Genomic DNA, 54,238 nt, shown 5'->3' with positions numbered 1-54,238 from the left:
CGAGGGCCCAAGGCCGCAAGACCCGGAGACCCACGCCGCTGGCCAGGAGGCCAATCCCGACGCCGAGCTCTTCGGCCTGCTCTGGCCCCTGGGGCAGAGCGTCAAGCTCGATCCCACCGTGGACCGGGCGCTGTTCCGCCGTCAGGTGAGTCGACTGAAGGAATTGGGCTACCGATTCCAGGCGCCGACGCAGACCTGGCAAGCCGCTGCCTGAGGCAGCCACTCCCCACCGGGGCATCTCGATGCCCTGGGCTCGGGATGTCCCCATCGCTCTTTACTAACCGATGGAGACCCTCATGCCCGAGCTCTACACCCTCGATGAGTGCCTGGACCTGTACGCCGATGCGTTCTGCATTGGCCGGCAGCGTGAGTGCCTGTTTCTCTCCCTGTGGGGGCGGGATACGGCGCTGCAGGAGCTGCTGGCCAGGCTGACGCTGCCAGCAGCAGACAACGGCCTGGATACCCTGCATCTCTGCCGGGGCGACACTCGCCACCCCATGGTCTTTGGCGACATGGACCGCTACTCCCGGCGCTCTGCCCGGTTGCGCCAGACGCGCTTCGGCACCCTGGTGCACGTGTGGCTCTTCGACCAGTGCTGCATCACGCCGGATCGCGCCAATCTGCACAGCATTGCTCTGCTCGACGACGAGGAGCGCGCCTGCCCGGTGGATGACCGGCTATGGCCTCGCGTGCGGGAGCTCTGCCCGCTGCCCCTGCTGGATCACTGGCAGGTGCCGGTGATGACGCTGCTGCATGCCCAGCAGGCGGTACTGCCGGCCTCGTTTTCGCAGGGGCCGATTCAGGCCTGGGAGATCTCCCTCGATGAGAACGACTTGGCCCTGCGCCTCAGCGGGATGATTCGCGCCGGCGTGCTTACCCCTGAGACCTGAGCGCTCGCTCCACCTTGGTGCGGCCGTTCTGGCCGCGTCTACCATACCGAACCGACAGGAGGTGTCGCATGGCACTGATGTTTCAGCGCATCGCGCGCAACTTCGCCAGGAATGGCTACTTCCCCACGGATGAGGCGTCGCTCGAGCGGGTGCTTCAGGCGCTGAGCCCGGCAAGCGCCGGCCGGATGCGAGTGCTCGACCCCTGTGCGGGGGAGGGTGCTGCCATCGCCGAGCTTGCCCACCACCTGGGTCGCGAACGCGTTCAGGCCTGCGGCGTGGAGTATCACGCCGAGCGGGCCGCCTCGATGGATGGCCTGGTGGATAGAGGCCTGCAGGGCGACCTGATGGACACGGTGATCTCACCGCGCAGCATGGGCTGCCTGTGGCTCAACCCGCCCTATGGCGACCTGCTGGCCGACCACGCCGGCTACGAGCGCTATCAGGGCAAGGGGCGCAGGCGCCTGGAGAAGCTGTTCTACCAGCGCACCGTTGGCACCCTGCAGGTCGGGGGCGTGATGGTGTTGATCGTCCCCGACTACGCCCTGGACAAGGAGCTGACCGGCTGGCTGGTCAACCACTTCACCGAGCTGCGGGTCTTCCGCGCCGCCGTGGATGACTTTCAGCAGGTGGTGATCCTGGGTCGCCGGGTGCGACGCCGTGAGGCGGAGCGCAGCCAGGAGGCCAAGGCGATGCGCGCCCAGCTGCTGCGCGTGGGAAGTAAGGAGATCATACCCGAGGTGATCCCGGAGGTGTGGCCCTTCGAGCCATACGTGGTACCGGCGGCTCAGGGCGAGCTGCGCCACTTCTATCGCGTGTCGCTCGATGCTGAGCAGCTGGCCGATGAGGTCGGGAAGCTGCAGGGGCTCTGGCCCGAGGTGGGCAGCGTGTTCGGGAAGACCGGCCAGGCGCCGCGTCCCCCGGTGCGCCGACTCTCCTCCTGGCATCTGGCCCTGTCGCTGGCGGCCGGGGCGATCTCCGGCGTGGTGACCGCGCCCAACGGCCGCTGCCTGGTGGTCAAGGGCAACACCCACAAGGATAAGGTCGCCAAGACCGAGTTCACCGAGCGGGAGGACGGCGCCATCACCGAGACCCGCGTGCTCACCGACCGCTTTGTGCCGGTGATCCGCGCCTGGGAGATGACGCCAGACTCGCCTCGCTGTGGGCAGCTGCTGACCATTACCTCGACGCCGGCGGCCGATGACGGTGAGCCGGAAGAGAGTGATCAGACGGCAGACGCCGAGGCAGGTGATGCGCCTGAGCCGCTCAACCGGGTCGCCGAACGTGCCGCGAGGCCGGATCCACGCCGCTTCGATGTAGGGCGCGTGGTGATGACCCGGGCCGTCAACGAGCTGGTTGAGCGAGGCGAGGTCTCGCCCATGGCGCTGCTCCGACGACACGTCACCGGCGACTGGGGTGACGTGCCCGAAGAGGACCGCCAGAGCAACGAGCAGGCCCTGGTTCACGGTGACAGGCTGCTCTCGTCCTACCGGATCGGTGAGTCGCTCACGGTCTGGATCATCACCGAGGCGGATCGCAGCGCCACCACGCTGCTGCTGCCAGAGGAGTACTAACCGGCGCCCCGGGCGCCATTCCCCACGGCGGGCCTTTCCAACCCGCCAGGGGAGGGGAGTGTCCGCCGTTTTCTTGTGCACAAGGAGACGGACATGAACGACATCATTCAGCTACCGGCGCCGGCCGGCATGGCGCAGTCTGGCGAGGCCTTCGGGCCTCAGGTGAACCTCAACGCCTTCGTGGAGGAGTTTGGCGATGGCCTGCTGGCCTCGCTCAATCGCTCCCATCCTCCGGTCTATGACGGCGAGGCCAACCCTCGTCGTCAGGCCATCATAGATGCCCTCAAGCGGGCGCCTTTCCCCGAGCAGGCCCAGGTGGTTCAGGCCATCTCAGCGCTGCTGCTCGACCGGCACGAGCCGGCGGGCATCATCAACGCCGAGATGGGCACCGGCAAGACCATGATGGCCATCGCCACGGCGGCGGTCTGTCATGCCGAGGGCTATCGGCGCTTCCTGGTGATCGCACCGCCCCACCTGGTCTACAAGTGGCGGCGGGAGATCCTGGAGACCGTCGATCAGGCCAGGGTCTGGGTACTGAACGGCCCGGACACCCTGGTCAAGCTGCTCAAACTCCGTGAGGCCCTGGACCAGCCGTCCGATGGGCGGCCGGAGTTCTTCATCCTGGGGCGTGTGCGCATGCGCATGGGCTTCCATTGGCGTCCCGCCGCGGCGCGCAAGCGCGTGCCGGGCGGTGAGCTGGCGGCATGCCCCCAGTGCGGTGGCACGGTGGTCGACTGGGACAACGAGGTGGTATCGCTGTCGCAGTTTCTCCGTGAGGAGCGGCGCCACAAGTGCCGGTACTGTCACAGCCCTCTCTGGACGCTGATGCGGCCACAGCGGGCGACGGGCAACCTGCAGCGCGACCTGGTGCTCAAGGCGCTGCGCAAGCTGCCCACCATCGGCAAGGTCTCCTCGGAGCGCCTGGTGCAGCAGTTTGGCGAGGAGTTCCTGGCCACGCTGCTGGGCGACAACATCCACGAGTTCATCAACCTCATGGATGAAAACGGCGAGCTGGTGTTCTCCGACCGGCAGGCGGCCCGCATGGAGCGCGCCATGGCCACGATGGAGTTCGGCTTCGGTGAAGGCGGCTATCAGCCGAGCGAGTTCATCAAGCGGCAGCTGCCGGATCACACCTTCGATCTGCTGATCGTGGACGAGGGCCATGAGTACAAGAACGCCGGGTCGGCCCAGGGCCAGGCCATGGGCGTGCTGGCCGCCAAGGCGCGCAAGTCGCTGCTGCTGACCGGCACCCTGATGGGCGGCTATGCCGACGACCTGTTCCACCTGCTGTTCCGCATCCTCACGCCGAAGATGCTCGAAGACGGCTATCGCCCCAACGGGCGCGGATCGATGGGGCCTGCGGCCATGTCGTTCCTGCGTGACCACGGGGTGTTGAAGGACATCTACACCGAGCGCGATTGCGATTCGCACAAGACAGCGCGAGGCAAGAAGCTGTCGGTGCGGACCGTCAAGGCCCCGGGCTTCGGCCCCAAGGGGATCATGCGCTACGTGCTGCCCTTCACCGTCTTCCTCAAGCTCAAAGACATCGGTGGCAACGTGTTGCCGCCCTACGATGAAGAGTTCATCGAAGTGCCGATGGACGACGAGCAGGCCTTTGCCTACCGGCGGCTCGAGGGGCAACTGACCGCCGAGCTCAGACAGGCGCTGGCACGCAAGGACACCACCCTGCTGGGCGTGGTGCTCAATGCGCTGCTGGCCTGGCCGGACTGCTGCTTCCGACCGGAGACGGTCAAGCATCCGCGCTCGGGCAGCCTGCTGGCGTTCGTGAAGAGCCTCTACGGCGAGCAGCAGCCGATGCCCAAGGAGCGCGAGCTGGTGGAGATCTGCCGGCGAGAGAAGGCGGAGGGTCGCAGGGTGCTGGTCTACACGACCTACACCGGCAAGCGCGATACCAGCAGCCGACTCAAGGCGGTGCTCACCCAGGCCGGCTTCAAGGTCGCGGTGCTGCGCTCCAGCGTGGAGACCCAGCGACGCGAGGACTGGATTGCCGATCAGGTCGACCGCGGTGTCGACGTGCTGATCACCAATCCGGACCTGGTGAAGACCGGGCTCGACCTGCTGGACTTCCCCACCATCGTCTTCATGCAGACGGGCTGGAACGTCTACACCCTGCAGCAGGCCGCTCGCCGCTCCTGGCGGATCGGCCAGCGGCAGTCGGTGAAGGTGCTCTACCTCGGCTATGCCGGATCGTCACAGATCGCCTGCCTGTCGCTGATGGCCAAGAAGATCGCAGTGGCCCAGAGCACGTCGGGAGACGTGCCCGAGTCGGGCCTGGATGCCCTCAATACGGACGGAGACTCCGTGGAGATGGCCCTGGCCAGACAGCTGGTCAGCTGACAGATACCCAACCCATGCCCCCTCTTCGGAGGGGGGTTTTTGTGGCTGCTGTAGGGAGTAACTAACTGATGCGACTTTGGTTGTAAGTTAGGTGATACAGATAAATTAAAAATCTTCTCATAAAGTATATGCGGATGTTCTCAATGAAATAAATTTCCTGATCAATACAATCATCTGCGCTTGGGTCGCATCCCATGGCTATTGCACCAGGGCAAGGAGTGCCCAGGGGTAAACCTCTCTCATCGCATTTAACGTTTCTGCTGGTGCCCGTCAGGGCCCAGCGTTGTGATGCACGGACTGCATCCAGAGGAGCGAGCATTGCGGATTCTCAACATTCTACGCGGCCGCCGCAGCGCGACCGACAGCGACAGCGTCCAGGATGACGCCGGATGGGAAAGCCCGCGTACCGGCGCGGAGCTTCTGGCCACTCCCTATCGACAGCAGCTGATCGTAGCGATTCAGGAAAGCACCTCGCTGACAGCGCCGGTGTTCGAGGCCTACGTCAAGGAGCCGCTGCAACGCTACGCCGAGCGTGTCCAGCTGCTGCCAGCCTCGGAATCTCACCACCATAGCTACCCGGGTGGAATGCTGGACCATGGCCTCGAGACCTGTGTGTTTGGCCTCAGGCTCCGACGACAGCACCTACTCCCTCCGAAGGAGTCGCCCGAAAAGCAGTCCTCTACCGGAGAGCTGTGGAGCGTGGCGGTCATCTATGCCTGCCTGCTGCACGATATCGCCAAGGTCATCGTCGACGTCGATATACACCTGAAATCCGGCCGAAGGTGGTGCCTGTGGGAGGGCATCATTCCCGACCAGTATCGCGTTCGCTATATCAGGGGGCGAGATTACTTCCTTCACGCTGCGGCCAACCCGCTCTTGTGCAAGGAGGTGATAGGCAATGCCGGGCTCGAGTGGCTGAGAAGCCAGCCGGAGCTGTTTGGACTGGTGATGTACGCCATCAGTGGGCACGCGGAACGCTCCGGGGTGATCGGAGAAATCGTCAGCCAGGCCGACAGGGCCAGCGTGGCCAAGTCGCTGGGTGGCAAGGTTTCCAATATCGACAAGGCACCCCGGGAATCCCTGCAGAGCAAGCTCAAAGGTGCCATCCGCCACATCGCCACAGAAAAGATCCGCCTGAATGAAAAAGGCGCTCAGGGGTTTGTCACTCCCGAGGCGCTGTGGCTGGTGACGCCACTGGTACCACGAGAGATCAAGAGCTACCTGCTTTCCCATGGCATAGAGGGTGTGCCAGCCAATGAGTCTCGCCTCTATGACGAAATGCAGTCCCATGGCCTGATTATAGAGAATCCAGAGGGGCGTTCGGTCTGGAAGTGCAGGGTCGAGGTGGGAGAGTGGCGGACCGATCTTTCCATGCTCAAGGTTCATAAATCGCTCGTTTGGAGCGGTGATGAGGAGCCTGAGATTTTCTCGGGGAGTGTCGAGACCATTGACGTCGGTGAGAGTGGTGAAGGTAGTCAGCCAGCTAGGCAACAGCGTAAAGATCAGGAGCCAGGTGACAAGCCTGCGACTCCAGAAACTTCAAGTGAGCTGACTGAGTCGAGTCGCACCGAGGAAGTCCAGGATGATCTGGAAGCCTCCATTCTTGATATTGCAACAGGCGGTGATGAGAAAGCAGCGCCAGGTTTGGAGCGGCAGCCATGTAAACCTGATACGGGTGCCGAGAAGCTTACGGGCCAGGCATCGCCTGGACAGTCATCATCCGGGGAAGACTTTCTCGCCTGGCTGCGAGGCGGGTTGAAAACCCACCAGATATTGATGAACGACTCCAAGGCTCTGGTGCATGCCGTGGATGGGATGTTGATGGTGATCAGCCCCAAGGTGTTCAAGCGCTATTGTCAGGAGGTGAGCGGAGAAGAGAAAGGCTGGAAAGAAGTTCAGGATTCATTCCAGAAGCTGAAGCTGCACAAGAAAAACAAGGATGGCGGAAGTTTTCACAAGGTAAGGGTGGTAGGTCCAAACAAGAAGTCGAGCACGCTTTCTGGGTATCTTGTGGGTAAGGATGACCTGATGGAGGAGGGTAAGGAGGTTTTTGATAACCCCTTTATTGACCTGATTGATGGGAAGCCTGAAGAATGAAAACATTTACCTTTGACGACTTGCTGCAATCCTATTTTTCTGAGCGCTGGCTGACCGAAAGAAGCCGGATTTCCTATAGCGTTCCGGTGAAGCTATTCCGGAGATTCGTGGGTCAGGATAAGCTGCCTGCGGAGGTGTCCCGTGATGATGTCAGGGAGTGGAGGGAGTTCTGCTTCTCGGAGGAGGGTAGAAACCTCGCACACTCAAGTTGGAATAACTACTGCCGGCACAACCGAATCCTCTTCAAGCATGCGATCGATCACGCCTTGATCGACATCTCGTTCAATCCTTTTGCCAAGATGGAGGTCAGCTCTCCCAAAAAGAGAAAGAAGACCCTTAGCAAGCGGCAGGTCGAAATGGCACGTGAAGCTATTGGCCTGTATAAAAAGATGGAGTGGTACCGAAAAAAGCCCTCAGTACTTCACCCTGTCTGGTTTTGGGAGATCGTGTTCGAGACGTTCTACCATACGGGCATCCGTCTGACTCAGCTGTTGCTGATGAAGCCTGAGGATATCAACCTTAAAAGTCGTGTGCTCACCGCTACCTGGCAGGGGGCCAAGAACAACCGCGAACACTTTGTCCCTATCTCCAATGCTCTCTACCCGCACCTGGAGAACTTGATGAACTCGGCCAAGATGGTGGGTATCCAGCGTGGCGAGCAGCTCTTCAATGTAAACCGATTCAGCGTTCGGCACCGAATGGAGACGATGGACTCCTGGCAGGTGGAGAGCTTCTATCAGAAGCTCTCCCAGATTTGCGGCTACCAGATGAGTCCACACCGATTCCGGCATACCCTGGGCACTGAGTTGATGAAGGAACCGGATCGCAACCTACACATCGTCAAGGCGCTGCTTGGCCACAGCAACATCAGCACGACGCTGGAGTACGTCGAGGTCGACATCGGTAGCTTGCGCAGCGCCCTGGAGGGACGAGTTTAGTCTGCACCCGACCCTCAACGGGCACCTGCAACTGAACCACGAGCGGTGTGGGGGCCGCATGCGCTTGGGCACCTTCACTGCTCAACCATTAGCCATTCGATGTGCCAATATCCGGCGTTGGCAGTTTCGGCCTGGCGGATAATGCGTGGTCCGAGAAGGCGCCTTGGCAGATCGCCATTGACAGCGCCGCGGTAATTCCGTATATAGCGGGAACAGCCCTTTCAGCGAGCCCTCATGATTCTCCTTGCAGCGATCGTCGTTGCGTCACTTGCCGTATCGTTCCTGTGTTCTGTACTTGAAGCGGCACTGCTCTCGCTCACGCCGAGCTATATTGCCCAGCTCAAAGAAGACCGCCCTACCGTCCATGCAGCGCTCGCGGCACTTAAAGCCAATATCGACCGACCACTGGCCGCTATTCTAACGCTCAACACCATCGCACATACGGTTGGCGCCACCGGCGTCGGAGCTCAGGTGGCGGTAATATTCGGAGAGCCTTACATAGGCTCTTCGTCGTTGGGTGTGGAATTCGCCCCCTGAGCTGGGCCAGGATATGGCCTCCACGACGACAGGAGGTATGGCATGGACGGCACCCAGATTCTGACCCTCGGCTTGGGCCTGCAAGCGCCCTGGATCCTCAAGGATCAGCACCTGGATACTTCCGTATCGCCCCATCGGCTGGATCTCTACGTCGAGGCCGAGCGAGGCAGCCTCTACCCCTGCCCTGAGTGCGGCCAGGCCTGTCCGGCTCACGATTTCGCCGACAAGACCTGGCGGCACCTGAATTTCTTCCAGCATCACTGCTACCTGCACGCCCGCGTGCCTCGCACCAAGTGCCCTGAGCATGGCGTCAAGCGCATCGAGGTGCCCTGGGCGCGGCCGGGCAGCGACTTCACCCTGCTGTTCGAGCAGGCCGCCATGTCGCTGGTCAAGGAGATGCCGGTGCTGGCCGTCTCCCGGCAGCTGGAGATCTCTGACAAGCGACTGTGGCGCATCGTCCACCACTACGTTGGCCGCATGCTCGGGGAGCTGGATTTGAGCAACGTAGCCACCGTCGGCGTCGACGAAACCGCGTCCCGGCGCGGCCAGCGCTACGTGACGGTGTTTCTCGACATGCAGCGCAAGCGGGAGCCGGTGATCTTTGCCGTCCCAGGCCACGGCAAGGAAGCCATCGAGGCCTTCAGCGCCTTCCTGGCGGCGCATGGCGGCGACCCGGACAACGTGGTCGAGGTCGTGTGCGACATGTCAAACGCCTTCCTCAGCGGCGTGGCCGAGCATCTTCCCAAGGCCGAGGTCACGGTCGACTGGTTTCATATCGTGCAGACCTTCACCAAGCGGCTGGACGAGGTGCGCAAGAAGGAGCGCCGGGAGCAGGGACACCCCAAGTCGCTGCGCTGGGCCCTGCTGAAGAGCCTGGACAACGAGAACCTGACACCCAAGCAGCTGGCATCGCTCCAGGAGCTGGTGGCCGATCAGAGCGCCACGTCCGATGCCTGGGTGATCAAGGAAAAGCTGCGCTGGATCCAGAAGGCCCCGACGCCGCGAGCGGCTCGGTGGCGCATCACGAACTACCTTAAGGTCATGAAGGCGGCGGTCTCCGAGAAGCCACTGCTGAAGCCGATGGGGAAGGCCCTGGCGACGCTGGAGCGCCACGCCGACGCGGTGGTCAGGCGCTGGATCTCGGGACTGACGAACGCACGACTGGAGGGCATGAACGGTCTGTTCCAGGCGGCTCGGTCACGCGCACGCGGCTACCGGAACGAGGTCAATTTCATCGCCATGATCTACCTGATTGGCAGCCCGGTGGGACGCCTGCTCGACCAGGCCAAATCCACGTGAAACGACGAAGAACCGTTTTTTGTTGCTTGGGCGGCGGCCTCGCCGGCCTTGAAACCCGCCTGTGCCACCCCGATATTTCCTGTCGCGATTCCGCCCGGGGTCGCCCGCGGCGCCCTCGCCGTCGGAATGCTTGCTGAAACTGATCACGGATTCACAGGAGGTGATTGCATGTCAGTCAGGACGTCTGACCATACGCTGCACGATACCGTTACTCCCCAGGCTGTTGTCGACTCGCCTGACCCCCAGAGCCGGGTCAGGAGCGCGCCGCGCCCGGGGCAGGACCCCTATCCCACGCGCCTGAGCGAGCCCCTGGACATGCCCTGGCTCAACCGCCGTGAAGCGGTGGTCAAGGGGCGCGCCGACCAGGGCCCGCTGAGCCAGGCCCAGCTCGAGGAGTTCGACCGCAAGGGCTTCCTCTTCGAGCCCGAGTTCATCCGCGGCGAGGAACTCGACGCCCTGCGTCGTGAGCTTTCCGCGCTGCTGGAGAACCCCGAGTATCGCGGCCGCGACTTCAGCATTACCGAGCCCTCCGGCAGTGCCATCCGCTCGCTGTTCGCGGTGCACTTCCTCTCCGAGCGGCTCGGGCGGCTGGCCCGGGATCCTCGCCTGGTGGGACGGGCCCGCCAGATTCTCGGTGGCGAGCCCTACGTTCACCAGTCGCGGATCAACTACAAGCCGGGCTTCGAGGGTAAGGGCTTCGACTGGCACTCCGACTTCGAGACCTGGCACGCCGAGGATGGCATGCCCGCCATGCATGCGCTGAGCGCCTCCATCGTGCTCACCGACAACCACGCCTTCAACGGTCCGCTGATGCTGATCCCCGGCTCCCACCGAGTCTTCGTGCCCTGCCTGGGCGAGACGCCCGACGACAACCATCGCCAGTCCCTGAAGCGGCAGGCGCTCGGCGTGCCGGGCCACGAGGCGCTTGCCGCCCTGGCCGAGCGTCACGGCATCGAGGCGCCCACCGGAGCCGCCGGCGGGCTGCTGCTGTTCGACTGCAACGTTTTGCACGGCTCCAACGCCAACATGTCGCCGGACCCGAGAAGCAACGTCTTCTTCGTCTACAACCGCCGCGACAACCGCTGCGTGGCGCCTTTTGCCGCGCCGCGGCGTCGCCCGAGCTTCCTGGCCCACGGCCCGGACGAGGCCTGGTCCCCGGCGGGGTAGGGGGGCCGTGGAGCCAGCGGTAGTGGTACGCGGCGCCTGGTGCGGTAGACTGTATGGCTTGTCGCCGAGATGCGGCACGCATAATGAGAAGGAGAAGACCCGCCATGCGCTTTGTTCCACGTTTCACCGATGGCCAGGAGTTTCCCCACGCGCTCGGCAAGATCGTCTGCGTCGGCCGCAACTACGCCGATCATGCCCGGGAGCTCGACAATCCGGTGCCCAGCGAGCCGCTGCTGTTCATCAAGCCGGCGACCTGTGCCGTGCCGCTGGAGGAGCCCATCGAGGCGCCCTTCTCCCGGGGCGAGGTGCATTACGAGACCGAGCTGGCGCTGCTGGTCGGCGAGGAGCTCTCCCACGCCACTGCCGATGAGGCCGAGCGCGCCATCGTCGGGATCGGCCTTGGGCTGGACCTGACCCTGCGCGACCTGCAGACCCGCCTCAAGGAGAAGGGGCATCCCTGGGAGGTCTCCAAGGCCTTCGACGGGGCCTGCCCGCTCTCCACTTTCCTGCCGCTCTCTCAGGTGCCCAACTGGAGTGCGCTGACCTTCACCCTCGAGATCGACGGTGAGCTGCGCCAGCGTGGGGAGGGGGCCGACATGCTGTTCCCGGTCGCCACCCTGGTGGCGGAGATGAGCCGCCACTTCACCCTGCTGCCGGGCGATGTGGTGCTCACCGGCACCCCGGCCGGCGTGGGCCCGCTGCCCCGCGGCGCCGAGCTGCACTTCACCCTGACCGGCGGCCTGGAGTTCACCACCCGCGTCGTGGAGTGAGCTTGCCGCACCCCCGATAGCGCACGGCAGTCGTGCAATAGGAAGACGCCCCGCGGCCTGGCCGCGGGGCGTCTTCGTCTGGCGGGGCAGGAGAGCGCGCTACTCGAGGTAGGTATAGCCCGCCAGGCCCTCGGAGAGGTCGTCGAGGAAGCGCTGCTGCTCGGCCTCCTCGAGGCCGCTGGCGGCGAGCTGGTCGGCCAGGTGGCGGCGCAGCACCTCGGCATCGAAGTTGACGTAGCTCAGCACGTCGGCGACTCGGTCGCCCTGCTGGATATGGCTCAGGGTCCAGCTGCCGTCCTCGGCCAGGGTCGCATCCACCGAGTCGGTGTCGCCGAACAGGTTGTGAAGGTCGCCGAGGATCTCCTGATAGGCGCCCACCAGGAAGAACCCCAGCAGCTGCTCCTCGCCCTCCTGCCACTCGGGCAGCGGCAGGGTGGTCTCCACGCCCTGGCCGTCCACGTAGCCGTCGATGCGTCCGTCGGAGTCGCAGGTGATGTCCTGGATCACCCCGCGGCGCACCGGCTCCTGGTCGAGGCCGGTCAGCGGCAGCACCGGGAAGATCTGCTGGATGCCCCAGACGTCAGGCACCGACTGGAACAGCGAGAAGTTGACGAACAGCTTGTCGGCCAGCTTCTCGGCCAGCTCGTCGGCGATCTCGCGGTGGGCACGATTGCGGGTGTCGAGGCGGGCGCGCAGCCTCGCGCAGGCGGCGAAGTAGACCGCCTCGCCCTCGCCCTCGGCGCGGGCGTTGATGTCGGTCATGCCGATCACGAAGCGCTCGTGCAGCTCGCCCATGGCCTGGACCAGGTCGTGCCAGGCTTCCACCAGGCCGCGTGGCTCCATCTGGGCATGCAGCAGGTCATGCACTCGCCACAGCTCGTCGACCTGGGGGTCGCCCTCGACGCGGCGTTCGGGGGCCTGCTCGCTGACCCGCTCCTCGCCGATCACGTTGGTGATCAGCACCGCATGGTGGGCGGTCAGGGCGCGGCCGGATTCGCTGATCAGGTGCGGCTCGGGCAGCCCCTGTTCCTGGCAGGCCTGGCGGAAGGCGTAGACCACGTTGCGGGCGTACTCGAGCATCGAGTAGTTGGCGGAGCAGAAGCTGCGCGAGCGGGTGCCCTCGTAGTCGACGCCGAGGCCCCCGCCCACGTCCACGGTATCCACCGGGGCGCCCAGCTCCACCAGGCTCTGGTAGAAGCGGGCGCACTCGCGCAGCCCGCCCTGGATGTCGCGGATATTGGCGATCTGGGAGCCCAGGTGGAAGTGCACCAGCTGCAGGCTGGCCAGGGCGTCGGCCTCGCGCAGCTGCTCCACCACGGCCAGGATCTGGCTGGCGGTGAGGCCGAACTTGGACTTCTCGCCGCCGGTGTTCTGCCAGCGGCCGCGGCCCACGGTGGCCAGGCGCGCGCGCAGGCCGATGCGCGGCTTGACCCCGAGCTCGGCGGCCTCCTCGAGGATCAGCGGCAGCTCGGAGAGCTTCTCCACCACCAGGTAGACGCGGTGGCCGAGTTTCTCGCCCATCAGCGCCAGGCGAATGTACTCGCGGTCCTTGTAGCCGTTGCAGACGATCAGCGAGGGGCCGTCGCCGGAGAGCGCCAGCACGGCGAGCAGCTCGGGCTTGCTGCCGGCCTCAAGGCCCACCCGGTCGCGACCGCGCTCGGGGGTGGCGAGAATCTCCTCCACCACGCGGCGCTGCTGGTTGACCTTGATCGGGTAGACGGCGGTATAGCCGCCGCCGAACTCCTCCTCGGCCATGGCGGTGTCGAAGGCGGCGCACAGCTGCTCGACCCGGTCGTGGAGGATATCGATGAAGCGCACCAGCACCGGCAGGCGCAGGCCGGCGGTCTTCAGCTCGGCCACCAGGTCGTCCAGCGGCAGGGCCGGGCCCTCGATCTCGCTGCCCAGGGGGCGCACCAGGGCGTGCCCGGAGTCGTCCACGTCATAGTAGCCGCTGCCCCACTGGTCGATGTTCCAGACGCGCCGCGCGCGCTTCGCCGGGCTGCCGGCACTGGCCATGGAGAGACTCATGCATTCACCTCCGGGAGGGGAAGGGCGCCATGTGCCAGGCGCGCCTTGAGGATGGTGCGGAACTGTTCGGGGTCGTGGGGGGTGAGGTCATGGGCCGGCGGATCCACGTAGACCACCAGCAGCCTCGAGAGCCAGTAGCGCAGCGCGGTCATGCGCAGCATCATCGGCCACGCCTCGCGCTCGGCCGCGGTGAGCGGTCGGCGCGCCTGATAGGCGCCGAGAATGGCGTCATGGCGCTCGACGTCGAGGCGGCCGTCGGCCTCGGTGGCCCAGTCGTTTATCACGATGGCCAGGTCGAACAGCAGATCCCCGGTGCAGCCGTTGTAGAAGTCGATGATGCCGCCCAGGCGGTCACCCTCGTAGAGGGTGTTGTCGCGGAAGAGATCGCCGTGCAGGGCCCCCTGGGGCAGCTCGGGGCCGTTGCCGAAGGCCTCCTGGTAGATATCCACCTCATCCTTCATCAGGGCCTGGTCCTCCGGCGAGAGATAGACCAGCACCTTGTGGTGCATGGGCAGCAGCCAGTGGAGATCCCGCGGGTTGGGGCGGTGGCCGGGGAAGTGCTGCGACACCCTGTGCATATGGCCCAGAGCATCGCCCAGGGCCGCACACTGCGCCAGGTTGGGCGCCTTGGGATGTCGGCCGGGCAGGCGCGGGAAGAGCAGCGCCGGCTTGCCGGCCAGGCGGTGCAGCGCCACGCCCTCCCGGTCGTGCAGCGGGCCCGGCACCGGCAGGCGGTGCTCGTCGAGGTAGTCGAGCAGGTCGACGAAGAAGGGCAGCTCGCCGAACTCGCCCTGCTCGAACAGGGTCAGCACCAGCTCACGCTGGTCGGTGGTGACGAAGAAGGTGCTGTTCTCGGTGCCGGCGGGCACCCCTTCCAGGGAGACCAGCGAGCCAGCGTCGAAGCGTGCCAGAAAGTCCGCGACCTGGGTCTCGGTAAGCGGTGTGAATACGGCCATGTGTCTCTCACCCGGGAATGCCAAGCGGCCTATTGTAGCGACTTGGCAGTGTGATGCACGCGTCCGGATTCGGGGAGGGACGATTGATGGTGATCGAGCGGCTCGGGCTGCTCCGGCTGGCGGGTCAGAAGGTCCGCAGGATCCACTGCGGGACGGCGATGCGGTCGCCATCCTGGCGCTCGAAGTTGCCGTCGCCGTCGTGGTCCACCAGGTAGTAGGAGGGGCCGCGGGAAGGCCGAATCTCGATGGCGTAGAGCTCGCCGTTGATGCGGTACTCGCGGATGGTGCGATCCTCATCCTGGCGGATGGTGATGTCCGGCTCAAGGTCGGCGGAGGACTGGGCCAGGGCAGGGCCGGTGGCGATCAGCGAAAGCCCCAGCAGCAGGGCGATGAGGGTGCGTGTCACGAGCATGGTGGCCTCCGGGCTGCCTGGGGCAGTATCGAGGGGAGATACCCGCAGTGTAAGGCGCCCGGCGCACGCTGCCCACTACCCGCGGAAAAACGCTCCGGCAATGCGTATCATGGGTGATCAGGATCACTTTCCGCCCAGCTTGAATGGATGCCTCCATGGCCGATACCCCCATCGTACTCGTCGACGGTTCTTCCTACCTCTACCGCGCCTTTCACGCCCTCCCGCCGCTGACCACCTCCAACGGCCAGCCCACCGGGGCCATCAAGGGCGTGCTCAACATGCTCAAGCGGCTGATCAAGGACTACCCGGACAGTCCCATGGCGGTGGTCTTCGACGCGCCGGGCAAGACCTTCCGGGACGAACTGTTCGCCGAGTACAAGTCCCATCGCCCTCCGATGCCCGACGACCTGCGCTCCCAGGTGGCGCCGCTGCATCAGTGCGTCAAGGCGCTGGGGCTGCCGCTGTTGTGCATCGAGGGAGTGGAGGCGGACGACGTCATCGGCACCCTGGCCCGCCGGGCCACCGAGGCGGGGCGCGACGCCGTGATCTCCACCGGCGACAAGGACATGGCCCAGCTGGTCAACGCCCATATCACCCTGGTCAACACCATGAAGGACGAGACCCTGGACGTGGCCGGGGTGGAGGAGAAGTTCGGGCTGCCGCCCGAGCTGATCATCGACCTGCTGGCGCTGATGGGCGACAAGGTCGACAACATTCCCGGCGTGCCCGGCGTGGGCGAGAAGACCGCGCTGGGCCTACTGCAAGGCATGGAGGGCGGCCTAGAGACCATCTATGCCGATCTCGAGAAGGTCAAGACGCTGGATTTCCGCGGCGCCAAGACGCTGCCGAAGAAGCTCGAGGAGCACCGCGACCAGGCCTTCCTCTCCTACCGGCTGGCCACCATCAAGACCGACTGCGAGCTGCCCGTCGGCCTCGACGATCTCGATATCGCCCACCCGGATCGCGAGGCGCTCCTCGAGCTCTACCGCGAGTACGAGTTCAAGGCGTGGCTCGCCGAGCTGCTGGAGGGCAGCGACAGCGGCGTCGATGATGCCGCCGGCGGCACGCCGACCCCTGCCGATGCCGACGCTCCCCCCTGTAGCGATGCCCGGGAGGACCAGATGATCCTCGAACAGGCCGACCTCGACGCCTGGCTTGCGCGCCTGCAGGCGGCCGAGGCCTTCTGCTTCGACCTGGAGACCACCAGCCTCAACTACATGGAGGCGCAGATCGTCGGGGTGGGGCTGGCGCTTCAGGCGGGGGAGGCGGCCTATATCCCGCTCGCCCACGACTACCTGGACGCCCCCGCGCAGCTCGACCGCGACGCGGTGCTCGCTGCCCTAAAGCCGCTGCTGGAGGATGCCGGCAAGACCAAGATCGGCCAGAACCTCAAGTACGACATCTCGGTGCTGGCGAGCCACGGCATCACGGTGGCAGGGCCCCTGGAGGACACCATGCTGGAGTCCTACGTGCTGGACTCCACCGCCACCCGCCACGACATGGACTCCCTGGCGCTGAAGTACCTCGGCGAGAAGACCGTCTCCTTCGAGGAGATCGCCGGCAAGGGGGCCAAGCAGCTCACCTTCAATCAGATCGCCCTGGAGCAGGCGGCCCCCTACGCCTGCGAGGACGTCGACATCACCCTGCGCCTGCACGGCGAGCTGCGCCCGCGCCTCGCGGCCACCGGGCGCCTGGCCGAGGTACTGGAAGAGATCGAGCTGCCGCTGGTGCCGGTGCTGTCGCGCATGGAGCGCACCGGCGTGGCGCTGGACCCGCAGCGCCTCGATGCCCAGAGCCGCGAGCTCGAGGTGCGCATCCGCGAGCTGGAGGCCCGCGCTCATGAGCTTGCCGGGCGCGAGTTCAACCTGGGCTCCCCCAAGCAGCTCGGCCAGATCCTCTTCGAGGAGCAGAAGATCCCGGTGATCAAGAAGACCCCCAAGGGGGCGCCCTCCACCGCGGAAGCCGTGCTGGAGGAGCTGGCGCTGGACTACCCGCTGCCCAAGGTGATCATGGAGCACCGGGGACTCGCCAAGCTCAAGTCCACCTACACCGACAAGCTGCCGCGGCTGGTCAACAAGGGAACCGGGCGGCTGCACACCAGCTACCACCAGGCGGTCACCGCCACCGGGCGGCTCTCCTCCAGCGACCCCAACCTGCAGAACATCCCGATTCGCACCGAGGAGGGGCGCAAGATCCGCCAGGCCTTTATCGCCCGGCCCGGCTACCGCATCGTCGCCGCGGACTACTCCCAGATCGAGCTGCGCATCATGGCGCACCTATCCGAGGACAGGGGGCTGCTCGACGCCTTCGCCGAGGGGCGCGATATCCATGCCGCCACCGCGGCGGAGGTGTTCGGCGTGCCCCTGGAGAAGGTCTCGGGGGACCAGCGGCGCAGCGCCAAGGCGATCAACTTTGGCCTGATCTACGGCATGAGCGCCTGGGGCCTGGGCCGCCAGCTGCATATCGAGCGCAATCAGGCCCAGACCTGGATCGAGCGCTACTTCGACCGCTACCCGGGGGTGGCACGCTACATGGAGCGCATCCGCACCCAGGCGGCGGAGGATGGCTTCGTCGAGACGGTGTTCGGCCGGCGCCTCTACCTGCCGGAGATCCACTCCCAGAACCGCGCCCGCCGCCAGGGGGCCGAACGCACCGCGATCAACGCCCCCATGCAGGGCACCGCCGCGGACATCATCAAGCGCGCCATGATCGACGTGGACGCCTGGCTGCAGGCCGGCGAGATGGACGCCTGGATGGTGATGCAGGTCCACGATGAACTGGTGTTCGAGGTGGCGGAGGCGCAGGTGGAGGCCTTCATCGAGCAGGTGAAGGGGCGCATGCAGGGCGCCGCCGAGCTCAGCGTGCCGCTGATCGTCGAGGCGGAGAGTGGGGCCAATTGGGACGAGGCCCACTGACTCTCCCTCATAACGCAAATCTCGCCTTTTCCTGTCTACTGACTGGAAGCCATAGCAAGAACGCCACCGCGGCTGCGGTGGCGTTCCTGTTTAGACGGTCGGTGCTACTTGGCTAGTCCCTGAGCACCGTGGCGGTGCGCTGGGGCTCCAGGCTGACCTGCTCGCCCACCTTCCACAGGCTGTGGCTGGGAGTGATGGCGCAGAAGTGCTGGCCGTGCTGCTCCAGCAGGTAGAAGCAGTCGTGACCGCGGAACTCGCGCTCGACGATGGTGGCACCCTGGCCGTCCGGGGCGGCGGAGAGCGCCAGGTACTCCGGGCGCAGCGAGAGGCGCACCGGGCCGCGGCAGTGGCTGTCGATGGCCACCGGGCCGAGTGCGGTGCGGGCGATCTCGCCGTCGGCCTCGCCCTCCAGCAGGTTGGTATGTCCGAGGAACTCCGCCACGAAGGAGGTGGCCGGTGCCTGGTAGATCCGCTCCGGGCGGTCCATCTGGATCAGCTGGCCATAGTGCATCACCCCCACCTGGTCGGCGAAGGAGAGCGCCTCGGCCTGGTCGTGGGTGACCAGGATCACCGAGGTGCCGGCGGCCTTGAACAGCCGGCGCACCTCCTTGCGGGTCGATTCGCGCAGGGCGGCGTCCAGGTTGGAAAAGGGCTCGTCGAGCAGCACCAGCTCGGGCTCGGCGGCGAGCGTGCGGGCGAGTGCCACGCGCTGCTGCTGGCCGCCGGAGAGCTGGTCTGGCATGCGCGCGGCAAGATCCGCCAGCCCCACCAGGTCGAGCCACTCCCGGGACTTGGCGGCCCGCTTGGCTTTGGGCACGTGGCGCATGGCGAAGGCGACGTTCTCGCCCAGGCTCATGTGCGGGAAGAGGGCGTAGTCCTGGAAGACGATGCCGATGCGGCGCTGCTGGGGCGGCAGGGGGGTGACGTCCTCGCCGCGCAGCAGGATCTCGCCGGCATCGGGGTGCTCGAAGCCGGCGATCATGCGCAGCGTGGTGGTCTTGCCGCAGCCGCTGGGGCCGAGCAGGGCGAGGATCTCGCCGTTGTCCAGGGAGAAGCTCACGTCCTCCACCGCCAGCGGGTCCTGGCGGCGATAGCGCTTGTGCAGCCCGCCCACCGAGAGCAGCGGCTCGGGCAGCCGGGTCGGCGCTCCCTGAGGAGCGGCCTTGAGGTTGAGGTTGGACATCATTTGCCCTCCTTGGTGAGCAAGAGGCCCACGGACAGGCTGGAGAACACCACGATGGCGGCGGCGAACGGTGCCGCCTCGGCCAGCATGCCTTCCGAGGTGCGGGTAAAGACGGTGACCGCCAGGGTCGTGTAGCCGGTAGGGGCCAGCAGGAAGGTGATCGGCAGCTCCTTCATGCACAGCACGAAGACCAGTACCACGCCGGCCAGGATGCCGCGGCGCAGGCGGGGGAAGATCACGTTGACGAAGGTGCTGACGGGGCCGTGGCCCAGGGAGTGGGCGGCCTCCTCCATGCTCGGCCGGGTCTGCAGCAGGGCGCTGCGGATCGGCCCCAGGGCCAGCGCCAGCGAGGCCATGGCCCAGGTGATGATCAGCATCGCCAGGGTCTGGTAGAGGAAGGGCACCGCGCGCAGCGAGAAGAACACCATGGCCAGCGCCAGCGCCAGGGGCGGCAGGGCGTAGCCGATATAGGCGGAGCGCTCCACCAGGGTCGCAAAGGGCGAGCGGTAGCGCACCGTCAGGAAGGCGATGGGCAGGGCGAAGGCCGCGGCCAGCAGGGCGGCCGGCAGGGCGGCACCGGCGGAGCGCAGCAGGGTGCCAGGCACCCGGGCGAAGAAGGAGAGATCCGGCGGTGCCAGCAGCAGCCAGTAGGCCAGGATCATCACCGGCAGGCCGATGGATGCGGTGAACAGCGCGACCAGATAGGGCCAGGCCAGGAAGCGTGCCCGGCCGAGCCGCTGGGGCGTCATCGGGCGCGCGACGCCGGTGCCGATGCGCGCCAGCTTGCGCTTCACCACCAGGCTGTCGAGCATCACGAAGCAGGTGGCCAGTGCCAGCAGCATCAGCGCCAGCCAGGCGGCATAGACGCGATCGAAGGCGCCGGAGTACTGGGTGTAGATGGCGTAGCTGAAGGCCTCGTAGCGCATCAGCGCCACGGCGCCGAAGTCGCCCAGCACGTAGAGGGTGATCACCAGCCAGCCGGCCATCAGCGCCGGCATCAGGTGGGGCAGGGTCACCCGGCGGAAGATCTCGCCCTGGGTGTAGCCCAGGCTGCGTGCGCTCTCCTCGAGGTTGCCATCGAGGCCCGCCAGGGCGGCGCGCAGGTTCAGGAACAGGTAGGGGAAGGTATAGAGCGACAGCGCCAGGGTCGCGCCCCAGTAGCCCTGCAGGCGCGGCAGCTGAAAGCCGGTGAGCTGGGCCAGCACCCCGTAGTTGCCCCCCAGGCCGATCAGCGCGTAGGCCATCACGTAGCCCGGCACCGCGAGCGGGATCACGCCGAGAATGGTCAGGGTCTTCTTGAAGCGGATATCGGTGCGGGTCACCAGCCAGGCCAGCGGGAAGGCCATCAGGGTGGTCAGCGCCACTACCCCCGCGGCCAGGGCCAGGGTGTTGAGCAGCAGCTGCAGGTTGCGAGGGCGGAAGACCAGGTCGATGAGGGTGGCACTGTCGGCCTCGAACGCACGCAGCCCCAGGTAGACCAGGGGCACCAGCATCACACCCGCCGCGATCAGCGAGGGCAGCAGGATATGCAGCGGAACGCCGCGTGGCAGCAGCCGGGGCAGGCCCGGAGCGCGGTGCGGCGTGGCGGAGTGACGTAGCTGGGTCATCGTGCCTCGTTATCGATGACCCGCCGCCTCCGGGCGGCGGGTCGCGTGGCGCGGGCCGGGGTTAGAGCAGCCCGGCGTCACGCAGCAGCCTGAGGGTCCCCTCGAGATCGTCCAGGTCGTCCAGGTCGATCTGCGGAGAGACCTCCAGCAGGCGGTCGAAGTCCTCGAGCACCGGGTTCTGGATCACCTCGCGGGTGACCGGGTACTCGAAGACATTGGTGGTGAAGTACTGCTGAGCCGCCGGCGAGAGCAGGAAGCGCACGAACTCCACGGCGGCCTCCTGGTTACTGCTGCTCTCGATCACCGCGATGCCGGCCACGTTCACCAGGTTGCCGATGTCGCCGTCGGCGAAGAAGGCCTGCTCTACCGGGAAGTCGGCGTCGGAGGCCACGAAGCGCGGCAGGTAGTAGTTGTTGACCAGGCCGAAGTCGATCTCGCCGTCGGCGATGCCCTGCACCTGGGTGCCGTTGTTGCGGTAGGTTACGGCACCGTTCTCCTTCATGCCCTCGAGCCACTCGCGGGTGCGCTCGTCCCCGTGCTCCAGGCGCATGGCGGTCACGAAGGACTGGAAGGATCCGTTGGTGGGCGCCCAGCCCACGCGGCCCTCGTAGCGCTCATCGACGAGGTCGAAGATGCTCTCGGGGTGCTCATCCTCGCCAACACGCTCCGGTGAATAGGCGAAGACGCGGGCGCGACCGCTGGCGGCCACCCAGTTGCCGCTCTCGCTGGTATAAATGGTGGGCAGCCCCTCGTAGATGTCGGCGGGCAGCTCGGCCAGCAGGCCGGCCTTGCTCAGCTCGCCCATGGCGCCGGCATCCTGGCCCCAGTAGAGGTCGGCCGGAGAGCGGCGGCCCTCTTCCTGCAGCAGCACCGCCAGCTGGGCGGTGTCGCCGTAGCGGACGTTGACGCTGATGCCGGTGTTCTTCTCGAACTGGGCGATGATCGGTTCAACCATGGACTCGCCGCGACCGGAATAGAGTGTCAGGCTGGCGGCAGAGGCCAGCGGGGCGGCAAGCAGGGTGGCCACGAGGGTGGCGGAGGCGAACAGCGACTTCTGCATATCTGGATGATCCTTGGGTTGGCAGTCGATACGATTCCGCTCTGCGGCGGTTAGCGGTCCACGGCCAGTCTCGGTCTATCGGCACGATAGCAAAATTATTGTCTGCTGCAAATGATAATGATACGCAAAAGAGTTTTCATGACGTGCGTCAATTCCTGCCTCCTCGATGTCCGAAGGCGGGACCTCGCGCCTTGAAAACCGAAGCGCCCGCCATGCAGGGCATGGCGGGCGCAGGGTGTTGCCGGTGGGCGCGGTTCAGTAGCCGAGCAGCGCCGAGGGCAGGCCGGTGATCAGCACCGGGAAGAAGGCCATCAGCACACAGGCCAGCAGGATCAGCGCCACGAAGGGCAGCACCGCCTTGTAGAGATCGACGATCTCCACCCCCTTCGGCGCCACCCCCTTCATGTAGAAGAGCGCATAGCCGAACGGCGGGGTGAGGAAGGAGGTCTGCAGCACCACCGCCACCATCACCACGAACCACAGCACGTCGACGCCCAGCTGCTGGACGATCGGCAGCATGATCGGGAAGCTCAGCAGCACGATGCCGGTCCAGTCCAGGAACATGCCCAGCAGGAACACCAGGAACAGCATGAAGATCATCGCGCCCACGGTGCCGCCGGGCATGGCCATGACCAGGTCGCTGATCACCGTCATGCCGCCGCCGCGGGAGAAGACCCCGGTGAAGGCGGTGGCGCCGACCAGCACCAGCATCACCATGGTGGTGGTCTTGCCGGACTCGACCAGGGTCTTGAAGCAGGTGCTCGGCTTGCGGTCGCCGAAGATCACGAAGAGCAGGAAGGCGATGCCCACGCCGATGGCCGAGGCCTCGGTGGCGGTAGCGATGCCGGTGAACAGCGACCCCAGCACGCCGAGGATCAGCGTCATCGGCGGCAGCACGTACTTGGCCAGCATCACCAGCAGCTGGCCGGTGGAGACCTCGGCGCGCTCCGCGGCGGGCACCGGCGGGCCGTAGCTCGGCTTGACGAAGCAGATCACCAGCACGTAGAGGGCATACATCGCGCCCAGCATCACGCCCGGCACCAGGGCGCCGGCGAACAGCGCGCCCACCGAGACCGGCGAGAGTAGCTGGCCATCAGGATCAGCATGATGCTCGGCGGGATCAGGATGCCCAGGCAGCCGCTGGCCATGATCACCCCGGTGCTGAGCTCCTTGTTGTAGCCGTACTTGAGCATCGGGGCGAGCGCGATCATGCCCATCACCGCGATGGAGGCGCCGACGATGCCGGTGGTGGCGGCCAGCAGCACCGAGACGATGACCACGGTGAGCGCCAGGCCGCCGCGCAGGTTGGCCATCAGCAGGCGCATCGCCTCGAACATCTTCTCGGTGACGCCGGAATCGTTGAGGAAGCGCGCCATCAGCACGAAGAGGGGAATGGCCACCAGGACATAGTTGTCCATGGCGTTGCCGTAGATGTTGTTGATGATGGTGCCGAGCACGCGCTCGCCGGGGCCCAGGTAGGCGCCGATGACGGCGACGCCGCCCAGCACGAAGGCCAGCGGGTGGCCCATGAACAGGCCGATCAGCAGCCCGCCGAACATCACCAGGGTGAGCAGTTCGGGACTCAGGTTCATGCGCTCTCCTCCCGCAGCTGCTGGATGGCACGGATGACGATGGCAATGGCCTGCAGGCAGATCAGGAAGGCCGCCACCACGATGACGCCCTTGATCGGGTAGACCGGAATCGACACCACCCCGTAGGTGGTCTCCAGACGGCTGTAGGAACGCATGAAGAAGCTCCAGCCGAGGGTCAGCAGCATATAGATGAAGGGCACGAAGAAGATCAGGTAGCCGAGGATCTCGACGACGGCCTGCTTCTTGCGCGAGAGCAGGCGCTTGAGCACGTCGACCTCGACGTGGGCGTGATGGCGCAGGCCGTAGGCGGCCATCAGCATGAAGTGGGCGCCGAACAGCATCTTGGTGATGTCGAAGGCCCAGTCGCTGGGGCGCCCGGTAAAGAAGCGCAGGGCGATATCGTAGAGCACCACCAGGGTGATGACGGCGATCAGCGGGGCGATGAGCCGCCCGAACGCCTCGTTGAGCGTATCGATCGCCTTGGCAATCGCATTCATGGATCAGTCTCCGACGTCGGAACGCAGGCCGCCCCGGGCAGGGCCGGGGCGGCTTCGGCACGCCTTACAGGCAGGCTTCGATCTCTTCCAGGGACGGCAGATTGTCCATGGTGCGGCTCATGTTGAAGGGCGCGGAGATGTCACGCCAGGTGGCGTAGTGCTCCAGGTAGCTGACCATGGAGTGGTAGACCTTGGCGTGGTCCGGGTGCTCGCAGGCGCCGCGCACGATCACCTCGTTGGTGATCTCCTGGATGCGGTCGAGCTCCTCTGCGGAGAGGGGGTTGATCTGCACACCGGCCTCGATGAAGTTCTCGGTGCCTTCGGTGGAGCCGCGCTCGGACCAGGCCAGGGACCAGGCCATGGTGGCGTCGGCGGCGATCTTCAGCTTCTCCTGGGTCTCCTCGGAGAGGGCGTCCCAGGCGTCCTTGTTGATCATCACGCCGAAGACGCTGGCGGACTGGTGCCAGCCGGGTACCGACCAGTGCTCGACCACCTCGGCGAAGCCGGCGTTGTAGTCCACGCCCGGGGTGGAGAACTCGCCGGCATCGACCACGCCGCGCTCGATGGCCTGGTAGATCTCGCCGCCGGCCAGGTTGACCTGGGAGCCGCCGAGCTGCTCGAGCACGCGTCCCTGGTCGCGGCCGGAGAGGCGCAGGCGCTTGCCGTCCAGGTCGGCCAGGCTCTCGATGGGCGTGCGGCCCATGAAGCCGGACTCGTTGTTGGTAATGCCGTAGGGCAGGTAGACCATGTTGTACTGGCCGTAGATCTCCTGGTAGAGATCCCAGCCGCCCCACTGCTGGATCCAGTTGAGGTAGTCCACGCCGTTGAACAGCATGGTGGTGGTGGCCAGCGGCGAGAAGGCCGGGTTGCGGCCGGCCCAGTAGCCGGGCCAGTCGCCGGCGGCCTCGATGCTGCCCACCTCGGTGGCGTCGAACACCTCGGTGCCGGGCATCAGGGTGCCGCCAGCGCGGAACTCGATCTGCAGCTCGTCGCCGGCCAGCTTGTTGACCAGTTCGGCCCAGTGGCGGTCGATCTGGATCAGGTCGAGGTTGTCCGGCCAGGTGGTGGTCATGGTCCAGCGCTCCTGGGCCTGGACGGTGGTGGTGAGGGCGGCCAGGGCCACGCCGGCAGCCAGGCCGGTGAGGGCAAATTGGGTCATCTTCTTCATGGAGTGCTCCCTGTGCGGGTTATTGGTGTTGGTCGAGAAGACGTTGCGATTGCCGACGCCCCCGCTGTTGCTGTTCTTCGGGGAGGGCTGGTGCCTGCCGGCCGGTTGATCAGCCGGGCAGGTTCGGCAGCTCTGCCAAGCTAGCACGCGCTCGGTGTCATAATCGACCATCTCCCGGCGGGGTGAACCGCGAGGGGTGTCGAGAGGCAGCGAGGGGCGGGATGGGTCGTCTTTGTTTTTATTATCAATATCTTGGCGTTGTCCTGCGGTGCTTTTCACAGCGGCGGCAGCGTTGAAAGAAGGTGGCGGTGCGACCAAGGTCGTAGGTGTCGAGGAGGTGAGCATGGTGGAAGAGGCAGGGGTCGGGCGGCTGCTGGAGCGGGCGGGAGCGCTGGCGAGCCGGCGCTGGCGCGGCCTGGTGTGGCTCAGCGGCGAGGCGGGCGACTGTCGCCGGGCCGCCCTGGCCCTCTGGCAGGCCGGCGGCTGGCAGGCGCCGCTCTGGGTGGCCCCGGCGCCGCCGCCGGGGCTGCCCGAAGGGGCGTGCCTGGCGCCCGGCAGGGCCCGCACCCGCCTGGGCGGCGAGCAGGACCTGCTGGTGGTGGATGCGGTCTCCGCGGGCGCGGGCTTCGATCCCGATGCCTTCGGCGCCCTGGCCGGTACCCTGCGCGCCGGTGGGCTGCTGGTGGTGATGACCCCGCCGGACTGGGGGGCTCACCCCGATGCCGACTACGCCCGCCTGGCCGAGCACCCGTTCCTGCCGGAGCGGCTTACCGCCCGCTACCTGGGCCGGCTGGCTCGCCTGCTGGCGGCGGCTCCCGAGCCGATCCGCTGGCGGGCGGGGGAGGCACCGCTGCTGCCGCCCCTTGCCGAGCCGGCCCTGCAAGCCCTGGCTCCCGAGCCGAGCAGCCAACGCGCGGATCCCGACTGCCTGACCGACGACCAGGCCGAGGCGGTGGCGCGCCTGGTGCGCCAGCGTCGGCGGCGCCCGCTGGTGATCACCGCCGACCGCGGGCGCGGCAAGAGCGCGGCGCTGGGCATCGCCTGCGCGCGATTGCTGGCCGCCGGCGAAGCGGAGATCCTGGTCACCGCGCCGCGGCCGGCGGCGGTGGAGAGCCTCTTCGAGCGCCTCGCGACGCTCTGCCCGGGAGGAGAGCGACAGGGCCTCGACTTCCGGCTGGGCGATCGACGGGTGCGCTTCGTGGCACCGGACGAGCTGACGCGACTGGCCCAGGCGGGGGCGACCGGCGGGGCCGGGGCTCGGCTGCTGGTGGACGAGGCCGCGGCGATACCCGCCGCCCTGCTCGGCGAGTGGCTGGGTGCCTTCCCGCGCATCGCCTTCGCCACCACGGTGCACGGCTACGAGGGCTCCGGGCGTGGCTTCGCGGTGCGTTTCCTGCCGCGGCTGGCTCGCGAGGCGCCCAACTGGCAGGGCCTGCACCTGGGCGAGCCGATTCGCTGGGCGGCGGATGATCCCCTGGAGGGGCTGGTCAACCGCCTGCTGCTGCTGGACGCCGAGCCGACGGGGGCCCCGTCTGATGGCGACGTCGTCTGGCAGCGGGTGCTGCCCGCCGAGCTGGCCGAGGACGAGTCCCGGCTGCGGGCCCTGTTCGGCCTGTTGGTGCAGGCCCACTACCGCACCACGCCGGCCGACCTGCGCCGCCTGCTGGATGGCCCCGGCGTCGGCATCGGCGCGCTGATGGTCGACCGCTACCCGCTGGGCGTGGTGCTCACCGGCGACGAGGGGGGCTTCGATGCCGAGCTGGCCGAACGGGTGGCCCGCGGCGAGCGCCGCCCCCGCGGCCACCTGATGGCCCAGTCGCTGGCCGCCCACGCTGGCAGCCGCGAGGCGCTCACCGCCCGGCTGCGTCGCGTGGTGCGCATCGCCGTGGCCCAGCCTCAGCGACGCGCCGGGCTGGGCCGGCGGCTGATCGAGGCGGAGGCTGAGCAGGCCCGCCGCGACGGCGTCGACCTGTTCGGCGCAAGCTTCGGTGCCGAGCCTGGGCTGCTCGCCTTCTGGCGCTCGCTCGGCTTCGTCACCCTGCGCCTGGGGCTGACCCGGGAGACCGCCACCGGGGAGCATGCGGTAATGATGGCGCGCCCACTGACCGAGCGGGGCGAGGTGCTGGTGGAAGGGCTCGCCGCACGCTTCCGGCGCGCCCTGCCGGGACTGCTGGCCTTCGAGCTGCGCGGGCTTGCCCCCGAGATCGCCGCCGCCCTGCTGGCGGACGGGCCGGCATTGGACGCCGCCGACCGCCGTGACGTGGAGGATGTGGCCTTCGCCCAGCGCGAGCCGGCCCTGGCCCGTCCGGCACTGCAGGCGCTGGTGCGCCACGCCCTGGCACGGGGCGTGCCGGCCGGTGACGCCTCGCTCTGCCTGCTGGTGGCCTGGGGTTTCCAGGGGGCGAGCAGCGAACGGCTGGCTGCCCTGCTCGGCGTCACCGGGCGCCGCGAGGTCACCGCCCGGCTGCGCCAGGCCGCGGCGGCGCTTATTCAGTGGTGATGCTCCCTGGTGCGTCGACGCTGTTCCGGCGACAGTTCTACGAGGGGGCGCTGTGAATACTTCCCTGTACGCTACCGATGCCATCCCTGGCATAGGACCCCCTCTACGAACTGTCCCCGGCGCGTCGGGGACGACAAGGCTTGCCGAGAGGCCACTTCCCCTGCCAGCACCGGCTGAGTAAGGTAGGCCGGTTATCGCAGAGCAGACACCTCATGAACGAACATCTCGAAAGGCTCGAGCCGCAGCCGCTGTGGCGCCACTTCCGCACCCTGTGCAACACACCGCGCCCCTCCGGGCACGAGGCGGCGCTGGTGGCGGTACTTGAGCAGTGGGCCGAGGCCCGGGGCCTGGCCCACGACCGCGACGCCTTCGGCAACCTGCGCCTGCGCAAGCCGGCCACCCCGGGCTGCGAGGGTGCACCGGGGGTGATCCTCCAGGCCCACCTGGACATGGTGCCCCAGGCCAATGCCGGCTCCTCCCACGACTTCACCCGCGACCCGATCCGGACCCGCATCGGCGACGACGGCTGGCTGCGCGCCACCGACACCACTCTGGGCGCCGACAACGGCCTGGGGGCCGCCGCGGCGCTGGCCATCCTCGAGGATGACACCCTGGCCCACGGCCCGCTGGAGGCGCTCTTCACCCTGGAGGAGGAGACATCCATGGGCGGGGCACTGAATCTGGCCGAGGGCTGGCTTGCGGGCCGGCTGCTGCTCAACCTGGACTCCGAGGATCGCGGCGAGGTCTATATCGGCTGCGCCGGCGGGGCCGACGTGGTGGTGGTGGCGCAGCTGCCGACGGCCTCCATCGGCGAGGACGAGATGGCGATGCGCCTCTCGCTCACCGGCCTCAGGGGCGGCCACTCGGGCATGGACATCCACAAGGGGCTGGGCAACGCCAACCGGCTGCTGGTGCGGGTGCTGCGCGCTCTGGAGGGCTGCGAGGTGCGCCTGGTGGACTATCACGGCGGCACGCTGCGCAACGCCTTGCCGAGGGAGGCCTTCGCCACTCTGGTCCTGCCTGCCGACCAGCGCGAGGCGGCACTGGCGCGGGTGGCCGCCCTGGAGGCGGAGCTGCGCGCCGAGCTGGCCGGGGTCGACGAGGGCCTGGCGCTGGCCCTCGAGCCGGCGGAACCTGACGCCGGCGAGGCGCTCACCGCCCAGACCAGCCATCTGCTGGTGGCGGCGCTGCACGCCGCGCCCTGTGGGGTGGAGCGCATGAGCAGCGAGGTGCCCGGCGTGGTGGAGACCTCCAACAACCTGGGCGTGGTCAGCCTGGCGGAGGGGCGCTTCCATCTCTGCGCCCTGGTTCGCTCGCTGCGCGACAGCGCCACCGCCGACCTGGCCGACCGCTTCAAGGCACTGTTCGAGCTGATCGGCGCCCGAGTGCGGGTGGAGAATGCCTACCCGGGCTGGACGCCCCAGCCGGACAGCGACCTGCTGGGGCGCTTCCGGCGCCTGCATCGCGAGCGACTGGGCAGCGACCCGGCGGTCAAGGTGATCCATGCGGGGCTCGAGTGCGGCATCCTCGGCGGCAAGTATCCGGCGCTCGAGATGATCTCCTTCGGCCCGCTGATCCGCGGCGCCCACTCCCCCGACGAGCGGGCGGAGATCGCCTCGGTGGCAGAGTTCTGGATGCTGCTGCGGGCCCTGGTCGAGGACCTGGCCCGCGAGGGTCAGTGATTGACCTGGATGCGCACCGCCGGGTAGCCGCCCACGGTCACCAGCGGGATGTCGGTGCTGCCGCGATGGTAGTACCGATGGTCCCGGCGGGGCTCGCGATAGCGGGGCGGCGAGGAGTAGTAGTGGTGCTCCACGACGCGGCTCGGGGTGCGGTGGCGATGCTTGGCACGCTTGGCGGCCTTGTAGCGCTTCTGAGCGTGGTGTCGGCCGCGGTCGGCGCGACGGTCATGGTGATGGTAGTGGTGGTGCACCTGGGGCTGGTAGCCGCCGTGACGGTGGCGGTCGGCCATGGCCGGCAGGCTCATGGCGAGTGCCAGAGCGGCCATCAGGGTGGCCAGCAATAGTCGGTTCATGATGTTTCCTCCATGTCGGGCCGGGGTGGGGCGCGTTCCAGTGCCCATGGAGGCAGTATATCGCCGTGTTCATGGGCGGCCGCCCGCCCGGCGGGGGTTGCCCAATCTCTTCATATTCGCAGCGGGGGTGACCGAAAACGGCGACACCGCCCGAAGGCGGTGTCGTGCGCTGCCGGATTCCGCCGGCTGGTGCGGCGGCTCAGCCGAGGTAGGCGTTGAGCATCCAGGCGGTCTTCTCCTGCTCGCGGATATAGTCGCCGGCCTGGGCGGCGGTGCCCTCGTCGTCGGCATCGGAGGCCAGCGAGAGCAGCTCGCGCTGCAGCTCGATCAGGGTCTGGAAACCCTGCAGGGTGCCGCGTACGCAGGCCTCGCCGTCGGTGACGTTCTTGTCCTCGGCGATGCGTGACATGGTCACGTAGTCGCTGTAGGCGTGCACCGGCTGGTGGCCCAGGGTCAGGATACGCTCGGCGACCTCGTCCACCTTGGTCAGCAGGTCGGTATAGAGCTCCTCGAACTTGGCGTGCAGCTCGAAGAACTGCGGCCCCTTCACGTTCCAGTGATAGCCGCGCACGTTCATGTAGAAGATCTGGTAGTTGGCCAGCAGCTCGTTGAGCTTCTCGGCCAGCTGGCTGGCGCTGCCCTCGTGCAGGCCGATGGTATTGATGTTGCTCATGCGGATACCTCCTTGATCGCGATGGGAAAAGTGTAACCCGTCAGCGTGATGGCGATGGAGCCATTTTTCATCATGGCCACCATAGCCGATCTCGATGAGGTGCAGGTGAGCCAAGCGGATTTCAAGTGAGCTGGATCAGCTCCTGGCCGCGGTGAAGAGTCGCACCGCGCTCTCGGCCCGGTCGGCGAGCAGCTCGGCGCAGCGCTCGAGTGCCTCGTCCAGCGCCATGGGGCCATCGGCCAGGGCGAAGGCGGCGGTGACGCCCTCCTCCAGGGCGGCCTGCCAGCCCGGCGCCAGGCGGCCGGCCAGCACCACCACGGGGACGCCCCGGGCTCGCGCCGCCCTGGCCACGCCCACCGGGGTCTTGCCGGCGAGGCTCTGGCCGTCCAGCTGGCCTTCGCCGGTGATCACCAGGCCGGTGCCCTCGAGCAGCGTCTCGAAGCCGGCCTGGGCCATCACCAGCTCGATGCCCGGGCGCAGCTCGGCCCCCAGGAAGGCGCGGGCGGCAAAGCCCATGCCGCCGGCCGCCCCGGCGCCGGGCAGCTCACGGTGCTCCTCGCCCAGGACCCCAGCGGTGACGTCGGCGAAGCGGACCAGGGCGGCGTCCAGCCGGGTCACGTCCTCCGGCGAGGCCCCTTTCTGGGGGCCGAATACCGCGCTGGCGCCGCGCTTCCCCAGCAGCGGGTTGTCGACGTCCACGGCGGCCTCGACCTGCAGCCCGGCCAGCCGTGGGTCAAGCCCGGCGAGGTCGAGCTCGGCCAGTTCGGCCAGGGCGGCGCCGCCCGGGGGCAGGTCCTGTCCAGCGCTGTCCAGCAGCCGGGCGCCCAGGGCCACCAGCATGCCGGCGCCGCCGTCATTGGTGGCGCTGCCCCCCAGGGTGAGCAGCAGCCGCTCGGCGCCGGCGTCCAGCGCGGCGCGGATCAGCTCGCCCACGCCATGGGTGGTGCTGTGCAGGGCGGTACGCTCGTCCGGGGCCAGCGCCTGGATGCCGCTGGCCTCGGCCAGCTCTACGAAGGCGGTGCGGCGCTCGGGCAGCCAGCCCCAGTGGGCGCGGGCGGGGCGCCCCAGGGCATCCTGGACGGTGGCGGTGCGCCGCTCGGCGCCGGTGGCGGTCAGCAGGGCGTCAAGGCTGCCCTCGCCGCCGTCCGCCAGGGGGCACTCCACCGCCTCGATCCGCTCCCCCAGGCGGCGGGTGCCGCAGGCGATGGCGCGGGCCGCCGCCTCGGCGGGCAGGGCGTCCTTGAAACTATCCGGGCAGATGAGGATCTTCATGGGCGGGCTCTTGTGGCGGGTTCTCGGCCCAGCTTAGCCCTCCCGGGCGGTCTACTGAAGCCTTGCCGTTTCCACGGCCCGAGACGATGCGTACACTGCCCCTATTCATTGATCGGAGATTGACCATGCGCCCCTGGCGGCTGCCCCTCGAGCGGATAATAGTGCTGGGAATCGTGCTGGTGGTGGCCGGCTGCCAGACCACCCCCTCCACGCTGCCGGTGGCGGAGCCTCGTCCCGCGGCGGAGTGCCGCTGGACCATCGGCGATGGGGCGATCCAGCCGCTGGTGCGTGCCGCCGTGGAGGCCCTGGAGGCCGATGGCTTCCTGATTCGCCACACCGACCTGGCCCTGGGGCTGGTGAGCGCCGAGCGCACGCGTATCCTGCCGGCCTATGGCGATCGCCACGACCGTTGGGATTCGCGCGGCATGTTCGGCGGTATCGGCATCGGCGGTGGCCGCGGCGGGGTGAGCAGCGGCGTGATGATCGGCTTCGGCGGCGTGGGCAGCTTGACGCGGGATGCGACCCAGCTGGAACGGGTCTCGCTGCTGGCCGGCGATGGCGAGGTACGGGTGAGCCGCGATATCCAGGTCATCGACTGGCGCGGCGAGCTGGCCGAGGCCCGCAGCGCCAGCACTGCGGAGTTCTGCCGGGGGCTGCGCGACGCCATCGAGGCGGGAGGCGCGTCATGAGCCGCCTGCTCTGCCTGCTGCTGCTGCTGACCCTGCTGCTGGCGGGCTGCGCCACCCCGCCGTCCCGGGAGCCACCCCGCGAGCTCGATTTCGCCTACGCGCCGGAGGCGACGCTGCGGGCCTCCGCCCAGGTGCTGATGGCCAACGGCTATGTGGTGCGCCACGCCGATGCCGATCTGGGCCGCCTGGAGGCGGTGTTCTCCGGCTGGCCCGGCTACCGGGTGCTGGTGGAGGTCTCGGGAGAGGGCGAGCAGAGCCGGGTGAGCCTGGCCGCCACCCGCGGCGGCCGCCCGCTGCCGCCGCAGACTCTGGATCGCCTGCTGGTGGAGATGCAGGACCAGCTCGGCATGTGGCGCTGATCACACCTGAGCCGACCTCGGCAAGACACAAGGCTGAAGAACCTGAGAGACACCATGTTCAACCATCTGCGACGACATTTCCGCCTCGCCGCCGTGGCACTGCTGTGCTTCGCCATGAGCGGTCTGGCCCACGCCCACCCCCACGGCTGGATCGACCTGCGCATGCGCCTGGTGGTGGATGACGAGGGCCGGCTTACCGGCCTGCACCAGTCATGGCGCATGGACCCCTTCTACAGCCTGGTGGTGCTGGAGGAGCTCGGCCAGGCCGGCGGCGATGACGGTCTGGAGGCCGCCCTGGACCAGCTCGGCAGCGAGATCCGCGACAACCTGGTGCCCTATGGCTATTACACCGAGCTCTACGCGGGCGACCAGAAGCAGGCGTTCGATGCGGTCAACGACTACACCGTGCTGGAGCGTGGCGGCCGGGTCGAGTTCATCTTCCTGCTGCCGCTGGCCGAGCCGCAGCCGCTGGCCGGCCAGACGCTGCGTTACCAGGTGTTCGACCCCACCTACTACATCGAGATGGTGCATGAGGAGGAGGAGCGCGTGCCGGCGGAAGATGCCCTGCTGGTGGGCGGCGAGCTGGCCTGCGAAACGCTGATCCATCAGCCCAGCCCCGACCCGGAGCTGGTCATGCGTGCCGCCATGCTGGATGTCACCGACGAGGCCGAGCCGGGGCTCGGGCGCCACTTCGCCGAGACGGGGGAGGTGACATGCCGGTAACTCTCAGGCGACTGCTGTGGCTTGCGGGGGCGCTGCTGCTCGCCCTGCTGGCCTGGCAGCTGGTGCTGCAGCCCGTCCTGCAGGGGCTGAGCCTGCAAGTGGTGGCCTGGCAGCGCGATTTCCATCGCTCCCTGACCCTGGCCATCAGCGACTTCTCCGGCGCGCCGTCGTCCGCAGCCTGGATGACCCTGCTCGGTATCAGCTTCGGCTACGGGGTCTTTCATGCCGCGGGACCCGGCCACGGCAAGGCGGTGCTCTCCACCTACCTCATTTCGCAGGGCGGCGCGCGGCGCAGGGCGCTGGGGCTCTCCTTTGCGGCCTCGCTGCTGCAGGGACTGGTGGCCATCGCCCTGGTGGTGGTGCTGGTGCACGGCCTGGGCTGGCTGACCCGCCAGGCCATGGGCAGCGTGGTATGGGTGGAGCAGGCCAGCTTCGTGATGGTGGCGCTGCTGGGGGTCTGGCTCTGCCTGCGGGCGATCCGACAGCTGCGGCGGCGGCCGGCGCTTGCCGGGCATGCCCACGCCAGCGCCGTTCAGGGGCGAGACCCTGGTCACGCTCACGGTGAGGGGCACCAGCATCACGATCATCGCCATGGTCATCAATACGGCCATCAACACGACCATCAACACGACCATCAACACGACCATCAACACGGCCATCAACACGACCATCAACACGACCATCAACACGGCCATGACTGCTGTGGCGGCGAGCACCATGTGGACCCGGCGCAGGCCGCCGACTGGCGCACCGCCCTGGCCACGGTGGTGGCCATCGGCATCCGCCCCTGCAGCGGCGCGGTGCTGCTGCTGGGAGCGGCGACCCTGCTCGGCCACTTCCTGGTGGGTGTCGCCGCGGTGCTGGTGATGTCGCTGGGCACGGCACTGACGGTGTCCGCCCTGGCCCTGGCCAGCGTCTACGCCCGCGGCTGGGCGGAACGGCGCCTGGCCCGCCAGCAGACCCAGCGCGCCGGACGCCTGCTGGGCTGGGCGTCGCTTGCCGGCGGGCTGGCCATCGTGGCGCTGGGGGTATCGCTCAGCGTGACCGGCGCCAGCCAGCCGTCCGGGGTGCCCCTGCTGGGGGACCCCGCGTCGCGCGGCGCCCCGGCGGCAAGCCCTTCCAGCGAGGGAGCGCCTCCTCGCCACCCCCTGGGCGGCTAGTCGAGGTCGAGCCCCTCCACCATGGCCAGCACCCGGTCACGCATGGCGGCCAGGGAGTCGAGATCGTGGCGGCGGGGCTCTCCCTGGCCCCATACCGGCCCGGGCCAGGCTTCGTCGTCCTGGTGACGCAGCACCAGGTGAACATGGAGCTGGGGCACCACATTGCCAAGGCTCGCCACGTTGAGCTTGTCGGCACCCAGCATCGCCTTGAAGGCGCATCCGATGCGGCTCGCCTCGCGCCACAGCTGCTGCTGGTCGGCCTCGTCGAGGTCGAAGACCTCGCTGACGCCCGGGCGCCGTGGAATCAGCAGCAGCCAAGGATAGCGGGTATCGTCCATCAGGCGCAGCTGACACAGCGGCAGCTCGGTGATCGGGTAGCTGTCGTTTTCCAGGCGTTCATCGAGTCTGAGCTCGGCCATGTCCTTTCCTCATGCCGGGTCGTGGCCCTTCATCATGACACAGCGGCGCGGCTCGAGTTCTGCCCTGGCACCGGCTATGCTGGCGCTTCTGCCCGGGCATCGTGACAAGGAGGTCCCATGACCCTGCTCGAAGCGCTGGCCCTGCTCGCCATCGGCGTGGTGGCCGGCTTCATCAATGTGCTCTCGGCGGGGGGCTCGATGCTGACCCTGCCGCTGCTGATGTTTCTGGGCCTCTCCCCCCAGGCGGCCAACGGCACCAACCGGGTCTCCATCGTGCTGCAGAGCGTCGCCGCGGTGGCCAGCTTTTTCCGCGCCGGTGCCCGCCATGTGGGGCTCTCGCTGCGTCTTGCGGCGCCGGCGGTGGTGGGCTCGCTGCTCGGCGCCTGGCTGTCGCTGCAGGTCAGCGATGGGCTCTTCGAGGCGATCCTGATCAGCGTCATGGCGGGGTCGGCGGTGCTGATGCTGCTGCCCCAGCCCCGGCTCGATACCCGGCCGCTTACCGCGGAGCGCCTGACGCCGGCGATCTATCTGGCGATGTTTGTCATCGGGCTCTACGGCGGCTTTATCCAGGTCGGGGTGGGGATCCTCTTTATCGTGGTGCTCTACCGCATGCTGAAGATCGACCTGGGCCAGGTGAACGCCTTCAAGGTGTTGATCGTGCTGCTCTACACCCTGCCGGCGCTGCTGGTCTTCGTCTTCAACGACCAAGTGCGCTGGGGCTATGGCCTAGTGCTGGCGGCGGGCAGCATGCTGGGGGCCTGGCTTGGGGTAAAGGTCAACGTGAGCCCGCGGGGGGCGCTCTGGGTCAAGTGGCTGACCATCGGGGTGATCGGCGCCATCATCCTGCGGCTGCTGCTGGGGTAGCGCGGCAGATCGCCGCCGGCAGTGCTAGATTGGGTGAGGGTACTCAAGATCCACGGGCAAGGAGGCAATCCGATGAAACGCACCCTGGCCATCGTGCTGCTGTCGCTCTTCTCCCTCTCGCTGCTCTCCGGCTGCAACACCATTCGCGGTGCCGGCGAGGATATCGAAGCGGGCGGCGAGGCGATCCAGCGCTCCACCCAGTGAGTGTTTGATTTGAAAGGTCCCGCCACAGGCCGGAGCGAGTCGACTCGCTCCGGCTCTTTTCATCAAGGAAGAGGAGACAATCATGCCCTTCAAGCTGCTCACCCCCGCCATCGCGGGCCTGCTGCTGGCCGGCTGTGCCGGAATGACCGCCCCGCCGGCCCATGAGTCGGCACCGCCGCCGCCCCGGGTGGAGAGCCGCGGCGAGTGCGGCGCGGCCCAGGTGCAGGATCGCGTGGGGCGCGCCTACAGCGAGGCGCTGGGCGAGGCCATCCACGCCGAGAGCGGTGCGGCCGCCATGCGGGTGATTCGCCCCGGTGAGGCGGTGACCCTGGATTACCGGCCGGATCGTCTCAACGTGCGCCTGGATGACGACGACGTCATCAGCGAGATCGGCTGCGGCTAATCCTCCTGGGCGCCGTGCTCGGCCTGGGTGCGGCGCTCCTCCCGTTCGGCCTGCTTGCGCAGCTTCTTGCGCAGCGCCGCCTTCTCGAAGCGCAGCCGCTGCAGCTTCGTGGTCAGCGCCAGCGGCGGCACCCGGGCGGGCTGCCCCGCGTCGTCCACCGCCACCATGGTCAGGTAGCAGCTGTTGGTGTGGCGGATCAGCTTCTGGCGGATATCCTCCGCCACCACCTTGATGCCGATCTCCATGGAGGAGCGCCCCACGTGGTTGACGCTGGCCAGGAAGGTGACCAGCTCTCCCACGTGGATCGGCTGCTTGAAGAGCACCTGGTCCACCGAGAGGGTCACCACGTAGTGGCCGGAGTAGCGGCTGGCGCAGGCGTAGGCCACCTCGTCGAGCTTCTTGAGGATGGCGCCGCCGTGGACCTTGCCGCTGAAGTTGGCCATGTCGGGGGTCATCAGCACGGTCATGGAGAGCTCGTGCTGGCCGGGCAGATCGGTATGTTCCATATCAGTCTCCAGGGCGATTGCCCTGCTCCTCGTCGTGGCCGTTGTCCAGATGGTTGCGCCGCCGCTGGGCCGGCTGCCAGGGCCAGTGGCCTTCCACCTCCACGTGCAGGGTGAAGCCCAGGAAGGCGCGAATCAGCACCACGGCGGCCAGGGTGACCACGCTCTCGCCGCTGTTGAGCACGATCACCGTCTTGATCAGGTCGCCGGCGATCAGGAAGTCGAGCCCCAGCAGGATGGAGCGGCCGATGCCGTGGCGGTACTCCAGATAGGCGTGGCGGCTGTCGTAGAAGTTGCGATGCTGCAGGAAGCGCCGGGTCGCCATGGCAAAGCCGGCGACGATGATCATCACGCCCAGGCCCTCGATGATCAAGGCGACGGTGTCGATCAGCTGCAGGAACCAGTTCACTCGCTTCGCTCCATGAACGCAGAAGAGAGCGCCCCCGAGGTCGGGGGCGCAGGGGGCTCAGAACCAGGTCAGGCCGATGGAGATCACCGCCCCGGTGATGAACAGCTGGATCAGGCAGAAGCCCATGATGTCCTTGGCCTTGAGGCCGGCGATGGCGAGCACCGGCAGGGCCCAGAAGGGCTGCAGCAGGTTGGTCCAGGCGTCGCCCCAGGCCACCGCCATGGCCACCCGTGACACGTCCACGCCCAGCGCCTCGGCGGCGGGCAGCATGACCGGCGCCTGCACGGCCCACTGGCCACCGCCGGAGGGCACGAAGAGGTTGACGATGCCGGCGCTGATGAAGGACCAGAAGGGCAGCGAGGTCTCGGTGGCGAAGGAGACAAGCGCCTCGGACATGCTGGCGGCCAGGCCCGACTGCACCATGATCGCCATGATGCCGGCATAGAAGGGGAACTGGATCACGATGCCGGCGCCGCCCTTGATCGCCTCGTTGAGGCTGATCAGCAGGCTGCGGGGGGTGCGGTGCAGCACGATGGCCAGGAACAGGAACAGGAAGTTGACGATGTTCAGGTTCAGGCCGCCGCCGCGCAGCAGGAAATGGTCGAGCAGGAAGAGCAGCCCGGGAATGCCCACCAGCCAGGCCAGGGTCGTGCTGTTCTCCAGGCGGTCGGCGGGACGGTGGATGCGCACCCGGGCCTCCTCGTCATCGGCCAGCAGCCTGGGGTCCACGTAGACGCTCTCCTTGTCGTCGGGGAGCATCATACGGTTGACCAGGGGAATGGAGATGAAGAGACAGGCCACGATGGCCAGGTTGAAGAAGGCGAAGATGGTGGAGCCGGTGCCCACCACGCCGATCTGGTCGGCGCTGAAGTGACCGTCGGTGGCAATGGTCAGCGGGATGGAGCCGGCCAGGCCGCCGTGCCACACCACGAAGCCGGAGTAGGCGCTGGCCACCAGCAGGCGGTAGTCCACCTTCACCAGGCGGGCGAGCTCCTTGGCGAACAGGGCCCCCACCACCAGGCCGAAGCCCCAGTTGATCCAGCTGGCCGCCAGCGACACATAGGTGACCAGCAGGATGGCCCCACCGGGTCCCTTGGCCAGGGCGGCGAGGCGCTGCAGCAGCTTCTTCACCGGTGGGGAGCTTGCTAGCATGAAGCCGGTGACCAGCACTAGCAGCATCTGCATGGAGAAGGTCAGCAGTCCCCAGAAGCCATCGCCCCACATGCGCATCACCGCCAGCGGCGTCTGGCGCTCCACGGCGATGGCCGCCACGGCGGCGATCACCGTCAGCAGCAGCACGAAGATATAGGGGTCGGGCAGGTAGCGTTCGACCAGCTTGACGGCCGGTCTGGAGAGGGCCTTGAGCATGGGAGTTCCCTTCTTCTGTTGTCGATCTTCTTATGGATGGCGTGTCTCACAGAAAGTAGCGCAGCTTCAGGGGCTTGCGCTACCCGGCTGGCCAACGCAGCGGGTTGGCTCAGCGCGCCTCTCCGGCTCGGTCGCGCCAGCGGGTGCGGCGGTAGCCCAGATAGTAGGCTCCCAGCACGCCGGAGCGTACCGCGGCGAAGAGGGTGAAGGCGAACCACAGGCCGTGGTTGGTCAGCGCCTCGGGGAGCAGCGCCTGGGTGAGCCACCAGGTGGGCAGGTAGGCGGCGAGCCCGACGAAGATGCTGTTGCGCATCTCGCGGATCGCCGTGGCGCCGATGAAGACCCCGTCGAGCAGGTAACTCCACACCGCAATCAGCGGCATCAGCACCATCCAGGGCAGGTAGCTGGACGCGGTGGCGCGCACCTCCGGCAGGCCGGTGAGCAGGGCGATCAGCCACTGGCCGCCGAGGGCGAAGGCCAGGGCCGCGGCCCCGGCGGTGACCAGCGAGAGCCAGGCGGCACTCTTCACCGCCTGGCCGAACTCGTCCCAGCGGCGGCGACCCACGGCGCGCCCGGAGATGGCCTCGGCGGCGTGGGCGAAGCCGTCCAGGGCGTAGCTGGTCAGCATGATGAACTGCAGCAGCACGGCGTTGGCGGCCAGCACGGTATCGCCCTGCACCGCGCCCCTGGAGGTGAAGAAGGCCATGGCGAAGAGCAGCCCCAGGGTGCGCACGAAGAGGTTGGCGTTGACCGCGAAGAGCTCTCCGTAGGCGGCAAGGGCGAGCAGCCGGCTGCGCAGGAAGCGCCCCTCGAGCAGCTTGAGCTGGCGCGTGACCAGCCACAGGCCGAAGGCCAGGGCGGAGTAGTCGGCGATCACCGTGGCCCAGGCCACGCCGTCGCTGGTCATGCCCAGCCCCACCACGAACAGCAGGTCGAGTGCGATGTTGATGCCGTTGGTGAGCACCAGGATGGCGAGGGTCACCCGGGAGTTCTGCTGGCCCAGGAACCAGCCGAGGATGGCGTAGTTGGCCAGCACTGCCGGCGCCGAGAGGATGCGGATCTCGGCATACTCGGCGGCCAGTGCCGTGGCCACCTCGCTGCCGCCCAGCAGCCACAGGCCGAGCGCGATCAGCGGGCGCGAGAAGAGGATCAGCAGGGTGCCGATCAGCGCCGCCAGCAGCAGCGACTGGCCGAGCAGGTTGCGCACGTCGCCGTCGTTCTCCCGCCCCACCGCCTGGGAGGTGAGCCCGGTGGTCCCCATGCGCAGGAAGCCGAAGCCCCAGTAGAGGAAGCTGAAGAGGGTGGCGCCCAGGGTCACGCCGGCCAGGTAGCGGGAGTCCGGCAGGTGGCCCATCACGGCGGTATCCACCAGCCCCAGCAGCGGTACGGTGATGTTGGAGAGGATGATCGGCCAGGCCAGGGTCCAGATGCGACGGCGGGAGGCGTCGGGGGCTGAGGCCAGGGCGGGGGAGGAGCGGTTCACGGCAAGCCTGCTGAGGATCCAAACGGGCCATCCTCGCCCTGCCGCGCCCATAACGCAACCGCCCCGCACGGAGGCGGGGCGGTTCAAGAACAGCGGCGCCGGCTCAGAAGCGGTAGCCGATGCTGGCGGAGATCAGGTCGATCTCGAAATCTTCGCCGCTGTCGCTGATGTCATAGCGCTCGAACTCGGCGCGCACCATGACCTGGTTGACCACGTATTCGACTCCTACGCCATAGAAGGGGTCGATATCGTCGGCGCTATCGCTACCTTCGAAGACAACAGTGCCATTCTCTCGAGCTACGCCAGAGACTTTGCCATCCCAGGCGATCAGGCCCAGCTTGCCGAAGACGCTGAAGCCCGCATCGATAGGCAGTCGTCCTACCAGGGCAAAGCCAAAGCCATCTGCGCTGGCCTTGATATTTTCACTCACAATGTTGCCATTCACTGCAACGGCAGCATTGGCAGTAAAGTCGCCGAAGTCCACATAGCTGGCTTCCACGGCGAAGTTGGGGTTGAACTGGTAGCCGGCAAACAGCTTGAATGCGGTGTCCTTGTCGTCGGTGTTGGCGCCAAGGTCATCCAGCAAGTCGAGGGTATCGTTCTTGAGCTTGGCCTGGCCGATGGCGGTACCCAGGTAGAAGCCCTCGTCGGGCACACCGGGGTAGCTCTGGGCGAGGGCGGGGGTGGCGACCAGGGTGGCCAGGGCGGCGGTGGCGATCAGGCGCTTCATCATGCTCTCCATTGCATGGTGGGGCAGGCGTTGCCTGCGGGGTTGGGCAAGCGGCCAAAGCCGTCTACCCTGATGTAAGATCCTGTGAAAGGATGTAACCTCAGGCATTCTAGAAGCTAATGATGATGAGCGCCATGCTCGGCATGATGGCAACTTGGTGCCGGCCAGCATGACAGACGCCGCCGAGACGGCAGGGAGCAGGGGAGTGACACTGATGGGTAAGCGGACCGTTTTCTTCTTCGTACTGGCGCTGGTGGCGATGCTGGGCAGCTCGCCGGCGGTGGCCCAGCAGCAGCGCATGGAGGCCCGTCCCAGCGGCGGCGCCATGGTGGCCGATGCGCTGATCGCCCGGCCGCTGCTGGCGGTGGCCACCGTGGCCGGCACCGCGGTGTTTCTGGTCTCGCTGCCCTTCACCGCCCTGGGGGGCGGGGTGGACACCGCCGCCGAGACGCTGATCAAGACCCCGGCCGAGGCGACCTTCCGCCGCTGCCTGGGGTGCACGGTGAGCCGGCGCGCCGACGAGATGTAGGGCACTCCGGCCGGCAGGCACGAAACGCAGAACGCCCCGCTCGATAGCGGGGCGTTCTACGTTGCGAGGAGGGCAGCGAGACGAGGGCGCGCTGCTCAGGCCGCGGTGATGAGGCGGTACTTGGCCATCAGCTCGTCGCGGCTCTCCTCGTGTGCCGGATCCAGCGGGATGCAGTCCACCGGGCAGACCTGCTGACACTGGGGCTCGTCATAGTGGCCGACGCACTCGGTGCAGAGGTTGGGATCGATGACGTAGATCTCTTCCCCTGCCGAGATGGCGCCGTTGGGGCATTCGGGCTCGCAGACGTCGCAGTTGATGCACTCGTCGGTGATCATCAGGGCCATGGGGATACCTCACGGAAGTTCTGTTCGGGCGGCACGGGATCTGTTCCGCCCGCGCAGAGGCGCGGCGGAAGGGAAAGCCCGATGCTGTTGGTCAGGTATTGTAATGGCTCTTCAGCGCCGCGGCGACCCTGGGGTGCACGTGCTGCGATACGTCGCCGCCCAGCTTGGCGATCTCGCGGATCAGGGTGGAGGAGATGAAGGAGTTCTCCACCGCCGGCGTCAGAAAGACGGTCTCGAGTTCCGGCATCTGGGCGCGGTTCATGTTGGCCAGCTGCAGCTCGTACTCGAAATCCGAGACCGCCCGCAGGCCGCGCAGCAGGATCCGGGCCTGCTGCTGCTGCATGAATTCGGTCATCAGCCCCGAGAAGCCGACCACCTCGATGTTGTCCAGCTCGGCGACCACCTCGCGGGCCAGGGCGATCCGCGAATCGAGGTCGAGGGCCGGCCCCTTGCCGGGGCTGGTGGCGATGGCGACCACGACCTTGTCGAAGAGCCGCGAGGCGCGTTCGATCAGGTCGAAGTGGCCGTTGGTGATGGGGTCGAAGGTACCGGGGTAGACGGCAATGTTCATCGGTCGGCGTCCGGGAGTCGTCCGTAGGGGTTGTCCACCGCCAGGGAGACGGGGCGCGCATAGCCGGGAATCTCGAGCTCGGCGTCGCTCATGGTGAGCTCGGGACCCTCCAGGACGCCCTCGCCGAAGCGGTAGTGGGCCGTGAACTGACCCTGGTCGGCCCGGCGGCGGTAGTCGGCGGCGGCTGCGCGGGTGGCCTCGCGGCGATCCTGCCAGGCGGCCACGGCGGCCTCGCCGTGACGCGCAGCCAGCAGGCGCTCGGTCACCGCGGGGGAGAGCACCACGCCGGTGGCGTTGTTGCCACCGAAGCCCTTGGCGTTGATGAAGGCGGCGTCCGCCGCGAAGGGCACGGCCTCGCGGGAGAGACGCAGGCGCTCGGCGTGCACGTCGTCGGCCACGGCCTCCAGTGTGCTGATGCCGGGCAGCAGGCCATGGGCGAAGCTGCCCAGGGCGCGGGTGATCTGGTCGCCGGCGGCACTGCCCTGGGAGTGCCCCACGTAGGCCTTGACCGCCACCACCGGCCAGTCATGGATGCCATAGGCCCTGGCCACCAGGTCGAAGACATGAGACTCCGTCACCCGGTTCTTGGGGGTGCTGGTGCCGTGGGCGTGAAGGAAGGTGCGCTGCCGGAGCGCCTCCTCGCCGAGGATCTCGCGCACCAGGGAGGCGGCCTTGCCCAGGGTGATGTAGTTGCCGATGCCGGGGGCGGAGATGGAGCGCTTCCAGCCGTCAGCGTTGACGAAGACGCCGGGCACGCTACCGAGGATCTCGGCGCCCACTTCCATCGCCAGGCTGTCGTCCATCAGCATCACGAACTGGCTGGACTCGGCGATGGTGAAGCCGCAGTTGCGGGCGAAGGGGCGGCAGGCGCGCTGGTAGTCGGCGTCGGTCAGCAGCGTCAGGGCGTCCAGCGCCTTGAGGCTCTCATCGTCGGCCAGCGCTCCCATGGCGCGGAAGCCCTCGATGATCTCCGGGGTCACCGGCGCATCGGCGGTGCCGACCATCACCACCCGGCGGCGGCGGGCCTGGATGTCATCTACACCCAGTCGCAGGTTGTAGAGGAAGCTGGCGCAGGCGCCCAGCGCCGCCCCGGTGCCTCCGACGCTGCCCAGCACATAGGCGTTGAGGAAGTCGGCAGGCATCTGGCCATAGCCCAGCGGCATCTGCTTGGAGGTGGCGCGATTGCCGGAGACGAAGCTCTTGAGCAGGCCGCCCCAGCCCTCATCATCGAGCTGGCCGATGGAGTTGCCGGCGTAGACGGCCACCTCGTCGGGGTCGAGGCGGTCGCGCAGGCTGTCCCAGGCCAGGCCGCTGTCGCCCAGGCAGTCGCTGGCGGCGAAGATCGCCATGGAGAGCCCCCGCGGGTGATGGACGCTGCGGTAGAGCCGGCTGGGTTCGAAGCCGGTGGGCAGCTGGCCGGCGGCGCGCACCTGGGCCGGGCGATTCTCCGGCAGCATCACCTCCATGCTGCCGGCGGGCACCGTGACCTCCATGCTGTGGCGGTCGAGTTCGCGAATCTGCCAGGCGGGCGGCAGGTCCTCCGGCAGCTGGCGGCGGCGAATGCGGAACACCAGGGGGGCATCCAGTTCGAGGCTGGCCCGGCGATTGGCGGGCAGGCCCGCCTCGTTGAAGCGAGGGTCCTCGATGCGACGGATCAAGGTATGGTCGAGCACCTGCTGGCGGGTCTGAGCGACGATCTCGGCGGCGTCCAGGGGGCGCCCATCGGCGTCCTGCCAGCGGCCATCTTCATCGGCGCTGGCCAGGCGCATCATGGCCGCCAGGCCCAGCAGGGTGCTGGCCTGGTCGTCGTCGGGCAGGGCGTCGAGCACGGTGCGACGAAACGCCTGGTGGCCCGAGGCTCTGCCGGCGGGGTTCACGCCGCCCATGCCGACGATCACCGGTAAATGTGACAAGCCGGGTTCCTCGTTGTGCTGTTGGTGTCTACGAGTCGTTATTGGTATCAGGGGGTGGATCATAGCACTCGCCTCGCGGCGGCGTCATGCGGCGGCCGGGGGCGCGTTGACGGTTGAAATGAAACGAATGGTTGAAAGTCGCCCGGGTCGGGGCTAGAATGAAACGGCTGTTTGAGTCATACGAGTGGTCATGGGCGCACCCGACGGGGTTGCGCCCTTTTTTTGGTCTTCGCGGCTGTCGCCCGGCGGCGACTCTGGCGGGGGGCGGTCGACTTGGCTAGGGTGAGGGAGCGGCTGCCGCAGGCGGCCCCTTCCCGGAAGGATTCTCAGGAGGAGACGAGATGACGCATGACGTGCTGAAGAAACTCGGGCTGGCGCTGCTGGTGGGCATGCTGGCGGCGGGCCTGGTGGGCTGCCAGGATGAGCCCGGCCCCGCCGAGGAGGCCGGCCAGGAGCTCGACGAGGCCATGGAGGATGCCGGCGAGAGCGTCGAGGAGATGGGCGAGTCGATCCAGGATACCGCCGAGGGAAACTGACGACCGATCCGGGATCCTGACGCGGAAAGGCCGGACGAGATCGTCCGGCCTTTCCGCATCATGGAAGAGCGTCAGGCGCTCCGGCGTGGCTCAGCCGTTCTGCTCGATGCCCTGCACGTACCAGGGGGCGCCGTCGCGCAGGTCGCGCACCAGGTGCCAGGTCTCGTTGAACTCATTGTGCTCGCCGTTCTCGTCGAGGATGCCGTGGAAGATCACGGTCGCCTCGGCCTGCTGGCCGACCTCCTGCACCATGCCCAACTCGGCGAACAGCCGTACCACCTCGGTGCGGTTGTTGGCCGGGTGCCGGTCGCGTTCGGCGCGAAGCAGGTTGTAGAGCTCCGGTGTCACGTACTCCTGGATGCCGGAGAAGTCATTGTTGTCCCAGGCGCGCTGCAGGGTCATGAAGTGCTCCTTGGCGCCGCCCAGGAAGCGTTCGCGATCGAACCACTCGGGCTCGCCGGCGAAGGCGGCGCCGCCACTCCCCAGCGGTGCGCTGGCCTGGAAGGCCTGGGCGCCGGGGGCGGCGGTGTGCTCGGTGCGTGCCTGGGGCGCCGCGCTGCCGGCACCCGCGCCGGCCATGGTGGCACGGCGGCGCAGGAACCAGATCGCCGCGAAGGCCAGGCCGGCGATCAGCAGTATATCCATCATGCGCAGCTCATCGAAGGCGCCGCCGAAGAAGAGCGCGGCGAGCAGGCCGCCGGCGAGCAGGCCACCCAGCATGCCGGGCATGCGCGAGCCGGCGGCGGCGCCCTGCTGGCCCTGGCGGGCGGGAGCGGCCTGGTTGGGCGCGGCGGCGGGGCGGTCCGCGGAGCGGGAGAAGCTGCCGACGTTGCCGCCGCCGCCCATACGGCGGGCCTCGGCGTAGTCCAGGGCCGGGCCGAGGGTAAAGAGTCCGACGACCAGCATGACAAGCAGATGTCGCATCAGGGGTGCCTCCGATATTGGTCTTGGTAGGGGGTGGGAAGGTCGAGTCGCTTCATTCTACCGGCTATGCTGGGGGGCACCATAAAAACCGACAACAAGCACAAGGAGACCCCAGCATGCGTCTGTCACGAGAGGAGAGCCTGCTGTTGATTGTCGACCTGCAGGCCGGGCTGCTGCCGCTGATCGAGCACGGCGACCAGGCGGTCACCGAGGCGGCCTGGCTGGGCGGCCTGGCCGAGAGCCTCGAGGTGCCGGTGTGGGTGACCGAGCAGTACCCGGAAGGGCTCGGCGGCAGCGAGCCGCGGCTGCTGGAGGCGCTGCCAGGCCACCGGCTGTGGCAGAAGCTCACCTTCGACGCCTGCGCCAACCCCGAGTTCAGCGCCGCCCTGGCCGAGAGCGGCCGGCGCCAGGTGGTGCTGTGCGGCACCGAGGCGCATATCTGCGTGATGCAGACGGGGCTCGGCCTGCTGGCCGCGGGCTTCGAGGTCTACTGGCTCGCCGAGGCCTGCGCCAGCCGCCGCGCCGCGGAGGCGCGCCTGGCCCGGGAGCGCATGATGCAGGCGGGGGCGGTGCCGGTCAGCGCCGACATGGTGGCCTACGAGTGGCTGCACCGCTGCGACGATGAGCGCTTCAAGGAGGCCCATCGCCGCTTTCTCAGGGGGCGCTCGGCGCGCCCGCTCACCTTCGTGTAGCCACTACGGCCGGCGACCCGGGCGCCGCTGCCCTCAGGCGGCGCCTTCCGGGCGGGTGAAGACCAGGGTGTCGCCCTCGCTCATGGCCGTGTTGTAGGCATAGCCGGCGACGTTGAAGCCCTTGAGCCCCTCCGGGTCGTTCAGGCGCTCGCGGATCATCCAGGCCGCCATCAGGCCGCGCGCCTTCTTGGCGTAGAAGCTGATGATCTTTAGCTTGCCGTTCTTCTCGTCCTTGAAGACCGGGGTGATCACCCGCGCCTTGAGGGCCCTGGCGTCGATGGCCTTGAAGTACTCGTTGGAGGCCAGGTTGACCAGCACCGGGCTGCCGCTCTCGGCCACGGCCCGGTCGAGGGCCTCGGTGAGGGTGCCCTTCCAGAAGGCGTAGAGATCCTTGCCCGCCGGGTTCGCCAGCCGGGTGCCCATCTCCAGGCGGTAGGGCTGGATCAGGTCCAGGGGGCGCAGCAGGCCGTAGAGCCCGGAGAGGATGCGCAGGTGCGCCTGGGCGAAGGCGTTGTCGTCGTCGCTGAAGGTGGCCGCCTCGAGCCCCAGGTAGACGTCGCCCTGGAAGGCCTGGGCGGCTGGCTTGGCGTTCTCCGGGGTGAAGGGGGGGCGCCACTCGGCGAAGCGGGCGGCGTTGAGGGCGGCCAGCTTGTCGCTGATGCCCATCAGCTCGGAGAGCCGCTGGGGGGAGTAGTCGCTCAGGATCTCGATCAGCTCGCGACTGCGGTCGAGGTAGTCCGGCTGGGTGTGCATGGCGGTGGTGGCCGGGGTCTCGAAGTCCAGCGTCTTGGCGGGCGAGATCACGCTCAGCATGGGGGCGCTCCTGATCCGGTGGAAGTGCCCCGAGTATACCAAGGGCGCCGCGGCGGTTGGGCTATCGCGGTGATAGCCCTCGAGCGCGGCGCCCGCCGGCCCGGTCTCAGGGCGCCGGGTTGGGCTGGCGCCGGTGCACCGCCTCGATGGCCTCGAGCACCTCGCTGTCGAGCTTGAGGAAGTCGCTCTCGAGGTTGCGCTCGAGCTGCTCCATGGTGGTGGCGCCGATGATGTTGCTGGTCAGGAAGGAGCGCGAGTTGACGAAGGCCAGCGCCATCTGGGCCGGGTCCAGGCCGGCGTCCTGGGCGATCCGCACATACTCGGCGGTGGCCGCCTCGGCCTGGGGGTTGGTGTAGCGCTGGAAGCGCTCGAAGAGGGTCAGCCGCGCCCCCTCGGGCCGCACGCCCTTCAGGTACTTGCCGGAGAGCACCCCGAAGGCCAGCGGCGAGTAGGCCAGCAGGCCCACCTGCTCGCGGTGGGCGATCTCGGCCAGGCCCACCTCAAAGGTGCGGTTGAGCAGGTTGTAGGGATTCTGCACCGAGGCGACCCGCGGCAGGCCCAGGGTCTCGGCCAGCTGCAGGGCGTGCATCACCCCCCAGGGGGTCTCGTTGGAGAGCCCGATGGCGCGCACCTTGCCGGCATCCACCAGCTCCTTGAGGGCGCCGAGGGTTTCCTCGAGGGGCGTGGTCTCCTCCTCCTCGTCATGCTCGTAGCCGAGGCGGCCGAAGTAGTTGGTCTTCCGGTCAGGCCAGTGCAGCTGGTAGAGGTCGACGTAGTCGGTCTGCAGGCGCTCGAGGCTCGCATCGATGGCCTGGTGCAGCTGGTCGCGGGTCAGCCGCGGGCCGCCGCGGATGTGATCGAGGCCGGGGCCGGTGGCCTTGGTGGCGATGATCACGTCGTCGCGGCTGCCGCGCTGCTTCAGCCAGCTGCCGATGTAGGCCTCGGTGCGGCCCTGGGTCTCTGCCTTCGGCGGCACCGGGTACATCTCGGCGGTGTCGATGAAGTTGATGCCGAAGGCCACGGCGCGGTCGAGCTGCTCATGGGCCTCGGCCTCGCTGTTCTGCTCGCCGAAGGTCATGGTGCCAAGACACAGGCGGCTGACTTCGATGCCGGTAGTGCCCAGCGGTCGCGTCTGCATTCTCTCTTCCTCAATTGCCAGGGTCAGCGAAGGGGTGGGGCATGGGGTAAATGCATGGAGTAAGGGCATGGTAGGGGAGCCCGGCGGGGGCGGCAAATCCCCCCCGGGGTTGAGTCCCGGACGGGGCGGGCGTATGCTGGCCGCCGCTTGCGCGCCCCTGGATTCCGGGGCGTTTTGCTTTCGCAGATGACAGACGCCGTGCACAGGGTGGTGCCGAGTGTCTCCACGTTGCGTCAACAGGACTCGGTTACTGGCCATGACACAGGCATCATCACTGTTCACCCGGCTCGAATACCGCCTGGCGGAGCAGCTGTTCCATACCCGCTGGCTGCCTCGCTCCCCGCGTACTCAGCGGCTGACCATGCACCTCTTCCAGCGCTGCGCCGATGCCGGCCATCCGGCGGCGCTCTCCGTCTATGGTCATATGCTCTTCCATCGCGGCCTGACGCCCCAGGACAAGGCCCGTGGGGCCCGCTACGTGATGGAGGCGGCCCAGGCCGGCGACATTCGTGCCCAGTACCAGGCCGCCCAGATCTACGAGCACGGCTGCGTCCTCTACCCGCGTCGCGACGATCGTGCGGTGACCTGGTATGCCCGCGCCGGCGAGTCCGGCCACCCCCTGGCGGCAGCCCGCCTGGCCCGCGCCTATGGCGAGGGGCAGCTGGGCCTGCCGGTGGATCGCGAGCGCGCTGCCGAGTGGCAGCAGCGGGCCGACCAGGCCGCCGGTCTCGCCGAGGCGCTGGACAGCGGCGAAGCCGAGACGCGACACTAGACCGACGCCTGGCCGGGGCGTGACCACGCCCCGGCCCTCTCCATCCCAAGCATCGGCCTCGAGGACCCGCGCTCCCGTGACGCTACCGACACTGCTCGATATCGAGGCGTCCGGGTTCGGGCGCGGCAGCTACCCCATCGAGGTCGGCCTGGCTCGCCCCGATGGCAGCAGCTGTGCCTTCCTGATCCTTCCCCTGCCGGAGTGGACCCACTGGGACCCCAAGGCGGAGCTCCTGCACGGCATCAGCCGCGCGCGTCTGCAGCGCGAGGGTTACCCGGTGCGCCAGGTGGCACGCTGGCTCAACGACGAGCTCGGCGAGCTTGGCATCGCCTACAGCGACAGCTGGGGCTACGACAACACCTGGCTGTCGCTGCTCTTCCACCATGCCGGCATGCTGCCGGCCTTCCGGCTGGAGGCGCTGCGCAAGCTGCTCAGCGAGGGGCAGCTGGCGCTCTGGAAGCAGACCAAGGAAGCGCTGATCGAGGAGCTGGGCATCCGCCGGCATCGCGCCGGCGAGGACGCCCGCCTGCTGCAGCTTACCTACCAGCGCACCCGCGAGCTGGCCGGCGACGCCTGACGCGCGGGCCCGCGACGTCAGGCCGGCTCGGCAAGCCGCGCCTCGAGGATATCCAGCAGTTCTCCCGGCTCGGCGGCGTCGAACAGCTCGGCCCGGGTACGGGCGTTGAGGAAGCCGTGCTCCACGGTGCTGTCGAGGAAGGCCAGCAGCGGCGTGTAGAAGCCGGCGCTGTCGAGCACGCCGATGGGCTTGTCGTGGAGCCCCAGGTAGTGCCAGGTCCAGGCCTCGAAGAACTCCTCCAGGGTGCCGATGCCGCCCGGCAGCACGATGAAGGCATCGGCGTGGGCGGCCATGCTGGCCTTGCGCTCGTGCATGTTGCGCACCCGGATCAGCTCGGTGAGGCCGCGGTGGGCCTGCTCGCGCTCCACCAGGTGATCGGGCATCACGCCGATCACCTCGCCCCCCTCGGCCATGGCGGCATCCGCCAGGGCGCCCATCAGGCCGATGCGGGCGCCGCCGTAGACCAGCACATGGCCGCGCCGGGCCAGCTCGCGGCCCAGCTCGCGGGCGGTCTCGAGGAACTGGGGATCGTTACCGTCCCTTGACCCCAGGTAGATACAGAATCTTGGCATGCTCTTCTCCTTGGCAGAGGCGCGCTGGCCGCCTGCTGGCCGGGTCGCTGTCACCTCGTCACAGGGCCTTATGCTGGCGCCGAGGGCCTGCCGCCGCAAGCCCTTTCCCACCCCATGAAACGACGAAGGGCGCCGAGGTGGCGCCCTTCGCGGGATGTCGCTTGCCGGCGGCTCAGCGCGTGCCCTCGGCGTCACGCTTCATGGCCTGGCGCAGCAGCTTGAGGCCGACGCCGGTGATCACGAACATGCTGGCAATCAGGGCGAGGCTGGCAACGACATGGGTATCGAGGTACATCGGGGGCTCCTTGTTGGGTGTCGAGAGTGAAGCGTTGAGGGTCAGGGGGAATGGGGTCGGGATCCGCCGGGCAGGCAGTCGGCCACGCCGTACTCGGCGTCCATCCACTGGCCGATGACGTTGTCACCGCACAGGTGGTGGGCGTACTGGGTGTGCAGGCAGCGTATCTGGTCCCAGTTGGCGATGCCGCCGATGCCGCGCTCGGTGAGCACGGCATCGTAGCCCAGCCGGATTACCTCCGCCTTTTGTGCCTCGCTCATGTGGCGCCAGCGGGCCGCCACGTAGTCGCGATGGCTTGCGTGGTAGGCGGCGAGGAACTCGGGCTCCTCCTGCAGGCGTGCCTCCAGCTGCTTGATCACGCCGACGGCCTCGATGCGCGAGATCTCCACCTTGAGCCGCTCGGAGCAGAGCCAGTAGAGGGTCGGAAAGGGCTTGCCGTCGACGATCGGCGCCATGCGCAGCACCAGCGGGGTGCCCTCGCTGTCGGTGGCCGCCACGGCCTCAATGCCGCGCGGGGCGCGGCCCAGCTGCGCGGTGATGATCGCCAGCTGGCGCTCGTCAGGAGTCTGATCGGTGCGGATCACCATCGTCGGGGTCCCGTAGAAACTTGTTGGACTGGCCGACGGCCAGGAAGAAGGCGCGGTTGAGCTGCTCGGGGGTGGGCGCATAGCGCCACTCCCGCTCGCAGTAGTCCGCGGCCCGGGCCATCAGCACGTCGTAGAGTCGATTGAACGGGGCATCATAATCGTAGGGGTCGGCGCCGAACAAGCGGATGTGGGGATAGTCGGCGAAGCGCTCGACGAAGTAGCGGATCAGATCCGCCTCAACGGCGCGGTGCCGGGCGACGTTGTCGGGGTCCAGCCAGAGGTCGTAGCGGATGGCCATGATCACCTCCTGTCGGGGAGCGGGTGTCGGCCGAGCCGGCCATGTGATTGGGACAGCATGACACGCCGTTTGGCTCGCCGCGTCAGCCCCTGGCGAGCGGGGCCAGCCTGGCGCCGGTGAGGCGCACCAGGTCGGCGGGGGCCAGGCGGATCTCCAGTCCGCGCCGGCCGCCGCTGACATGGATCGCCGGCAGCGCCGCGGCGCTTTCGTCCAGGAAGGTGGCCAGGCGGCGCTTCTGCCCCAGCGGGCTGATGCCGCCGACCACGTAGCCGGTGGCACGCTGGGCCGCCTCGGGCTCGGCCATGACGGCCCGGCGGGCGCCGGCGGCGCGAGCCAGCGCCTTGAGGTCGAGCTGGCCCGCGACCGGCACGATGGCCACCGCCAGGCGGCCGTCGCCGAGCTTGACGAGCAGGGTCTTGAACACCTCGTCGGGGGAGAGCCCCAGGGCGCGCGCCGCCTCCTCGCCGTAGGCGGGGGTGCGCGGGTCGTGCGCGTACTCGGCCAGGGTAAAGGCCACGCCGGCCCGCTCGAGCTGCTTGACGGCAGGGGTCATGCGGCCACGGGCTCCTCCCGCACGTGGGCTTCCAGCGCCGCGCGCAGCGCCCCCTCGATGGGCACGGCCTTCTTGCTCTGGTGGTCGAAATGGACCATCACGGTGCGGCCGATGTTGGTCATCTGGCCCTCCTGGTGGGCCTCCTGGGTCACCGTGAAGGAGCTGTTGCCGAGCCGCGAGACGTAGGTGCGGATCTCGATCTCGCTGCCGTACTGGAGCTCGGCGAGGTACTCCACCTCCATGCGGGCCATGATCAGGCGCCACTGGCGCGGGTCGAGGTCCGGGGTGAAGAGCCGGAAGAGGTCGTTGCGGGCCAGTTCGAACCAGGCGGGCAGCCGGGTGTTGTTGATATGGCCCAGGGCATCGGTGTCGTAGAAGGCGGGCTCGACGGTGCGGGTGAACATGGCGGGGGCTCCTTGTTGTCGTTTCGGTTGTTGTGATCCGGGCAGGACAGCTTTGCCCCAAGCAAACGCTCGGTCAAGCTCGGGCGGTGCGCCTGCCCTGCTGCCACGCCTGCAGCCGGGTCCAGCCCAGCAGCCAGAGAGTGGCCACGGCGAAGCCGGCGAGGGTGCCCAGGCCAAGCCCCAGCACCGGGTAGGCCAGGGAGACGCAGAGGGTATAGCTGAGCAGCGAGCCGAGCCCGGCCGGGTAGTGCTTGATCACCGTGGCCACCGGGCCGGGACCGTGGGTCAGGTGCAGGATCACCAGGAAGGGGAACATGGTGACCGGGAAGGCCGCCATGACGCCTGCCCAGGCCGCCGGCAGGACGTGGGCGAGGCCGGTGATCACGAAGATGATCGCGGCGGCCAGCAGGGCGCGCACGCCCAGCGCCGCCCAGGAGAAGCGTCCGCCGGGGCGCGCGGGACTGTCCGGCACCCGCCGGTAGAGCCAGGTGAACAGCGCGATGGCCGCCAGGGTGGTGAGGGTGCCGGTGAGGCGATCGAACTCCACCCGGGTGAGCAGCAGGCTCACCGCCAGGAAGGCGGCCAGGCCCGCCGCGGTGCCGGTCAGCACGCCGGGCAGGCCCGGGCGGCGGCCGGCCAGCAGGTAGCCGCCGCCGAGGGCCAGGGTGGCGGTGAAGCCGGCCAGGGTATGCACCGCGCTCTCGGCGGCGAAGCCCGTGGAGAGCTCCAGGCCGATGAAGAACAGGGCGATGGCGGTGCCCAGGGGGTAGCCGGCCAGCAGGCCGGCGACCCGGGGGCTGACGCGCACGGCGATGGCGCCGAGGCCTAGCACCATGCCGATCGAGACCAGAAGCTTGGCAAGCTGCCAGCTCAAGGGGACGTCCATGGGGTTTCCTTGTCGTTATGAAGGGGCCTGGTCGGCTAGATGAGCCGCAGGCCCTGGCGGTCCAGCCAGGCGGCCTTGAGCGGGGCGGCCAGCGGTCCGCGCAGGTGGGCGGGCAGGGCGGCCTCGGCGCTCTCGTGGTCGGTGAAGTCGCGGTTGCGCAACCAGCAGTAGGCCCAGGCGCGGGCCTCGTCGTCGTTCCCGGGCAGCGGCCGGGCGGGCATCTGCATCAGCAGGAAGGCGGCGGTGCGCGCCGCCCACAGCGGGATCTCGTCACCCGCCTCCGGCGCGGTCCAGGCCACCAGGGTGGCCCCGTCCGGCGTGGCTTCCGGCTGGCCCAGTCTGGCGACCCGTGCGGTCTCGGCGAGGATCAGCGCCAGGCGGTCGGCGTCGCCCTGGCCCAGGGTGCGCCACTGGTCGATCAGTGCAGGCAGGCCGCGGCGTACCTTGGCATAGAAGCCGTCCTGGGGCATCGTGCTGGTCATGGCATCGTCCTGGTCATTGCAGGGCCCTGAAGTTAAGGAGTGAGACATGGACTTCGATTTTGCCACGCCCGTGGAGCGGCGGCACCCGTCAGGCGAGCGCCCGTCCCACTGGCCGTCCGACTGGCCGTCCCAGAAGTGGCACCGTTACGACGACGAGGTGCTGCCGCTGTGGGTCGCCGATATGGACTTCGTCTCGCCCCCGGCGGTGCTCGCGGCGCTGCGCGCCCGGGTCGACCACGGCGTGTTCGGCTATGGCCTGGTGCCGGGCTCCCTGCGCGAGACCCTCTGCGCCTGGAGCGAGTGCCACTATGGCTGGTCCATCGAGCCCGACTGGCAGCTGTGGCTGCCCGGGGTGGTGCCGGCGCTTCACCTGGCCAGCCTGGCGCTGACCGAGCCGGGCGACGGGGTGCTGACGGTAACGCCCATCTACCCGCCCTTCCTGCGAGTGGCCGAACGCACCGGCCGTACGCCCCAGCAGGCGGCGATGGCCGAGCCCGCAGCCCCCGGCGCGCC

General features: G+C 68.0%; 56 protein-coding genes and 2 pseudogenes (2 of these 58 running past the window's edge). 26 read left to right on the top strand and 32 right to left on the bottom strand.

What is annotated here, in order from left to right:
- The 10 genes and pseudogenes from B6N23_RS08305 to B6N23_RS08255 all read left to right on the top strand — a co-directional run.
- Nucleotides 1-214, top strand: the final stretch of a protein-coding gene (locus B6N23_RS08305) for a DUF3275 family protein (RefSeq protein WP_305503619.1). Its footprint begins 410 nt before the window's first position; the window shows 214 of its 624 coding nt (coding positions 411-624); its start codon lies off the left edge, out of view; the stop codon is at nt 212-214.
- 82 nt (nt 215-296) lie between these two features.
- Nucleotides 297-890: a hypothetical protein gene (locus B6N23_RS08300; RefSeq protein ID WP_305503617.1), complete on the top strand. Its 594-nt coding sequence runs from the start codon at nt 297-299 to the stop codon at nt 888-890.
- 17 nt (nt 891-907) lie between these two features.
- Nucleotides 908-2,461, top strand: coding sequence for a DUF6094 domain-containing protein (locus B6N23_RS08295; protein ID WP_439649844.1), 1,554 nt, complete (start codon nt 908-910; stop codon nt 2,459-2,461).
- Nucleotides 2,462-2,554: 93 nt separating this feature from the next.
- A complete protein-coding gene (locus B6N23_RS08285) occupies nt 2,555-4,819 on the top strand; it encodes an SNF2-related protein (protein WP_439649840.1) in 2,265 nt (754 codons plus the stop codon).
- Nucleotides 4,820-5,137: 318 nt separating this feature from the next.
- Nucleotides 5,138-6,916: a MobH family relaxase gene (gene mobH, locus B6N23_RS08280; RefSeq protein ID WP_305503615.1), complete on the top strand. Its 1,779-nt coding sequence runs from the start codon at nt 5,138-5,140 to the stop codon at nt 6,914-6,916.
- On the top strand, nt 6,913-7,854 hold the full coding sequence (locus B6N23_RS08275; RefSeq protein ID WP_305503613.1) for a tyrosine-type recombinase/integrase: 942 nt from the start codon (nt 6,913-6,915) through the stop codon (nt 7,852-7,854). Before mobH ends, B6N23_RS08275 begins: the two co-directional genes overlap by 4 nt.
- Before the next feature lie 234 nt (nt 7,855-8,088).
- Nucleotides 8,089-8,367: pseudogene (locus B6N23_RS08270) on the top strand (CNNM domain-containing protein); the annotation flags it as partial.
- A gap of 66 nt (nt 8,368-8,433) precedes the next feature.
- Nucleotides 8,434-9,690 carry an ISL3 family transposase gene (locus B6N23_RS08265; RefSeq protein WP_103679974.1) on the top strand — a complete coding sequence of 419 codons (1,257 nt, stop codon included), beginning with the start codon at nt 8,434-8,436 and terminating at the stop codon, nt 9,688-9,690.
- Nucleotides 9,691-9,858: 168 nt separating this feature from the next.
- A complete protein-coding gene (gene thpD / locus B6N23_RS08260) occupies nt 9,859-10,857 on the top strand; it encodes an ectoine hydroxylase (RefSeq protein ID WP_305503609.1) in 999 nt (332 codons plus the stop codon).
- A gap of 104 nt (nt 10,858-10,961) precedes the next feature.
- Nucleotides 10,962-11,627 (top strand): fumarylacetoacetate hydrolase family protein, encoded by a 666-nt coding sequence (locus B6N23_RS08255; RefSeq protein ID WP_119023210.1) that lies wholly within the window; start codon nt 10,962-10,964, stop codon nt 11,625-11,627.
- A 99-nt stretch (nt 11,628-11,726) separates the two neighbouring features.
- Here the strand turns inward: B6N23_RS08255 and speA are convergent, their stop codons facing one another.
- The 3 genes from speA to B6N23_RS08240 all read right to left on the bottom strand — a co-directional run bounded on the left by speA (nt 11,727) and on the right by B6N23_RS08240 (nt 15,023).
- Complete coding sequence (speA, locus tag B6N23_RS08250) at nt 11,727-13,643, bottom strand: biosynthetic arginine decarboxylase (protein ID WP_439649843.1); 1,917 nt, start codon at nt 13,641-13,643, stop codon at nt 11,727-11,729.
- A gap of 8 nt (nt 13,644-13,651) precedes the next feature.
- Nucleotides 13,652-14,611, bottom strand: coding sequence for a homoserine kinase (locus tag B6N23_RS08245; RefSeq protein WP_305503604.1), 960 nt, complete (start codon nt 14,609-14,611; stop codon nt 13,652-13,654).
- Between the two features lie 124 nt (nt 14,612-14,735).
- Nucleotides 14,736-15,023, bottom strand: coding sequence for a DUF2782 domain-containing protein (locus B6N23_RS08240; RefSeq protein ID WP_305503602.1), 288 nt, complete (start codon nt 15,021-15,023; stop codon nt 14,736-14,738).
- A 155-nt stretch (nt 15,024-15,178) separates the two neighbouring features.
- On the opposite strand from B6N23_RS08240, the gene polA reads away from it, so the two are divergent.
- Entirely contained in the window at nt 15,179-17,938 is a 2,760-nt protein-coding gene (gene polA, locus B6N23_RS08235) for a DNA polymerase I (RefSeq protein WP_305503600.1), read from the top strand.
- Nucleotides 17,939-18,050: 112 nt separating this feature from the next.
- On the opposite strand, the gene B6N23_RS08230 is transcribed toward polA, so the two are convergent.
- The 6 genes and pseudogenes from B6N23_RS08230 to dctP all read right to left on the bottom strand — a co-directional run bounded on the left by B6N23_RS08230 (nt 18,051) and on the right by dctP (nt 25,045).
- On the bottom strand, nt 18,051-19,121 hold the full coding sequence (locus B6N23_RS08230; protein ID WP_305503598.1) for an ABC transporter ATP-binding protein: 1,071 nt from the start codon (nt 19,119-19,121) through the stop codon (nt 18,051-18,053).
- A complete protein-coding gene (locus tag B6N23_RS08225; RefSeq protein WP_305503596.1) occupies nt 19,121-20,728 on the bottom strand; it encodes an ABC transporter permease in 1,608 nt (535 codons plus the stop codon). Before B6N23_RS08225 ends, B6N23_RS08230 begins: the two co-directional genes overlap by 1 nt.
- Nucleotides 20,729-20,789: 61 nt before the next feature.
- On the bottom strand, nt 20,790-21,788 hold the full coding sequence (locus tag B6N23_RS08220) for an iron ABC transporter substrate-binding protein (RefSeq protein WP_305503594.1): 999 nt from the start codon (nt 21,786-21,788) through the stop codon (nt 20,790-20,792).
- Nucleotides 21,789-22,043: 255 nt separating this feature from the next.
- Nucleotides 22,044-23,380: pseudogene (locus B6N23_RS08215) on the bottom strand (TRAP transporter large permease).
- Nucleotides 23,377-23,877, bottom strand: coding sequence for a TRAP transporter small permease subunit (locus tag B6N23_RS08210; RefSeq protein WP_305503592.1), 501 nt, complete (start codon nt 23,875-23,877; stop codon nt 23,377-23,379). Before B6N23_RS08210 ends, B6N23_RS08215 begins: the two are co-directional and overlap by 4 nt.
- 64 nt (nt 23,878-23,941) lie before the next feature.
- Nucleotides 23,942-25,045 carry a TRAP transporter substrate-binding protein DctP gene (gene dctP / locus B6N23_RS08205; protein ID WP_305503590.1) on the bottom strand — a complete coding sequence of 368 codons (1,104 nt, stop codon included), beginning with the start codon at nt 25,043-25,045 and terminating at the stop codon, nt 23,942-23,944.
- Nucleotides 25,046-25,388: 343 nt separating this feature from the next.
- On the opposite strand from dctP, the gene B6N23_RS08200 reads away from it, so the two are divergent.
- Together B6N23_RS08200 and B6N23_RS08195 are read left to right on the top strand one after the other, a co-directional pair.
- Nucleotides 25,389-27,545 carry a tRNA(Met) cytidine acetyltransferase TmcA gene (locus tag B6N23_RS08200; RefSeq protein WP_305503588.1) on the top strand — a complete coding sequence of 719 codons (2,157 nt, stop codon included), beginning with the start codon at nt 25,389-25,391 and terminating at the stop codon, nt 27,543-27,545.
- A gap of 212 nt (nt 27,546-27,757) precedes the next feature.
- Nucleotides 27,758-29,227 carry an aminoacyl-histidine dipeptidase gene (locus tag B6N23_RS08195; RefSeq protein WP_305503585.1) on the top strand — a complete coding sequence of 490 codons (1,470 nt, stop codon included), beginning with the start codon at nt 27,758-27,760 and terminating at the stop codon, nt 29,225-29,227.
- Here B6N23_RS08195 and B6N23_RS08190 read toward each other — a convergent pair.
- From B6N23_RS08190 to B6N23_RS08180, 3 genes are all read right to left on the bottom strand, one after another.
- Nucleotides 29,221-29,580 (bottom strand): hypothetical protein, encoded by a 360-nt coding sequence (locus B6N23_RS08190; protein WP_162899991.1) that lies wholly within the window; start codon nt 29,578-29,580, stop codon nt 29,221-29,223. The two genes, B6N23_RS08195 and B6N23_RS08190, sit on opposite strands and share 7 nt — an antisense overlap.
- A 199-nt stretch (nt 29,581-29,779) precedes the next feature.
- A complete protein-coding gene (locus B6N23_RS08185) occupies nt 29,780-30,253 on the bottom strand; it encodes a Dps family protein (protein ID WP_119023021.1) in 474 nt (157 codons plus the stop codon).
- Between the two features lie 135 nt (nt 30,254-30,388).
- Complete coding sequence (locus B6N23_RS08180; protein WP_305503582.1) at nt 30,389-31,525, bottom strand: glycerate kinase; 1,137 nt, start codon at nt 31,523-31,525, stop codon at nt 30,389-30,391.
- Between the two features lie 119 nt (nt 31,526-31,644).
- Between B6N23_RS08180 and B6N23_RS08175 the strand changes: the two genes are divergently transcribed.
- Genes B6N23_RS08175 through B6N23_RS08160 form a run of 4 tightly spaced genes read left to right on the top strand, consistent with a single transcriptional unit; the run spans nt 31,645 to nt 34,456 of the window.
- Nucleotides 31,645-32,214, top strand: coding sequence for a hypothetical protein (locus B6N23_RS08175; protein WP_305503580.1), 570 nt, complete (start codon nt 31,645-31,647; stop codon nt 32,212-32,214).
- A complete protein-coding gene (locus B6N23_RS08170) occupies nt 32,211-32,573 on the top strand; it encodes a hypothetical protein (RefSeq protein WP_305503578.1) in 363 nt (120 codons plus the stop codon). Before B6N23_RS08175 ends, B6N23_RS08170 begins: the two co-directional genes overlap by 4 nt.
- Nucleotides 32,574-32,627: 54 nt before the next feature.
- Nucleotides 32,628-33,296, top strand: a complete 669-nt coding sequence (locus B6N23_RS08165) for a DUF1007 family protein (protein WP_302140425.1) — start codon at nt 32,628-32,630, stop codon at nt 33,294-33,296.
- Nucleotides 33,287-34,456, top strand: a complete 1,170-nt coding sequence (locus tag B6N23_RS08160) for a nickel/cobalt transporter (RefSeq protein ID WP_305503570.1) — start codon at nt 33,287-33,289, stop codon at nt 34,454-34,456. The genes B6N23_RS08165 and B6N23_RS08160 overlap by 10 nt, the downstream gene beginning before the upstream one ends.
- On the opposite strand, the gene B6N23_RS08155 is transcribed toward B6N23_RS08160, so the two are convergent.
- Complete coding sequence (locus tag B6N23_RS08155) at nt 34,453-34,875, bottom strand: HIT domain-containing protein (RefSeq protein WP_305503568.1); 423 nt, start codon at nt 34,873-34,875, stop codon at nt 34,453-34,455. The two genes, B6N23_RS08160 and B6N23_RS08155, sit on opposite strands and share 4 nt — an antisense overlap.
- A 117-nt stretch (nt 34,876-34,992) precedes the next feature.
- Between B6N23_RS08155 and B6N23_RS08150 the strand changes: the two genes are divergently transcribed.
- From B6N23_RS08150 to B6N23_RS08140, 3 genes are all read left to right on the top strand, one after another.
- Complete coding sequence (locus tag B6N23_RS08150) at nt 34,993-35,739, top strand: sulfite exporter TauE/SafE family protein (protein WP_305503566.1); 747 nt, start codon at nt 34,993-34,995, stop codon at nt 35,737-35,739.
- A 72-nt stretch (nt 35,740-35,811) separates the two neighbouring features.
- Entirely contained in the window at nt 35,812-35,943 is a 132-nt protein-coding gene (locus B6N23_RS08145) for an entericidin A/B family lipoprotein (RefSeq protein WP_305503564.1), read from the top strand.
- Between the two features lie 82 nt (nt 35,944-36,025).
- Entirely contained in the window at nt 36,026-36,346 is a 321-nt protein-coding gene (locus B6N23_RS08140) for an I78 family peptidase inhibitor (protein WP_305503562.1), read from the top strand.
- On the opposite strand, the gene B6N23_RS08135 is transcribed toward B6N23_RS08140, so the two are convergent.
- The 5 genes from B6N23_RS08135 to B6N23_RS08115 form a co-directional block, all read right to left on the bottom strand.
- Nucleotides 36,343-36,852: an acyl-CoA thioesterase gene (locus B6N23_RS08135; RefSeq protein WP_305503560.1), complete on the bottom strand. Its 510-nt coding sequence runs from the start codon at nt 36,850-36,852 to the stop codon at nt 36,343-36,345. The two genes, B6N23_RS08140 and B6N23_RS08135, sit on opposite strands and share 4 nt — an antisense overlap.
- Nucleotide 36,853: 1 nt before the next feature.
- Nucleotides 36,854-37,258: a DUF1622 domain-containing protein gene (locus B6N23_RS08130; protein ID WP_305503558.1), complete on the bottom strand. Its 405-nt coding sequence runs from the start codon at nt 37,256-37,258 to the stop codon at nt 36,854-36,856.
- A gap of 57 nt (nt 37,259-37,315) precedes the next feature.
- Nucleotides 37,316-38,626, bottom strand: a complete 1,311-nt coding sequence (locus B6N23_RS08125; protein WP_305503556.1) for a short-chain fatty acid transporter — start codon at nt 38,624-38,626, stop codon at nt 37,316-37,318.
- A gap of 109 nt (nt 38,627-38,735) precedes the next feature.
- Nucleotides 38,736-40,109, bottom strand: a complete 1,374-nt coding sequence (locus tag B6N23_RS08120; protein ID WP_305503554.1) for an MATE family efflux transporter — start codon at nt 40,107-40,109, stop codon at nt 38,736-38,738.
- Between the two features lie 103 nt (nt 40,110-40,212).
- Nucleotides 40,213-40,839 carry an outer membrane beta-barrel protein gene (locus B6N23_RS08115; protein WP_305503552.1) on the bottom strand — a complete coding sequence of 209 codons (627 nt, stop codon included), beginning with the start codon at nt 40,837-40,839 and terminating at the stop codon, nt 40,213-40,215.
- Between the two features lie 214 nt (nt 40,840-41,053).
- Here B6N23_RS08115 and B6N23_RS08110 point away from each other — a divergent pair, with 214 nt between their 5' ends.
- The gene (locus B6N23_RS08110; RefSeq protein ID WP_110070128.1) at nt 41,054-41,368 is read left to right on the top strand and encodes a hypothetical protein; all 315 of its coding nucleotides are present in this window, start codon (nt 41,054-41,056) and stop codon (nt 41,366-41,368) included.
- Nucleotides 41,369-41,463: 95 nt separating this feature from the next.
- Here B6N23_RS08110 and B6N23_RS08105 read toward each other — a convergent pair whose 3' ends face one another.
- From B6N23_RS08105 to B6N23_RS08095, 3 genes are all read right to left on the bottom strand, one after another.
- Nucleotides 41,464-41,712, bottom strand: a complete 249-nt coding sequence (locus tag B6N23_RS08105; RefSeq protein WP_110070127.1) for a YfhL family 4Fe-4S dicluster ferredoxin — start codon at nt 41,710-41,712, stop codon at nt 41,464-41,466.
- A 91-nt stretch (nt 41,713-41,803) separates the two neighbouring features.
- Nucleotides 41,804-42,283 carry a pantetheine-phosphate adenylyltransferase gene (coaD, locus tag B6N23_RS08100; protein WP_169957101.1) on the bottom strand — a complete coding sequence of 160 codons (480 nt, stop codon included), beginning with the start codon at nt 42,281-42,283 and terminating at the stop codon, nt 41,804-41,806.
- Nucleotides 42,280-44,169 carry a beta-ketoacyl synthase gene (locus tag B6N23_RS08095; RefSeq protein WP_305503746.1) on the bottom strand — a complete coding sequence of 630 codons (1,890 nt, stop codon included), beginning with the start codon at nt 44,167-44,169 and terminating at the stop codon, nt 42,280-42,282. Before B6N23_RS08095 ends, coaD begins: the two co-directional genes overlap by 4 nt.
- A 368-nt stretch (nt 44,170-44,537) precedes the next feature.
- Here B6N23_RS08095 and B6N23_RS08090 point away from each other — a divergent pair, with 368 nt between their 5' ends.
- A complete protein-coding gene (locus B6N23_RS08090; RefSeq protein WP_305503550.1) occupies nt 44,538-44,732 on the top strand; it encodes a hypothetical protein in 195 nt (64 codons plus the stop codon).
- A 90-nt stretch (nt 44,733-44,822) separates the two neighbouring features.
- On the opposite strand, the gene B6N23_RS08085 is transcribed toward B6N23_RS08090, so the two are convergent.
- The gene (locus tag B6N23_RS08085; RefSeq protein WP_305503548.1) at nt 44,823-45,656 is read right to left on the bottom strand and encodes a Tim44 domain-containing protein; all 834 of its coding nucleotides are present in this window, start codon (nt 45,654-45,656) and stop codon (nt 44,823-44,825) included.
- A gap of 116 nt (nt 45,657-45,772) precedes the next feature.
- On the opposite strand from B6N23_RS08085, the gene B6N23_RS08080 reads away from it, so the two are divergent.
- On the top strand, nt 45,773-46,348 hold the full coding sequence (locus B6N23_RS08080) for an isochorismatase family protein (RefSeq protein WP_305503546.1): 576 nt from the start codon (nt 45,773-45,775) through the stop codon (nt 46,346-46,348).
- 33 nt (nt 46,349-46,381) lie between these two features.
- Here B6N23_RS08080 and yaaA read toward each other — a convergent pair whose 3' ends face one another.
- On the bottom strand, nt 46,382-47,161 hold the full coding sequence (gene yaaA / locus B6N23_RS08075) for a peroxide stress protein YaaA (protein WP_305503544.1): 780 nt from the start codon (nt 47,159-47,161) through the stop codon (nt 46,382-46,384).
- 106 nt (nt 47,162-47,267) lie between these two features.
- Nucleotides 47,268-48,299, bottom strand: a complete 1,032-nt coding sequence (locus tag B6N23_RS08070) for an NADP(H)-dependent aldo-keto reductase (protein WP_305503542.1) — start codon at nt 48,297-48,299, stop codon at nt 47,268-47,270.
- 256 nt (nt 48,300-48,555) lie between these two features.
- On the opposite strand from B6N23_RS08070, the gene B6N23_RS08065 reads away from it, so the two are divergent.
- Complete coding sequence (locus B6N23_RS08065; RefSeq protein WP_110070119.1) at nt 48,556-49,071, top strand: tetratricopeptide repeat protein; 516 nt, start codon at nt 48,556-48,558, stop codon at nt 49,069-49,071.
- 76 nt (nt 49,072-49,147) lie between these two features.
- On the top strand, nt 49,148-49,648 hold the full coding sequence (locus B6N23_RS08060; RefSeq protein WP_169957125.1) for a hypothetical protein: 501 nt from the start codon (nt 49,148-49,150) through the stop codon (nt 49,646-49,648).
- A gap of 17 nt (nt 49,649-49,665) precedes the next feature.
- Here B6N23_RS08060 and B6N23_RS08055 read toward each other — a convergent pair whose 3' ends face one another.
- From B6N23_RS08055 to B6N23_RS08020, 8 genes are all read right to left on the bottom strand, one after another.
- Nucleotides 49,666-50,220, bottom strand: coding sequence for an LOG family protein (locus tag B6N23_RS08055; protein WP_305503539.1), 555 nt, complete (start codon nt 50,218-50,220; stop codon nt 49,666-49,668).
- 172 nt (nt 50,221-50,392) lie between these two features.
- The gene (locus B6N23_RS08050) at nt 50,393-50,515 is read right to left on the bottom strand and encodes a hypothetical protein (protein ID WP_258306282.1); all 123 of its coding nucleotides are present in this window, start codon (nt 50,513-50,515) and stop codon (nt 50,393-50,395) included.
- A gap of 41 nt (nt 50,516-50,556) precedes the next feature.
- Nucleotides 50,557-51,102 (bottom strand): DUF501 domain-containing protein, encoded by a 546-nt coding sequence (locus tag B6N23_RS08045; protein WP_305503537.1) that lies wholly within the window; start codon nt 51,100-51,102, stop codon nt 50,557-50,559.
- Complete coding sequence (locus tag B6N23_RS08040; RefSeq protein ID WP_119023727.1) at nt 51,074-51,400, bottom strand: hypothetical protein; 327 nt, start codon at nt 51,398-51,400, stop codon at nt 51,074-51,076. Before B6N23_RS08040 ends, B6N23_RS08045 begins: the two co-directional genes overlap by 29 nt.
- 82 nt (nt 51,401-51,482) lie before the next feature.
- Nucleotides 51,483-51,953, bottom strand: coding sequence for a Cys-tRNA(Pro) deacylase (gene ybaK / locus B6N23_RS08035; protein ID WP_305503535.1), 471 nt, complete (start codon nt 51,951-51,953; stop codon nt 51,483-51,485).
- Complete coding sequence (locus B6N23_RS08030) at nt 51,950-52,357, bottom strand: acyl-CoA thioesterase (protein ID WP_169957136.1); 408 nt, start codon at nt 52,355-52,357, stop codon at nt 51,950-51,952. Before B6N23_RS08030 ends, ybaK begins: the two co-directional genes overlap by 4 nt.
- 73 nt (nt 52,358-52,430) lie before the next feature.
- Complete coding sequence (locus B6N23_RS08025; RefSeq protein WP_305503533.1) at nt 52,431-53,243, bottom strand: hypothetical protein; 813 nt, start codon at nt 53,241-53,243, stop codon at nt 52,431-52,433.
- Nucleotides 53,244-53,278: 35 nt separating this feature from the next.
- On the bottom strand, nt 53,279-53,713 hold the full coding sequence (locus B6N23_RS08020) for a hypothetical protein (protein WP_305503744.1): 435 nt from the start codon (nt 53,711-53,713) through the stop codon (nt 53,279-53,281).
- Between the two features lie 58 nt (nt 53,714-53,771).
- Between B6N23_RS08020 and B6N23_RS08015 the strand changes: the two genes are divergently transcribed.
- Nucleotides 53,772-54,238 carry the start of a MalY/PatB family protein gene (locus B6N23_RS08015; RefSeq protein WP_305503531.1) on the top strand. Its footprint extends 730 nt past the window's final position, so only the first 467 of its 1,197 coding nucleotides appear in the window; its start codon is at nt 53,772-53,774; its stop codon lies beyond the right edge, outside the window.

The organism is Halomonas alkalicola, assembly GCF_030704205.1.
Taxonomy (GTDB): domain Bacteria; phylum Pseudomonadota; class Gammaproteobacteria; order Pseudomonadales; family Halomonadaceae; genus Halomonas; species Halomonas alkalicola.
This window is presented reverse-complemented; position numbering and strand designations above follow the sequence as displayed.

Excerpts from the sequence above, each read along its gene's own strand:
- B6N23_RS08030 (WP_169957136.1), bottom strand. The coding sequence starts at position 52,357 with ATGTTCACCCGCACCGTCGAGCCCGCCTTCTACGACACCGATGCCCTG.
- dctP (WP_305503590.1), bottom strand. The coding sequence starts at position 25,045 with ATGAAGAAGATGACCCAATTTGCCCTCACCGGCCTGGCTGCCGGCGTG.
- B6N23_RS08105 (WP_110070127.1), bottom strand. The coding sequence starts at position 41,712 with ATGGCCCTGATGATCACCGACGAGTGCATCAACTGCGACGTCTGCGAG.
- B6N23_RS08300 (WP_305503617.1), top strand. The coding sequence starts at position 297 with ATGCCCGAGCTCTACACCCTCGATGAGTGCCTGGACCTGTACGCCGAT.
- B6N23_RS08145 (WP_305503564.1), top strand. The coding sequence starts at position 35,812 with ATGAAACGCACCCTGGCCATCGTGCTGCTGTCGCTCTTCTCCCTCTCG.
- B6N23_RS08225 (WP_305503596.1), bottom strand. The coding sequence starts at position 20,728 with ATGACCCAGCTACGTCACTCCGCCACGCCGCACCGCGCTCCGGGCCTG.
- B6N23_RS08180 (WP_305503582.1), bottom strand. The coding sequence starts at position 31,525 with ATGAAGATCCTCATCTGCCCGGATAGTTTCAAGGACGCCCTGCCCGCC.
- B6N23_RS08070 (WP_305503542.1), bottom strand. The coding sequence starts at position 48,299 with ATGCAGACGCGACCGCTGGGCACTACCGGCATCGAAGTCAGCCGCCTG.
- yaaA (WP_305503544.1), bottom strand. The coding sequence starts at position 47,161 with ATGCTGAGCGTGATCTCGCCCGCCAAGACGCTGGACTTCGAGACCCCG.
- B6N23_RS08085 (WP_305503548.1), bottom strand. The coding sequence starts at position 45,656 with ATGCGACATCTGCTTGTCATGCTGGTCGTCGGACTCTTTACCCTCGGC.
- B6N23_RS08140 (WP_305503562.1), top strand. The coding sequence starts at position 36,026 with ATGCCCTTCAAGCTGCTCACCCCCGCCATCGCGGGCCTGCTGCTGGCC.
- B6N23_RS08125 (WP_305503556.1), bottom strand. The coding sequence starts at position 38,626 with ATGCTCAAGGCCCTCTCCAGACCGGCCGTCAAGCTGGTCGAACGCTAC.
- B6N23_RS08185 (WP_119023021.1), bottom strand. The coding sequence starts at position 30,253 with ATGAGCAACATCAATACCATCGGCCTGCACGAGGGCAGCGCCAGCCAG.
- B6N23_RS08090 (WP_305503550.1), top strand. The coding sequence starts at position 44,538 with ATGACGCATGACGTGCTGAAGAAACTCGGGCTGGCGCTGCTGGTGGGC.
- coaD (WP_169957101.1), bottom strand. The coding sequence starts at position 42,283 with ATGAACATTGCCGTCTACCCCGGTACCTTCGACCCCATCACCAACGGC.
- B6N23_RS08200 (WP_305503588.1), top strand. The coding sequence starts at position 25,389 with ATGGTGGAAGAGGCAGGGGTCGGGCGGCTGCTGGAGCGGGCGGGAGCG.
- B6N23_RS08245 (WP_305503604.1), bottom strand. The coding sequence starts at position 14,611 with ATGGCCGTATTCACACCGCTTACCGAGACCCAGGTCGCGGACTTTCTG.
- B6N23_RS08255 (WP_119023210.1), top strand. The coding sequence starts at position 10,962 with ATGCGCTTTGTTCCACGTTTCACCGATGGCCAGGAGTTTCCCCACGCG.
- B6N23_RS08080 (WP_305503546.1), top strand. The coding sequence starts at position 45,773 with ATGCGTCTGTCACGAGAGGAGAGCCTGCTGTTGATTGTCGACCTGCAG.
- B6N23_RS08110 (WP_110070128.1), top strand. The coding sequence starts at position 41,054 with ATGGGTAAGCGGACCGTTTTCTTCTTCGTACTGGCGCTGGTGGCGATG.
- B6N23_RS08165 (WP_302140425.1), top strand. The coding sequence starts at position 32,628 with ATGTTCAACCATCTGCGACGACATTTCCGCCTCGCCGCCGTGGCACTG.
- B6N23_RS08150 (WP_305503566.1), top strand. The coding sequence starts at position 34,993 with ATGACCCTGCTCGAAGCGCTGGCCCTGCTCGCCATCGGCGTGGTGGCC.
- B6N23_RS08240 (WP_305503602.1), bottom strand. The coding sequence starts at position 15,023 with ATGCTCGTGACACGCACCCTCATCGCCCTGCTGCTGGGGCTTTCGCTG.
- B6N23_RS08095 (WP_305503746.1), bottom strand. The coding sequence starts at position 44,169 with ATGGGCGGCGTGAACCCCGCCGGCAGAGCCTCGGGCCACCAGGCGTTT.
- B6N23_RS08045 (WP_305503537.1), bottom strand. The coding sequence starts at position 51,102 with ATGGTGATCCGCACCGATCAGACTCCTGACGAGCGCCAGCTGGCGATC.
- polA (WP_305503600.1), top strand. The coding sequence starts at position 15,179 with ATGGCCGATACCCCCATCGTACTCGTCGACGGTTCTTCCTACCTCTAC.
- B6N23_RS08025 (WP_305503533.1), bottom strand. The coding sequence starts at position 53,243 with ATGGACGTCCCCTTGAGCTGGCAGCTTGCCAAGCTTCTGGTCTCGATC.
- ybaK (WP_305503535.1), bottom strand. The coding sequence starts at position 51,953 with ATGACCCCTGCCGTCAAGCAGCTCGAGCGGGCCGGCGTGGCCTTTACC.
- B6N23_RS08135 (WP_305503560.1), bottom strand. The coding sequence starts at position 36,852 with ATGGAACATACCGATCTGCCCGGCCAGCACGAGCTCTCCATGACCGTG.
- B6N23_RS08065 (WP_110070119.1), top strand. The coding sequence starts at position 48,556 with ATGACACAGGCATCATCACTGTTCACCCGGCTCGAATACCGCCTGGCG.
- B6N23_RS08190 (WP_162899991.1), bottom strand. The coding sequence starts at position 29,580 with ATGAACCGACTATTGCTGGCCACCCTGATGGCCGCTCTGGCACTCGCC.
- B6N23_RS08265 (WP_103679974.1), top strand. The coding sequence starts at position 8,434 with ATGGACGGCACCCAGATTCTGACCCTCGGCTTGGGCCTGCAAGCGCCC.
- B6N23_RS08050 (WP_258306282.1), bottom strand. The coding sequence starts at position 50,515 with ATGTACCTCGATACCCATGTCGTTGCCAGCCTCGCCCTGATTGCCAGC.
- B6N23_RS08040 (WP_119023727.1), bottom strand. The coding sequence starts at position 51,400 with ATGGCCATCCGCTACGACCTCTGGCTGGACCCCGACAACGTCGCCCGG.
- B6N23_RS08195 (WP_305503585.1), top strand. The coding sequence starts at position 27,758 with ATGAACGAACATCTCGAAAGGCTCGAGCCGCAGCCGCTGTGGCGCCAC.
- B6N23_RS08220 (WP_305503594.1), bottom strand. The coding sequence starts at position 21,788 with ATGCAGAAGTCGCTGTTCGCCTCCGCCACCCTCGTGGCCACCCTGCTT.
- B6N23_RS08170 (WP_305503578.1), top strand. The coding sequence starts at position 32,211 with ATGAGCCGCCTGCTCTGCCTGCTGCTGCTGCTGACCCTGCTGCTGGCG.
- B6N23_RS08275 (WP_305503613.1), top strand. The coding sequence starts at position 6,913 with ATGAAAACATTTACCTTTGACGACTTGCTGCAATCCTATTTTTCTGAG.
- B6N23_RS08285 (WP_439649840.1), top strand. The coding sequence starts at position 2,555 with ATGAACGACATCATTCAGCTACCGGCGCCGGCCGGCATGGCGCAGTCT.
- B6N23_RS08210 (WP_305503592.1), bottom strand. The coding sequence starts at position 23,877 with ATGAATGCGATTGCCAAGGCGATCGATACGCTCAACGAGGCGTTCGGG.
- B6N23_RS08020 (WP_305503744.1), bottom strand. The coding sequence starts at position 53,713 with ATGCCCCAGGACGGCTTCTATGCCAAGGTACGCCGCGGCCTGCCTGCA.
- B6N23_RS08115 (WP_305503552.1), bottom strand. The coding sequence starts at position 40,839 with ATGAAGCGCCTGATCGCCACCGCCGCCCTGGCCACCCTGGTCGCCACC.
- B6N23_RS08230 (WP_305503598.1), bottom strand. The coding sequence starts at position 19,121 with ATGTCCAACCTCAACCTCAAGGCCGCTCCTCAGGGAGCGCCGACCCGG.
- B6N23_RS08055 (WP_305503539.1), bottom strand. The coding sequence starts at position 50,220 with ATGCCAAGATTCTGTATCTACCTGGGGTCAAGGGACGGTAACGATCCC.
- thpD (WP_305503609.1), top strand. The coding sequence starts at position 9,859 with ATGTCAGTCAGGACGTCTGACCATACGCTGCACGATACCGTTACTCCC.
- speA (WP_439649843.1), bottom strand. The coding sequence starts at position 13,643 with ATGGCCAGTGCCGGCAGCCCGGCGAAGCGCGCGCGGCGCGTCTGGAAC.
- B6N23_RS08160 (WP_305503570.1), top strand. The coding sequence starts at position 33,287 with ATGCCGGTAACTCTCAGGCGACTGCTGTGGCTTGCGGGGGCGCTGCTG.
- B6N23_RS08155 (WP_305503568.1), bottom strand. The coding sequence starts at position 34,875 with ATGGCCGAGCTCAGACTCGATGAACGCCTGGAAAACGACAGCTACCCG.